The following is a 51,292-nucleotide window of genomic DNA, read 5'->3' on the forward strand; positions in this document are numbered from 1 at the left end:
TAATGATTTGGCAAAACCCGCGGCTTGTGAAACTGGGAAGTTCTTAGGCCGAATTCCCCGTGCGATTAATGCGGCATTGATCCCGCTGGATCTTTGGATTACAAAACGCGAATACGAATTAGAGAAGACAAAGAAACTTCTTGAGATTGAGCTGGCGGATGTTGATCCAAGTAAAATTGTTTCCCCTGAATCATATGTTGCTGTGCCTGCCTTGCAGTCCATAGCATATAGTATGGATAGTGAAGAGTTGAGAACTATGTATGCAAAACTACTGGCGAAATCAATGAACACCGATTATAGAGAATCCGTACACCCTTCCTTTGTTGAAATTATCAAGCAGTTGTCTCCGCTTGATGCTCAAAATCTAAACTACATAACTACCGATGAATCGCCCATTGCAGAATATCGATTGTGCTTAGCTGCGGGGGACACTAAGGACGCGTTAAATATTTCGGTAAGGCAACTCGAGGCCGAGTCTGAATATTTCAATTCTCTCTCGGATGGGCGGTATGAGTTAATAATGACAAATGTATTTTTGGAAAACCCAGATGAGAAAGATTTGGAAGTACAAGCCATGTCTATTTCATCTCTTCAAAGGTTAGGACTGATCCGCGTACACTATAGCGAGTATGCTAACGGGGCAGACTACGCACCTTTCTTTCAAACACAAGAATATATATATTTCAAAAAATCTTTACGCGAGAAAGGGAGACTTAAAATTTGTGTGGGCGTTACAATGCTTACGCCACTGGGCTCACAATTCTGTAAAATCTGCCAAAGTTAAATAATCCACCATAAAAAGACAGGTGTTAGAACTTAGTGCTAATCCTTCTTAAAGTAATTCCCCACCCAGCCGTCAGCGTTCAGCGGCAGACCGGGCGCCCACGGAATGGGCTGAGACATGAGCTCCACCACCTTGTCCAGATCGGCCATTTCCTCCGGCACTTCCAGCACCACTTCATCGTGGATATCAAAAACGATGGGGTATCCGGCGGCGTTCAATTGCTCCATGGCATAGAACAGGCAGTCCCGCGCCACGGCCTGCGTGATGTTCTCCACCAGCTTGCCGCCGTAGGTTTCAACAGGTTTCCAGTTGGCCCCGTCCTGCCCCCAGTACATGATGCTGTCCTCGCCGAAGTGGTTCTTGCCGATATGCGGGCCGGGGTAGTAGAGCTTGCGTCCGCAGGGCAGCAGGACTGTCATAAAGTCCAGCCCCGCGCCCCGGTAGATCTCCCGGGCGATGGCCACGCGGCCTACCGTCGTGGCCTGCCCAGAGGTGACCGCACGAAACGCCGCGTCGTTGACGTCATACCAGAATTGCACCGTGTGCGGGTTGGCAGTGCGCCAGCGCCGGACGATATCGGGCATATCGGCTTCAGGCAGATCTTCTTCCGTCATGCCCAGCGTCTTGCGCATGTTAATAAGAGCGCCTTTACCCCCTTGGTATCCCAGCGCCAGCGTGGCAACCTTGCCCTTTTTACGGAACGCATACTCAGGGTTGCCCTTCTTGATGCGGTCAAAGGGGACGCCGAACATCTGCGCGGCGGTAGTCTCATAAATCTTGCCATGGGTACGGAACACGTCCAGCACCCACTCTTCCCCGGACAGCCACGCGATCACGCGGGCTTCGATTGCGGAAAAGTCAGCGTCTACAAATGTTTTTCCGGGGGCCGCAATCAGCGATGTGCGAATGAGCGCGGAGAGCGCCTGCGGCACGTTGCCGTAAATGGCTTTCAATCCGTCCAAATTGCGGGACTTCACCAATTCCCGCGCTGTGGCCTCCGCTGCTACCGTGTCGTGGGGTAAGTTTTGGACCTGCACCAGTCGCCCGGCTTCCCGACCCGTCCTGTTGGCGCCGTAGAATTGCAGCAGGCCCCGAATGCGCCCGTCGGCGCACACGCAGGTTTCGATTGCGTTGTATTTCTTGGTGGAGGTCTTAGAAAGCTCCTGCCGAAGCTCCAGCATCCGGGAGGCCTTGTCGCTGGGTACGCCCTGTGCAAGCAAATCCGTGACCGTGTTTTTGCGGACGTCCGGCAAATCATCCTCCAGCTCCTCATTCAGCCATTTTAAAAGCTGGTCCCGGCTGTTGGGATTAGCAAGGCCGGTTAGGTCCTTGGCCTCCTGCAACTGGGTTTCGTGGACAACGGAGCCGATTTCGATTGCACCGTCCACCAGTGGCAGGTCCACCGCCACACCGTGCAGATTGATAATCTGATCACGGACCCACTGCTGCTGCACCTCGTCAGGCACCGGCACGACGGAAAGACGGCGCTCTATTTCCTGCTCTGCCACAACGTCCCCGGCGTTATAGGTCTTAAAAAGGTCCCACTTCGCCGGGTCATGCTGCGGCAGGTTGCGGGTACGTCCGCCATTGGACTTAGAGGGCTTGCACGGAACACAGAAATAGCGGATCAATGCTCCGCCGGTGCGGAGCTTCTGTTTGTCCTCCGGCAGGCCCATGGCTGCGCCGACGTTCTTCAGCGCGGCAGGATACCCGCAGTAGAGTGCATGAAGCTGCGTGTCCCGCCACTGGGGCAGCCAGACTTCCGGCGTCCAGTCCCGGTGCTGTTCCAGTCCGAAGTACCGAGACAGGCAGTACCACTCAAACGCGGCGTTGAACGCGTGCTTGACGCATTGCGGGTCAAATAGCCAGCCTGCCACATTCTGCGGGATAAAAGCCCTCGGCTGCGTCAAGTCCAAAACCTGTACCGGCGCACCGTCGAGGCTGTATCCGAACAGCAGAATTTGAAAGTCCGGGCTTTGCGCATATTTATAAAGTCCGGCCTTTGTGATCGGCACGGAGCTGTATGTTTCTAAGTCAATGTTCAAGTGGTGCTGCATGATTTACCTCCCGGATTGGAAGGGCCCCCGAAGGGGCCCTTTTTTGATTACATTCCCATGACCGGCATACCGCTGGGAACGGGCTGCCCGGTGATCGGGTCCACCGGCCACTGCTGGGGGTACGCCGGAGCTTGCTGCGGATAAACGGGGGCTGTCTGCTGGGGAGGATATGCGACGGGGGGCTGCTGAGGGTACGCAGGCGCGGCAACCGGAGGGGCATATCCGGGAACAGCGTAGCCCGGTGTTGCGGGCATTGCGGCGGACGCACCGAACGCTTCCACAGCAGAAACGGAGTTGCCCAAAGGTTCCCCATCTCGGGACTTCTGGAATCCATTCAGGCCGCAGCCAATCCCCTTCTTGCCACCGCTGTTATACGGGAAAAAGCTGATGTTGACATTGCCAAACACGCCGGAATAAATCTCGCTCTGCTGGAGGATGGGCTGCACGTTGCCGTCCACGACAAAAGGCGGGCGGTCGGGCTTGCAGGACGCGGTGAATACCCAGCAGCCCTTGCATTCAGGTCCGAACGGCTCCCCATCGCTGGGCCGGGGGCCGTCTCCGTCGTGAACACAGATCGCCAGCATCGCCGGTTTCTTCCCATCCCACTTGGAGCTGACACCGGTACCAATCGCGGCATTGATGGCCGTGTCAATCGCGGCCTTTGCGGCAAGGTTGGTCTTGGGCACCAGAACGGTTGTGGAGTACTTCGGGTCCCCCTGCGGATTGTTGAAGGGGGGCTTAGGCTGGAACAGGTTGCAGTAGGACAGGCGGGCCTCGCCGATGGTCAAAGTGTTTGCGTTCATAGATGTACTTCCTTTCAGTTAATGGGGGTAAATACCTGTGCGGCAGCATTGAAAACAGGGCGCTTATCGGATTCGGAAACCAGCGTAGGCTTGCCGGGACTCACAGTCACATGCCCGGCGGCAGCTTCGGTAAAGGTCTTCTTTCCCAGTGTCTTTTCAAGAGCCGCTACGGTCACTGGCTTGCGCTCCCACAGAATGGCTTCGGCTACGCCGCGTTGCTGAAGATCGGCAAAGGCGGCGTCCAGATCGTCCCACGCGCGGCTGCTGCGGCCTTCCACAGCTTTAAATCCGGGGATTGCTTTGCCATCCAGACACGATTGCAGCGCGTAGTCTTGCAGGTCTTTGTACCAAGAAACCAGTCCCTCTGCGCGTTGCAGCGCCTGTCCAACTTCGGCATCAGAGAGCAGCGGCGGGAGCTTCTTGCCGAACGCCTCCACAGCCAGAACCGTGTTCGCCCGTTCCCGACACTGGTTCTTGATGGGGCAGAACCTGCACCAGTCGCCGGGGCAAGGCTCTCCGGGGTCTTCGCTGTCCGCCTGCACGGCGGCGGGGGTAAGGACTTCCCTTCCCCAATCCTCCAATTCCGCGCGGCTGATCTCCCAATCGGACACGCTGTGCAGCGCAGGCTGTACAATGGTCATTTTGATCGTCTGGATGGAGTCTCCGTAGACCAGTGCATACATAGCCAACGCACCCAGCGCGTAAAGCATCATCTGGGGGTTGTGTTCAGCATCCACCGGCACACCGGCGCCGTTTTTATAGTCCGTGATCCACAAGACCCCTTCGGCGATCTGGATGCAGTCGGCAGTTCCCGTAGCCGGGGTTCCGTCTTCTTTGATCTCCTGCGTGAAGATTCCCACCGGCACAGAAGTTTCCAGCGCGAGAAACGGCGCAGAGTGAAAAGCCATGGCGTGCTGTTCCAATATTTCAACATACAGGTCGGTGTACCCGTCCATTTCAGCGGCGTAGTGCTCGTCCTCTTGCAGTTTTTTCAGCTGCGCGTTAAACGTGCGCTTGTTCATTACAGAAAACCGCTTGCGGGCTTTTAACTCCGCGATGGAGTGGGCCAGCCTGCCCGCCTCTGCATAGGGGCTGGTGGTCGTGGGGATGCCCTCGCTCAGTTTGATGGACGCAGGGCAGTGAATCCAGCGGTGCGCAGAGGACGGAGACTTTCTGGCGTGGTATTCAGGCGTCGGCATCAGAGCTGCGCCCCCAATCCGCGAAGCGCCATGGCAAAAGCTCCGTACTGTGCCTCCGGCAACATGTTGATTGCCTGAATGCCGAACTGCTGCAACAGACCCAAAAGCTGCGGCATTTTGCCAGCCTGCGCCAGCTCTGCACCGGCCTTTGCAATCTGGTCCATGGTATACGTGGGCGCGGCGGTAGGCGCTACCGGGGCGGGCGGGGTCATGGCCGGAATTGCCGGGGTGAAGCTAGGGGCGGTAGGTACAGCGGTTTGCGGCTGGGCACCAGTCATGTAGGCGGGGCTGGGGACAGAAGGTGAAGCCGCAGGGGTAGGGTTTGCCACAGGCGCGGACACCGGGGGCTGCTGGAAAGGGGGCATAACTGCCGCAGGGGCGGTCACCTGTACGGGCGCGGCTGCGGGCTCAGGCCAATGCAGCTTGACTTCCGCCCCGGACTGCGATGCCGATTTGAGGAAATCCACGGACTCGCAGAAGCGCGTCAGCACCTCAATATTTTCATTGCTCAGGGACAGGCCAAGGGTCAATTCGGATTTAATAGCAGCCATGTTTTTTCTCCTTCATTACGTAATTGTAGATGGTCTGGTATGTGAACTGCCGCGCGGTCAGTCTACCGGGCAGCAGGATACTATGGTCGCGGATAGCGTTGTCCGCCACGATTTCTATAAGATTCATGGAAAGGCCGATCTCGTAGGCGTGAAGCACTTCCGCCTGCGCCGCTTCAATCTTTTTGGAGTTACCAATTTGGAACCGCTCCAAGCTACTTCTAGTGATTCGCTTCTGCGGGTCTTTTAACAGCTTGTTTTCTCTCGCCAGCCTGTCCACCCAGTACGTTGACACGCCCAGCGCGGCAGCGGCATCCCCACGGGTGAACGAATCGGGCGCATCGCGGCATTTCTCCGTCTTCATCTTGACAAATCTCACTTTCTGCCCGATAATGTGGGCGTGTATCTTTTTTCTCTGCCGCTTGTGGGACTGCCATCCCGCAGGCGGCGCTTTTTTGCGCAATGCGGGAAAACATAGGGCCTCCCGTCCCGCAGCCGAGATACATTCCAGCGCTTATAGCAGCGGGTGCATATGAGGTAATGGGGTTTCATGGAGCCACCTCCCTGGCCCACTGTTCCGCCATGGCGCGGGCAATGCCGGGTGCGGTTTTGCTGCGCAATTTTGCACGGTCCTTTGTGTGCGGCATCATTTCAGTTGTGTATATTTTCTTTCCATATCCCTTCTCCGTGGTGCGGATATACAGTGGTTCTGGCTTTGGGAGCATTTGGTCCGCAACTAGCGGCGGGAGTCCTTTCAGCCACAAGCATGTGCGTTTTAGCCACGGATCTCCGAAATAGTAAGGGTGTATCGTTTGATCTGCCGGCCGGTAGTGCGAATTGGCGTATCCGCATGGATTTTCTACTGCAATTTTTTTGCAGTCTGCATTGACGAACTGCATGAAAAATTCAAAGGCCTCCACCCGCTTCTGCTCCCTGCCCGGGGCATTCCTGACTCTATTGGCAGCGTTGGTCAGATAGGTACAGGGGGGATGCGCGATAATCATGTCCCATCTGCCAACAATTTGGTGATGAGCCCCGTCGGTAGTATCAAACTCGCAGTTTCCGTTGAGCAGAGGCAAAACGTCCTGCCGAATGTGCCATTCCGGGTGACCGCCGCTGCACGGGATAATATCGCAGGAATAAGCTTCGTGGCCCAGCCGCCGGAGTTCGATTGTCACGGCTTGGGATTCCTCGCAAGCACAGAGAATTTTCATGGCCCCACCCACCACACCGTCAAACTCTGCCGCCCGCACTGAATGGCGTAGTCATAGTCCGACGTGTAAATATCAATTGCGTTGCCCTTCACGCCGGTATCCGTCGCCCACAGTTGTTCTACCATCCCGTCCGCGTACTCCACAAACACGTCCGAGTACAGCGGAATCACGTCGGGGTCCACGGCGCAGGAAAGGCCCTCCACCACCGGCAGTCCGGAATATGTAATTCCATAGGCCGGGTCTCCCGGATGTTTACCACAGGTATCCGCTGTGTACCACGTCACCGCGCAGTTCTCAATGACGTTGGCGCTCTCCAGCAAAGCCACTTCAATCTTCTCATTTTCAAAGTCCTCCTGCGCCACCGCCACAATGGGAATGGATTCAATAGGCGGTTCCTCCACCAGCGCGGCGTCTGCTTTCACCTTGAGTGTCAAGCACAGGGCGACGGCCAGCGTAGCCGCAACAACAGCCAACCACATACACCGCTGCCGCCACTGTCTGGCGAGACGGGCCTTTTCACGAGTCCTGCGGCGCAGTTCCGTAGCAGTATCATCGCTGATGCTGTGCAGCGCCGCAACAAAGCGGCAGTCCTGTTCCAGCTTGTCCATTCGTGTGGAGAGGTGGCGGGCGTATTTTTCTGATTTCTGGCTCATTACTTCTCCTTCCTCGCCATGCACCGGGCCAGCGTGGCAACGCTGATGTACCCATTGAAAAAGGGGAACATCTTGCCCACGGTCGCATAGCTTTTAATTCCGGTAAATTCCATAGTCTCTTTGATATTCAACATCTGACGACCTTTTGAATACTCAAGCACTTGTTCCAAATTGTCCCGGTAAAATTCTGATTCCCTGCTCATGAGGGCTCGTCCTCCTTTCGGCCCGCCGTTACCGGAAACCATTGCAGATGCTTGCAGGGGCGGCTGCAATGACGGCGGAACAGGCATCGCTTTCGCCGAATGTATGGGTAGTTCATGCCCCGCTGGTGGAAGTCGCACCACGCAACTGCATCAGGTGGGGTCCACCCGGGCCTGTACTGTTTCTTTTTCACAAATTTACCTCCAATTAATTGGCATTGAACATTTATGGGGAAAGGTGTAGAATTATGGTAAATTTTGGGGAGGTGTTGGTTTGCGATTTACGCGAAAGAGAATCCTCAGTGGTATAATTGCGGCTCTCATATTGGTGGGAGCTTCCAGCGCGTCTTACCAAGCAGGTGCAGACGCTGGACACGATGCCGCATACACGGAAGGGTATCAATCGGGTGAAACTGCTGGACGTGATTCTGGATACCAAGAGGGCTTAGCGGTTAACTACGACAAGGGTTACGCCGAAGGTAAGAGCGCCGGTTACTCCGAAGGTACAGAGTCTGGGCGCACCGCTGGATACGCTGAAGGGCTTTCTGCGGGTAAAGATGCCGGGTATGAGTTGGGCTACGCAGTAGGTGTGACTGATGGAAAAGCGTCGGTTAAAAGTAGTAGCACGACTACCTCTGCCAGTAACACCGCGTCTACGAGCAAAGCGGCCCAGACCACGGAAGATACTAAAACCGTAACTGTGTATGTGACCAAAACCGGAGAGAAATACCACCGCGACGGTTGCCAGTATCTTCGGAAAAGCCAAATAGCTATCTCGCTGTCCAATGCTAAATCTCAGGGATATACGGCCTGCTCCAAGTGCAGTCCGCCGAGATAGCATCAGCCGCTTTTCACGTGCTCCGTCTATCTTCTGACTTAAGGCCCAGCGTTAGCAGATATCTGATAATCTGGGAGTAGGTTCGCCCCTTGAATCGTTCAGATCCTTTTAATGCCTCTACGGCGGCATCCAAATCGTCGGGAAGCGAGATCGTGATACGTCGCATGTCTGTCATTGGTATAACTCCTTTCGAAAGTGGTTCACTTCTTTTATTTTTCAAGCAGGTGGTTCACTTTCTAAAATATACCACGCAAAGTGAACCACTTCAATTAGCAAATTATCCAAAGAAGTACATCACTTTTTAACACAGGTACATCACTTTACTATTTACAAAGTGGTGCACCTGTGTTATACTTTGCGAAGAAAGGAGGCCGATAATAGTGGCAACAGAAAAGCCCAGATTCTCTGTGACGCTGGAAGATACTTTATTGAGGCGCGTAGACGATTACCAATTTTCATACCGTTTTCCCACGCGCAGTAAAGCAGTGGTTGATTTGGTGCGCAGGGGCCTTGCAGAATTAGAGAATGAAACGGAAAGCAAAAGCGCCTCCCCTTATTCAGGAGAGGCGCAGAAATTAGCAAAGGATTACGACAGCTTAGACAATTGGGGTAAGCAGGCGGTTAGGGATTTAACCGACGTGGAACTGGCAAGGGTGGAGGATGAATCGCGATTCTTCCAAAATGCAGAGACTGAGCAGGATTCAAAAATTATCAATCTGTATTTGGAACCCGCTGCCGCAGGCATCGCAACTCCGCTGGTCGGACAGGACTACGAACCTTACGAATTGGGACCGGACGACCCGGCGGGCGCGGCGTTCGCGATACGCATTCAGGGTGATTCTATGGAGCCGCATTTTCCGGACGGCTCAACGGTGTTTGTAAATCACGACGCGCTGACCGACGGAGATATCGGCGTTTTTTGCGTAGATGGCGGCACCGTCTGCAAGCAATACCATTACGACAGAGTACTGGGGATTACGTACCTATTCTCCTTAAATAGAGATCGGGCCGACTGCGATGTTGTAATTACAAATGAAAGTAATCAGTCTCTCGTCTGTCAAGGCAGAGTCATGACTAAGAAAAGATATCCTCTGCCCACCGTAAGCTTGTAATGCTATCAGAGGCATAATTTGATTTGTTTCTTCACACGGTGGATGCGGTGTCAACGTTACCCCAGCGTAGGTATCCAAAGGCCGTACGCTATACGTGCCCTGTCTGCGCTGGAACGGCTGAAATCTATATGAAAAACTCACAGCGCGGGATATCCAGATGCGCATCCTGCCACATAATTATGACTATCGTAAAATAAAAAAGCACCGCCCCGGCGCTACCAACACCGGGACGGCAAGAGCAGATTTTCAAGGGGGATTTATCCTTGGGGCCTCTGCGCCCCTATCTTATCACAGTTGCGACGCGATGAAAAGGGGGATTTTATTACTATGGCGAAATACTATGTGCGCCCCGATGGGCTTCACGAGTCGATCAAAACCATCAACGGCAAGCGGATTCCGTTCCGGGGTAAGTCTGACCGCGAGGTAGATCGAAAAATATTAGCATATAAGGAGGTCGCAAGCAAAGGCAGGAAAGTCAAGGACATAGCAAAAGAATGGGAGATTTCTCACGAAAGTGAAATTTCAGAGAGTACCCGCCGCGTTTATTCTTACGCCGCGGCTCGGCTGATAGCATCCCTGGGGGACAAACATGCGTCTGAAGTTACTCCACAGGACCTGCAAAGGCAAATCGCCGACTTTTCAAAAACGCACAGCCGAAATACCGCGCACACTGAATTGGCGGTAATAAAAATGGTTTTTGATTCTGCCGTGGTTTCCGGGGATATCGCTACATCTCCTGCGGACAAAGTACGGCTCCCAAAGCACACGCTGCCCCCGAAACGGCGCGAGTCCTTGACGGACGAGCAGGAGCGGGCGCTAGTGCTTCTGGAAAGCCACAAGAAAGATGCGGACGTGTCACTGGGATACTTTCTCATGTTTACCGGATGCCGCCGTGGCGAAGCTCTAGCCCTGTCTTACAACGATATCGATCGCAAGGCCGGATGCATTCACATCACCAAGAAACTGTCCTACACAGGGCAAGTCCCCGTCTTAGAAGACCATTTGAAAAGTGCAAACGGTTTACGTGACATTCCACTCCTGCCGTCTCTGGCGGCGCGCATTCCTAAAAACCGGATTGGGCTGCTGTTCCCCGGCAAGGACGGCGGCTTTATGCGGGCCTCTGAAATTCAAGCCCTATGGAGGGCCTATTGTCGGGAGGCAGGGCTGAATGAAATCCAGCAGCTTGATAGCGGGGAGCTTGTGGAAACATTTCCCATCACGCCCCACTGCCTCCGGCACAGCTTTGCCACGATCTGCTACGAAGCCGGAATAGACCCCCGGCAGGCTGCTGAGATCGTAGGAGATACACCGCAAGTTCTGGAGGCTGTCTACACCCACTTGCGAGATGGACATAAACGCAGCGCGGCGGACAAGTTGGCGGAATACGTGGCTGCATTGGAACAGTCTATTCTAAATAGCTAGGTTTCTACTGTGTAGATTTTTAAGGGATTTCAAGTTTCACTGTGTACTTTCTGTGTCGTACATGCTTTTAGAATATTTCAGAATATTTTAACCGCGTGTTTTGAGGAATCCGAGAAGCCCATTGAAAATACAAGGAATTTTCAGATAAGCACAAAAGTATTTAAAAAATTATAACGTGCGTATTTTTAATACTTTTGTAACAATCCTTGCTTTTTCGGTTAACATATTGCCGTTATCATAATACTTGCAAGAGACAAAACTTCTTTTCATCCAATCTTCCAAAAGTAAAACGGGCCAGCCTGCCGGCTGGCCCGTTTTGCTGCCCCTGCACCTTGTGCGAAAAGAAGGCGGTTTCCGTTTTTCCCCGTTTACTCCGGAGCCTGCTCGCCAGACGGCGAATTATTGGACTCTTCCCCGCAGCACTGCTCCAGAAGCGTCTTGATTTCGCTGAGCAGTTCGTTCTGATAGCTGAGGGCGCAGCAGATATAATGCAGCGTGGACTCCGGGAGCGCCGGGCCGTCAGGCTGCGGGATAGGATGAACCCACCGGCGGACCTCCGGTTCGCAGGCGCTCCCTTCCGGGATGGGGGAAGCAGCCGCGCTCCGGCCCCGATTGAATTTGTTTTCCATCAAAGCTCCCTCCAGTTCTAAACTGTGCCGGTTTCCGGACGGCTTTTGCCTTCCGTCACCGATGCCCGTGGAGATATTTTTCCTTGGTGGCAATTCCGCCCCGGATATGGCGCTCCTGCTTGTTCACGTCCAGCACCCGCCGCGCCTGCGCCGCCAGCGCCGGATTCATTCTGGGCAGCCGCTCTGTGATGTCCTTATGTACGGTGGATTTGGAAATTCCAAATTTTCCGGCGGCGGCGCGGACCGTCGCCCGGTTTTCTATGATGTACTGGGCCAGTTGCTCGGCCCGCTCCTCCATGTTTCCCTTCAAAAAGCAACACTCCCCGCCTTGCGTTGCTCCATCCTATGCAAAAAGCCGGGCGGTTATGTACGCCAAACGCGTGAGGCGGGACGACGCGTAATTTACAGCCTCGCAGCAGGCTTTTCGGAACCAGCCGCCGCAGTCCTCCCTTCCCATACACAAAAGAGCAGGGCCTTTCGCACACCTAAGCATTGCCAAAGGTCCCGCTCTTTTTATTTGTACCTTTGCACACAGATTGCACGCATACTCAGTCCGGCTCCCCCGCCTTTAAACTCTCAGCATCTGTGTTGGGGCCATTGTAATAGCGATAGACAAACCTTCCGTGCTGAAGGATATCGGTATACATGTCATATTCCTGCCGGTTTCGCAATTCTCCCGGCGTGTGGCCGGTAATATGCTTAAACACCTTTGAAAAATAGTGAATATCCCGAAACCCGCTGCTCTCGCAAATATCGGACATTTTCTCGTTGGTATAGCGAATCATATCCACAGCCTTTGAAATGCGGAGATAGTTGGCATAATGAACGATTGTCATGTCTGTCGCCTGCTTAAATACCTTGCAGAGATAATTTCGGTTATAGGTCAGTTCCTTTGCCATCCTGTCTAAAGACAATCCTTCACAAAAATGCTGCTGAACATAGTCTGCAATCTGACGGGAGAGGCCGTCCAAACGCTCCATCTTTTCATGAAGCTGCGGAAAAAGAAATTTGGAATCCTCTGACTTCACAAACGTGCGGACAAGCGAGTAAAGGCACTGCTCCAGCAGAATATTTGCCATGTTCTTTTTAAATGGAAGCGCGGATTTCCATTCGGTGCGAACCCGGGAAAGCAGCGTATAAAACTCTTCCTCCATTTGCAGAGTGCAGGGGATCTTCCCAAGCTCATTCGATAGCAGGTCATCCTGTATATAAAACTTTACGTCGATCATGCGCAGAACGCCTTCCTGAATTTCAAACAGTTCGTGTTCAAGCCCCGGAAGAATCAGAACGGAGCGCCCCGGAAAGAGCGGAATGCGCTGCTGCTCAATTTCCATAATTCCCTTTCCGGACGTAATATAGTACAATTGATAGTAGTCATGTGGGTGGCGGTGGATTCCCCAATTTTTAGAGTAATCCAACATAAAAATCCAAAACACATTTACATTTGTCATAAAAAACCCCACACTTTCTAGTTTAATTTTACCACAAGGTTTTCCGAACGCAACAAAAAAAGTGAAAATAATATAAAAAGCAGAAAAGTTAGATGAAAGACATTTGTAACAAGGCTTCCTATAATGAAGACAGTTCAGGAAGAAAGAGAGATCACCTGCCACACCTGAAAATCGAAGGGAGAAACTCAAATGAAAAAAGCATGTTCGCTGATTCTTGCGACCGCCATACTGCTGACGACGCTCACTGCCTGCGGCAGCGGGTCCACTCCGTCCGCATCCTCCTCCGTGCCCCCCGCCGGCAGCTCCGGTGCCGCCGATGACGTCATCACCATCGTCTATGCCACTCCGGAAGCATCCGGTATGCCCACCGACACCATGTCCCAGTGGGTCGCAAAGAAAATTCAGGAACGCTCCAACGGCCACATTGTCGTGGAGCTGCACAATGCCGGTACATTGGGCGGTGACACGGAACTGGTCAGTCAGGTGATGGACGGCACCATCCCGCTGGTGGGTCTGAGCATTTCCGCTTTGAGCCAGTACACCGATCTTCTGGAGTGCACCCAGCTTCCGTTCCTGCTGAACAATTACGAAAAGGAAAAAGCCGCGCTGGACAGCGATGAATTTGCCGCGCTGATCAGCGAAGTGGAAGCTTCTCTGAATCCGAAGTTTTTAGGCTCCGCTGAAAACGGTATGCGCCACTTTGCAACAAAGGACAGGCAGATTACCAAGCTGGAGGACCTGAAGGGCCTGAAGCTTCGCACAATGACTTCCAACATTATGTCAGCCGTCTGGGCGCAAATGTCACCACCGTGGCTTACAACGAGGTGTTCACCAGTCTGCAAAACGGCGTGATTGACGGCGAAGAGATCAACGTTACCTCTGCCGCTATGCAGAAGCACTATGAGGTCGTCAAATACTTCACAGAAATCGGCTTGTATCCCTTCCCCGCAGTCTATGTCATGAACGGCGATTACTGGAACAAGCTGTCTGCCGAGGATCAGGAACTGATTGCTCAGGTATTTGCGGAAGGCCACGAGAAGGCGTTTGATGAATTCCTTCCCAAGACCGAAGCGCTGTGCAAATTAACTTGTGAAGAAGGCGGCGTAACCTTGAAATTTTATAAAAATTGTTCTGAATGGTATTGAGCGCGGCCGGACCGTCATAAAGGCCGGGACGGGACTGTATTCGTGGACAGAGGACAACATCCGGGAATTCAACGCCAGAAAAAAAGCGCCCTACCTGAATACATTCAACTGGAATGTACCCACAGAATAACAATCCCTCTGAAAGTAATTTCTAAATTTCTTTAAATTTGATTTGCTTTTGGATGGTCAATCTCAGCATCTGCAAAGCACTTGTCAAACGCAATGGGCTTCGTAAAACATAAATTTTGATAAAAAGTAGTTCTAAAACATTTGCAAGCTTCATAAGCAGGATTTGTCACCCGGTTTTAATTGAATGATAAATCCTGTTTTTCTGTGCTTGTCTCTCGATAAAATTGCCCATACAAATCACTTTATCTTGTTCCTGTCCTGTCAAGTCGGCACCGTCCGCCTTGCTTTCTGCAAATCCACAAGCCTCTCTTCTTTTGTAATATGCGCCAATGCCAGACAGGAGGTAAATCTTTTCCTTAATAAATTTGTACAAAAACTTTTTATTTTTTCTGAAATATACTTGACAATTTATATCCAGAATAGTAGAGTGGAACAGGAAAAGGAGATGAAACATTGCTTCTTACAAAGGAAACGGATTACGCTCTGCGGATTTTGCGGGTACTTGCGGACGAGGAGCGGGCCACTGCGGCGCAGCTTGCCCAAGGGGAACAGATTCCCCAGCAGTTTGCCTACAAAATTTTAAAAAAGCTTGAAAAAGGCGGAATTGTCCGAATTTTACGCGGAGCGGATGGCGGCTATGTTCTGGCGGCCAAGCTGGAGCAGGTGTCGCTTTTCCGGCTGATGCAGGTCATGGAAGAGGATTCCTTCATCAGTCCCTGTATGAATCCGGAGTATCAGTGCCTTTGGTGCAAGGCGCACGGAAATACCGTCTGCCGCGCGCATATCAATTTAACCTCCATCCAGAAAAAGCTGGATCAGGAACTGGAGACTCACAGCCTTCAGGAAATTTTATTTGACGGGTAATTATTTTTGCGCGTTCAAAGTGGACACTTTTTGTCAAATATGGTGGTCAATTAAAAAGGGGGAAGCAGTATGTTATTCACGACCACGCAGCAGCAGGAAAAGCTTCGTGCCAAGGTCCGAGCGTTTGCGGAAGAGGAGATTAAGCCCCTCGCCTTCCTCATGGACAAGGAAAATCAGTTTCCCGATGAAGCGGTGGCAACACTGGGAAAAATGGGGCTGATGGGCATTCCCTTCCCGAAGGAGTACGGCGGAGCGGGTCTGGACATGATCAGCTATGCCGTCGCGGTGGAAGAGCTGTCCCGGGTTGACGGCGGCTCCGGCGTTATTCTGTCGGCGCACACGTCCCTGGGCACCTGGCCGATCTTTGGCTTCGGCACCGAGGACCAGAAGAAAAAGTACCTCGTCCCGCTGTGTAAGGGAGAGAAAATCGGCGCGTTCGGGCTGACCGAGCAAAACGCAGGCTCCGACGCGGGCGGAACGGAAACCACGGCGGTGGATAAGGGCGACCATTATCTGCTGAACGGCGGGAAAATTTTCATCACCAACGCGCCCAAGGCCGATACATATGTGGTCTTCGCAGTGACCACCCCCGACATCGGCGTAAAAGGCATCTCCGCCTTTATCGTGGAAAAAGGCTGGAAGGGCTTTGAATTTGGCGACCATTACGACAAAATGGGCATTCGGTCGTCCTCCACCGCGGAGTTGATTTTCAACGACGTGAAGGTTCCGAAGGAAAATCTGCTGGGCAAGGAGGGCGAGGGCTTTAAAATCGCCATGGCCACGCTGGACGGCGGTCGCATCGGCATCGCGGCGCAGGCGCTGGGCATTGCGCAGGGCGCGTTCGAGCAGGCGGTGAGTTACGCCAAAGAGCGCGTCCAGTTTGGCAAGCCCATCGGCTTCCAGCAGGCCATTTCCTTCAAAATCGCGGATATGGCGACCAAGCTGCGCACAGCGCGGTTCCTGGTCTATTCGGCGGCAGAGTTGAAGGAGAACCACGAGCCCTTCGGCATGGAATCCGCCATGGCCAAGCAGTATGCCTCCGACATTGCATTGGAGGTCACCAACGACGCGCTCCAGATTTTCGGCGGCACCGGCTACCTCAAGGGTATGGAGGTTGAGCGGATGTACCGCGACGCGAAAATCACCACCATCTATGAGGGCACCAACGAGATTCAGCGGGTGGTCATCGCCTCTCACATTCTGGGCAAGCCGCCCAAGGAGGAGAACGCTTCCTCCAGCCGGTCTAAAAAGCCCGCGCCCATTACCGGAATTCGGAAAAAGCAGATTTTCCGGGACGGGGCCGCCACGGAGCAGATTTCCGCGTTGGTGGATGCGCTGAAAAAAGACGGCTTTGACTTTACGGTGGGGATTCCTCTGGATACGCCCATCGTGCAGGCCGAGCGTGTGGTTTCCGTCGGCAAGGGCATCGGAGACAAGGAAAACATGCTTCTGGTGGAAAATCTGGCCAAGGCCGCAGGCGCGGCAATCGGCTCCTCCCGCCCCGTGGCTGAAACGCTGAAGTATCTGCCGCTCAATCGCTATGTGGGAATGTCCGGTCAGAAATTTACCGGCAACCTGTATATCGCCTGCGGCATTTCCGGGGCCAGCCAGCATCTCAAAGGCATTAAGGACGCGGGAATCATCGTGGCGGTCAACAAAAACGGAAACGCCCCGATTTTTAAGAACTGCGACTATGGCATCGTGGGCGACGTGAACGAGATTCTGCCCCTGCTCACCGCCGCGCTGGACACCGGCGACAAGCAGCCCGCCCCTCCCATGGTGAAAATGAAGCGCCCCCGTATGCCCAAGCCGGAGCCCATCGGTCCCCGCTATGTTTGCAGCGGCTGCGGCTATGAATATGTGCCTGAGTTTGGCGACATGGAGAGCGAGATCGCACCGGGCACGCAGTTCAAGGATCTGCCGGAAGACTGGGCCTGCCCTGAGTGTGCCGAGTCCAAGGACCAATTCATTCAGGCGTAAAACCGAAGGGAGGAAAAGAATATGTATAGTGTAAGAAATGTGACCGAGGATGTGTACTGGGTAGGGGCCAACGACCATCGCCTTGCTTTGTTTGAAAATGCATATCCCATTCCCAGAGGTGTTTCCTATAACTCCTATCTTTTGATGGATGAAAAGACCGCCCTGTTTGACACGGTGGATTGGTCCGGTTGCCGGCAGCTCTTGGAAAACATGGAGTACGTTTTGGCGGGCCGTCCGCTGGACTATCTGGTTATCAACCATCTGGAACCGGACCACGCAGGCTCCATCGAGGAGATTTTGCTCCGGTGGCCCAACGTGGTGATTATCAGCAACGAAAAGGCCTTCATGATGATGCGCCAATTCAAGTTCCCCGTGGATGAACACGCAATTGTGGAGGTAAAGGAAGGCGACACCTTCAGCTTTGGAAAGCACGTGGTTACATTTGTGTTTGCCCCCATGGTCCACTGGCCGGAGGTCATGGTGACCTTTGACACCACCGACGGCGTGCTCTTCTCCGCCGACGCGTTCGGAACCTTCGGTGCGCTGGACGGAAAGCTGTTTGCCGACGAGGTGGATTTCGACCGGGACTGGCTGGACGACGCCCGCCGGTATCTGACCAACATCGTGGGAAAATATGGCCCCCACATTCAGCTTATCCTGAAAAAGGCGGGCGGCATCCTGAACCAGATCAAATATATCTGCCCGCTCCACGGGCCGGTGTGGCGCAAGGACCTAATGTATTTCATCCAGAAGTACGACACCTGGAGCCGCTATGAGCCGGAGGAAAAGGGCGTGATGATTGTATACGCCTCCATGTACGGCAATACGGAGTCCGCCGCCCAGGCGTTGGCCGCGCGGCTGTGCGACAAGGGCATGACGAAGGTCGCCGTGTATGACGTATCCTCCACCGACGTCTCCCAGCTTATCTCCGAAACCTTTAAGTACAGCCATATTGTGCTGGCCTCGGTGACGTATAACCTCGGAATTTATCCGGCAATGCACAACCTTCTCATGGATATGAAGGCGCTAAACGTGCAAAACCGCACCGTGGCCATTATGGAAAACGGGTCCTGGGCCATTAAGTCCGGCGATCTGATGCAGAAGTTCCTGGACGAGGAAATGAAGAATATGACCGTGCTGAACGAGCGGGTGAGCATGGCCTCCTCCCTGCAAGAGGACAAGGCGTTTGAGCTGGAAACGCTGGCGGACGCCATTTTGGATTCTATGCAGTAAGGCTGGCTGAATCAGCCGCATCCCTTCCCTTTCTCAATCTTGTTTTACACACAAAAGGCGGGACCTGTCGCAAGCCCAAGGCTTTCGATAGGTCCCGCTCATTTTATCTGCATTTTTGCATCTGTTTGCTACGTGTGCCATGTAATCTGTTGAACCGCTTTCAAAGCAGCGGATCTTGCGAAAGCCATTGCGGCCGGACTTCACCTCTGAATACGCAGACTTTCCGGTATTTGCATTCCTGCAAGGGGCCGCGTGGAAAAGCCACTGGTAAGCGCAGAGGACAGTCAGGGCGTCTTTTGGAGCGCACGGTATCGGGTGGTCACGTTCCGGATAAACTCCTGCTCAGAATCGGACAGCACGGCTCCCTTGCGGGTGATCAGGCCGAACTCCAACCGCTCCTTGCAGTTTTGAATGGGGATGGAGACGCACTGATACAGAGAATCCTGCGTGGAAAAGCCCTGAATCCCAATTGTATAAAAATCACTCTCAGAAATCAGGTGCATCAGCGCCGCCCGCCCATACACATAGATGATGCGGGAAGAATTGTTCAGATCGGTCTGGTGGTCCTCCGTGGAAATATTATAAATGAAATCCTCATACTGTCCTATATAGCGGACAAACCCATAGTCCCTTAAATTCTTCAGCGTGACGGGAATGTTCCTGCGCAGAAGCTCGTGGTTTTTGGAGACGACGATGTGCGGCGCCATAGTGACCAGCGGCGTCAGCTCCAGCCCTTTTTCGGAAAGAAGCTTGTGAAAGCGCTCTGCCTCGTGGCTTGCAAAGTGAATGCACCCTACATCGCAAACGCATTCCTCCACATCCGACACCACATCCAGCGTGGTCCCCTCGTTCAGAAAATAAGTAAATTTAGGAAGACGCTGGCGGCGGGTGCACACCTCGTTAAAGCTTTCCATCGTGTGGGTAAATTTGGTCATGGAGAGCCTCATGCAGTCCCCCTCCGGCTCCGTCCGGCAGGAGACCTGCTTAAGACTCTCCATCTCCTTGAGAATGACCTTGGAGTGCTCCAAGAAGGCTTGTCCCTCGGCTGTGAGCGTAACTCCCTGTTTGGTCCGCTGAAAAAGGGGCACGCCCGCGTCCGTCTCCATATCCCGAATGATGTGGCTGAGATGTGGTTGGGAAATGTATAGCTCCTGCGCCGCGCGGTTGATTGACCCATAGCGGGCCACCGCGCAGAAAAACTCCAGATGCTTGATATCCATGCTGCTCTCTCCTTTATCCCGGCACACACGCCGGGGCGTGCGTTCGCCCGGACAAGCTGGGCCTCGCCTTCCCCCTTTTGCATATATTTTCTATTATAGCGCATTTTTTAGACAAATGATGTACTGATTTAGTATGCGAAATTGACAAAGAATTTTTGGCAAATCAGTCGAATTTGCTATAACGGCTGCTGCATAACCCTATCGGAGATTGCTATTATACATTTGCCAAAAATTATGTTAGGATATCGTTAAATATAAGGCATTTTGTCCAATTCCGCCATCAAACTTAAAGGCGAAACAACAGAAAAAGGGAGAATGATTTCCGATGGCTCGCAATGAACTGATTGAAAAAACGCTGGTTGATGCGATGGATTATGCCCGCACCTTCCTTCACACAGGAAAGGTGGCGACCTATATCCCGGAGCTTGCCAAAGGATATCCCGACAAACTGGGGGCCTGCGTCATCACCACCGACGGGGAGATTTATTCCGCAGGCGACTGGCATCAGGAATTTACCATCCAGAGCATTTCCAAAACCCTCACCCTTATCATGGCGTTGCAGACGGCGGGTTATGACAGGGTGTTCAGCAAGGTGGGGGTGGAGCCGACCGGTGACGCATTTAATTCGCTGGTGCGGCTGGAAACGAAAAACACCCATCCGCTCAATCCCATGATTAACGCAGGTGCCATTGCCACCGCGGACTGCTGCATGGACAGCAAGGACCCCTCCGGGGATTTTCTGGCGCTCACCCGAAGGCTTTGCCGCAGGGATACCATTCATCTGGACGAAGCGGTGTTTCAGTCGGAAAAAAAGGCCGGGATGCGCAACCGTTCCATGGCATACCTCATGCAGGGTGACAATATTCTGGAACATGACGCCGAAGACGTGGTGGACCTGTATTTCTGGATGTGTTCGCTGAGCGTGAACGTGGAGGATTTGGCAAACTATGCGCTGATTCTGGCCAACAACGGCGTGGACCCCCGCACCGGCGAGACGCTTTTGGAGGACTGGATTGTGCGCATTGTGAAAACCCTGATGGTGACCTGCGGAATGTATGACGCCTCCGGAGAGTTTGCCATGAAGGTGGGCATCCCGGCCAAGAGCGGCGTGGGCGGCGGCATCATGGGAACCGTGGAACGGAAAATGGGGCTGGCGGCCTTCAATCCGGCGCTGGACCCCAAGGGAAACAGCGTGGGCGCATACCGTGTGCTGGAATATCTTTCGCATTATTTGGGACTTCACTATTTCTCCGGCTCCGGTTATACGGTATAATTAAAAATCGCGGCTAACGGCTCCGCACATAGCTTGCCGCGTAAAACGGCGACACAGACAAAGGGGGTGTTCTATCAACAGCTTTGCCTTGCCAAACGCAAATTGCGGTAAGGCGCCAAGAACTTCTGCAAATTTAAGGACGAAAGAGAGAGGTATACCATGATAGTAGCATTTTTGGATGGACTGGACAGCTTTTTGTACTACCCGGTACTGATTGTTGTCCTGCTGGCAGCCGGTCTGTTTTTCTCCGTGCGCACCGGTTTTGTCCAGCTTCGGCTCTTCCCCGAATCGATTCGCGTGGTAATGGAAAAGCCCTCTTCCGAGGGAAAAATTTCTTCATTTCAGGCACTGATGGTCTCCACCGCCTCCCGCGTGGGTACCGGAAACATCGTGGGTGTTTCCACCGCGGTCTGCCTGGGCGGCTATGGCGCGGTGTTCTGGATGTGGCTGATCGCCATCATCGGCGGCGCTTCCGCGTTTGTGGAAAGCACTCTTGCACAGGTCTACAAGCGCAGGGACGAAAACGGAGACAGCTATGGCGGCCCGGCCTATTACATTGAAACGGCCCTCCATAACCGCGGCCTTGCCGTTTTGTTCTCCGTGTGTCTGATTCTCACCTATGCGGGCGGCTTCAACATGCTGGCCTCCTACAATCTGCAATCCACCTTCTCTGTATATGGCTTTTACGACGCCAAAACCTCTCCGTGGGTGATTGGCATGATTCTGGCGATTCTCGTGGGCTGGTGCATTCTGGGCGGCGGTCGCCGCGTGGTGAAAGCCACCAGCGCCATCGTCCCCTTCATGGGCCTGATGTACATCGCCGTTTCTTTGATCGTTTTGGTTTCCAACGCAAGCCTGATTCCCGCCGTATTTAAGGAAATCTTCCGTGACGCGTTTGATTTCAGGGCGATTTTTTCGGGTATTGCAGGTTCCTGCATGATGTATGGTATCAAGCGCGGACTTTACTCCAACGAAGCGGGTGTTGGTTCTGCCCCCAACGCCGCAGCGGCTGCCGACGTTTCCCACCCTGTCAAGCAGGGGCTTGTACAGGTTTTGTCCGTGTTTATTGACACCATTCTGATTTGCAGCGCCACCGCCCTGATGTGCCTGTGCTCTGGTGTGGAGCCCACCGCCGAGCTTGCCGGTGCTCCCTATGTGCAGGAATCCGTTAAAACCATTATGGGTGATTTCGGCCCTGTGTTTGTCACGGTAGCAATGGTTCTCTTCGCGTTTACCACGCTGCTGGGCAATCTCTTCTATGTGGATAACGCCTTAACCTTTATTCACCGCAAAGTGCCCAGCAAACGCTTTATGCTGGGCTTCCGTCTAGCCTGCGCGGCGATAATTGTCATCGGCGCGGCCCTGTCCATGTCCGCCGCGTGGGCCATTGCTGATATTATGATGGCCATTATGTGCCTGATCAATCTCCCCGCTTGCGTTGTGCTGAGCAAGGTAGCGGTGCGCGCATGCCGCGACTATGTGTCCCAGAAGAAGGAGGGCAGAAACCCTGTCTTCCACGCCGCCGACATCGGGATGGACGTCAGCCAGTTGGACTACTGGAAGTAATTTTTCTCCTCTGAGGCTGCGTCAGGCGGCGAGTATTAAAGTCTGCCAAAGAACAGGCCGCTCCGTAAGGGCTAACGCTCTTGCGGAGCGGCCTATCTTAATTTCACGTAAAAAAGCCCCCCAATCGTTCCAGCACACCATGCCGGATAACGATTGGGGGGCAATCTGTGTTTTTCCTCACCCGACGAATGCCGCCTGCTCCTGCTCCTTCAGTTCCTTCTTCAAAAGATCAAGGATTGCCAGGTCGGCGCTCCAATAATAAGCGGACTCTCCCAGCAATGCGGTGATTCCCGCCCGATCAAAATATGCGCGCACGGAGGTCGTCACGCCGCAAAAGGCCACTGTCTTTCCCTCTTCCTTCATGCTCTGGCAAAGCTCCAGCATCGTCTGAACGCCCGACACATCCACACTGGGCATTCCCCGCAGAGACAAAATAACATGATCATATGCGGGCATTTCTCTGATGCAGCGATTAAATTCATCCACCGCGCCAAAAAACAAAGAACCGGTCACATAGGCCACGCCCGAAGTCTCCCAAACAGCGGCTTTTTCATCCGGCACATCCCGCAGCCGATTTGCGTCAATCGCAGAAAAGCTGACGGAGATATGGCTGACACGGGACATATACAAAATAACGGAGTACAGCACACCCAGCAAAATTGCCATGGTCAGATCAAAGACCACAGTGGCCAGCATCGTCACGAAAAATTGGCTGATACCGGACTTAAAGCGGTGCGAGAAGATGTACCGGATTCCGTCCCAGTCGTTCATGCGCCATGCCGTGACCATCAGCACCCCCGCCAGCGCCGCCAGCGGCAGCTTTGCCATGACGCCGCCCAGTAAAAGCATGGACGCCAGCAGGAATAAGGAGTGAAACACGCTGGTAAGTCTGGTTTGCTGCCCGGACTTCACCGCCACACTGGTGCGGGCAATGGCCGCCGTGGCGGGTACGCCGCCAAACAGGGGCAGTAGCATGTTTCCAACGCCCTGTGCAATCAATTCCTGATCGGCATTGAACGTCTCGTTTTTCATTCGGGCCGCGGACGCGCCGCACAGCAGACTCTCAATCATGCCCAGCGCCGCGATGGTGACAATCGGCGAGCCCAAATTTGCCAGCATTCCAAAGCTGTCGCCGCCAAGCGTCAGGCGGTTGCTCAGCAGCAACGAGCGCGGAATATTGCCCACGGTCGTCAAGCCGTCCATGCCAAATACAATCGACGCCACAGCCGCCAGAACAATTCCCGCCAGAGATCCGGGCACCTTTGCACCCCATTTCTTAGGCCAGAGCAGCATCACCGCCACCACCAGAACACTCACACCCACCGCCTGCCAATTGGGGGTAAACCCAAGTCTTCCATAAGAGGCCAGTTTTTCCAAGTTAGAGCTTCCCTGAGAAACAGTTCCAAAAAAATTATCAATCTGCCCCATGGCAATAATGATTGCAATTCCGGAGGTAAATCCCATCACCACGGGCATTGGGATAAAGGAGATCAGGCGGCCCATTCGGAAAATCCCCGCAATCAGCAGCAGTACTCCCGCGGCAAAGCTGGCCAAAAATACGCCCTGCAAACCATGGGTTCCTACAATGCCGATCAGCACGGCGCTCATGGCGCCGGTGGGTCCGGATATTTGATAGGATGCGCCCCCCAGCGCGGCAATCACCACGCCGGCAATAATGGCCGTGACAAGGCCCGCGGCCGCCGTGGCGCCGGAGCTGACGCCAAACGCCAGGGCCAAGGGCAGCGCCACCGCGCAGGCCGTCAGTCCGGCCATTGCGTCCTGCATCAGGCCCGCGGAGTCATATCCCCGAAATTCATTTTTTAAATCAGATATAAACCGCAAAAACAAAGTAAATTCCCCCAAAATCGTTCTAAAGACATACGCTTTTCAGTATAGCACAACTCGTCTGGAGGGGCAAGTTTTAATATGGATTCGGGCAAGCGACCGGAAATTGGGGAATCATTCAGGCGCGCAAGTCATTCCTCTGTAAAAAATTTGCCTGCCGCAAATGCTGAAAGCATAACGCCGCCGCCCGCAAAAGCGGGCGGCGGCGTTTCATCATTATTTTTACTTGCGCGTTTCCAGATAATCGTTCAGCTCTGCGTTTTTTACGTCGGTGATAAACATATGTCCCGGCGCGTGGGTGATAACAATGGGCGGCTTCGCATGCTCCACGGCCGCCTGCGGCGTCACGCCGCAGGGCCAAAACACAGGGATTTCGCCGGGTTTGATCTCCACGGCATCTCCGTAATCCGGCTTCATGATGTCCTGAATTCCGATCTGCGCCGGATCCCCCATATGGACAGGCGCGCCGTGGACATTGGGCATCTTTTCCGTAATGGCTTTGGCAATTTCGGCGTGCTCCGGGGTCATGGGGCGCATGGAGCAGACCATGGGACCATAAAACGGTCCCGCCTGCACCGTTGCAATGTTTGTTTTGTACATGGGCACGTTGCGGCCCTGCGTAATATGCCGGACTTCAATTCCCGCAGAAAGCAGCGCCTCTTCAAAGGAAAAGGAGCAGCCGATCAAAAATCCCACATAGCCGTCCTCCCAATAGGCGGACACATCGGTGAGTTCTTCCGTAAAAACACCGGCGCGATAGATGCGGTAACGGGGAATGTCGGTGGTAATGTCCCCGCCCTCTCCCATGGCATGGGTCGCGGGCGTGCCCTCGATCACTTCCAATATCGGGCAGGGGAACGGGTTGCGCCGGGCATACTCTCTGAAATCCGCCGCATAATCCGGCGGCAGGATTACAAGATTGGCCTGCGCATAGCCCCGGCACATCCCTGCGGTTGGAAAGTCGATTTCCCCAGCGCGTATTTTTCTCCGCACCGCAGCGGGAGAAAGGTCGATATAGGGCGTAATATCAAATGACATTGGTCCTCCTCCTTTTTTATGGTAGCGCCTGTTTTCGTCAGTTGTCCAGCACATGCCGCAGCAGCCGCAGCGACGCCCGCTGGGCAAGCAAAGCCTCCTGCGCGGCGGACAGAGATATCTTTTCAAAACGGACCTTGTCTCCGCTCTTTAGCTGGCCCAAAATGCGGAAATCGGCGGAAATTACATTGGCAATCTTGGTGTAGCCTCCGGTGGTCTGCCGGTCGGAAAGCATCACGATGGGCTGCCCAGAAGAGGGCACCTGAATCGCTCCGAACGCGATGCCGTCGGAAATAATGTCGCCGGAGGTTTCATGAGCAATCTCCGAGCCTTCCAGTCGGCAGCCCATTCGGTCAAACTCGGCCGTGACGGTATAAACTCCGGAGAGAAACGTCTCCACTCCCGCAGGGGTAAACGCGTCGTCCTGAGGTCCCAGCACCACCCGAAGCGTGTATTCCGCCCGCGAGCGAAACTCCGGCGCGATGGCGCGGGTCGCCAGTGCCTTTGGTTCCGTTCCCGGCGCACGGAGGCCAAGCACGTCTTCTTTTTCCAGCTTTCGGCCATGGAAGCCGCCGATCTTTGCTTTCATATAGGTAGAACGGCTTCCCATCACCTGCGGAACATCCAGTCCGCCCGCCACGGCGATAAATGCCCGGCAGCCGGATTTGGGACCGGTAAAGCGCAGCACCTGCCCCGCCCCTACCCGGACGGCGCGGTAATTGTCCATGGGCACGCCGTCCAGCGTGGGGCCTAAGTCCGCGCCGGTAACGGCGATGACCGCAGGCTGGTCGAAGCGGAGCTGCGGGCCCATAATGGTACACTCCAGAACGGCTTCTCCCTCTTCATTGCCCGCCAAAATATTGGCCACGGCGGCGGAACGGGGGTCCACCGCGCCGGAAACCGGCACGCCAAACTGCTGAAACCCCGTCCGTCCCTGATCCTGAACCGTTGTCAGCATACCGGGATGCAGAACCGTGATACTCATTCCGCCCCCCCCTCTCTGGAGTGTCGCTTGCAGACATAAGTCCCGGCGGCCTCCTGCTCTGCAATTCTATCATATTCCGCCCGATCAATGGGGTAAAACTTCATATACTGTCCCGCCTCCGGCAAAATGGGTTTTTCACGCTCCGGCGCGTACATCCGCACCGGGGTTTGTCCAATCAACTGCCAGCCCCCCGGAGAGTCGATGGGATACACCCCGGTCTGCGCCCCGGCGATGCCCACGCTGCCAGCGGGAATTTTGACCCGGGGTGTTTTCAGCCGGGGCGTGGCGATGGACTCATCCATGCCGCCAAGATACGTGAAGCCCGGCGTAAAGCCCAGCATGTAGATGAGATACTCCGGCGCGCTGTGAATGGCGATCACCTCGTCCACAGACCTGCCTCCCTGCTCCGCCACAAACGGAAGGTCTGGCCCTTCCTCCCCGCCGTACAGCACGGGAATTTCCAGCACCTCGCTGGGGGGAATCCGCACCTTGTCCAGCCCGCCCAGCAGCCCCTTTAATTTCTGTTCCAGCGCGGCATAGCGAATGACGCCCGGATCATAGTGCACCATCAGGGAGCGATAGGTGGGAACCGTCTCCACAATACCTGAAATGCCGCTTTCCAGCAGGGCAATGTTAAACGCCCGAATGCGACCGTTAATCGCCACGCTGATCTCATTGCCGAATTCCACGGTCACAGCCGTATCTCCGGCATTTAAAAATCTCACTTCGTCCATACTTGTTCCTTTCCACTGGGCGTGGCGGTGCCGCGCCCAGCGCCAATGATACGCCTTTTATCAGGCAAAGAGCTTCAAAATGCCGGGAACGGCTTTCACTCCGGCGTAGAGAGAGATGCAGACCACAATGACACCCAACACGATCATCCATGTAGGATGCTTGTATTCCTCGCCCACAATTTTTTTATTGCGGCACGCCAGCAGCATCACACCCAGACTGATCGGCAGAATCAGGCCATTGAAAGCCCCCGCAACAATCAGCAATTGGGCGGCGTTGCCAACCAGCACCATCATCAGCGAGGAAAAGGTGATGAAGCCCACCACGAACTGGCGCTCATACTTGTTGATGAAGGGGTGCAGCGTCTTGAGGAAAGAGACGGAGGTAAATGCCGCGCCCACCACGGAGGAAACGCCGGCAGAGAACAGGCACAGGCCGAACAGCCGATAGCCCAAATTGCCGGCGGACAGGCGGAATGCCTCGGCGGCGGGGTTGCTGGCGTTGATAATGGTGTCGGCATTGGCGGCATTCCACTGGGGCCCGATCATGCAGGTTCCCAGAACGGCCAAGAACAACAAAATACGCACGGTTCCGGAGGTTCCGCAACCCTGAAGCACACTCTTGCGCACATGGCTCACATTTTCGGGGCCGGAAATGCCCGCGTCCAGCAACCGGTGCGCGCCGGAAAAGGCAATGTAGCCGCCGCAGGAGCCGCCCAGCAATGTGGTCAGTGCCACAAACATGGAGGGGATTTCATTGAATTTGGTCAGACTGGACGCCACCACGCCCAGGGGCGGCTGAGAGATCACCGCCACCACCAGCACCGTGACCAGAATAATAGCAGCCAGAATGGTGGCAACCTTATCCATGATGGTCTTGGCGTTTTTGTTGACAAAGATGATGATGCCAAGGCAGCCGGCAATCACCGCGCCCGCCTTTTCATTCAGGCCGAACATGGCGTTGAAGCCCAGCGCCACGCCGCCCACGTTGCCCACGTTGAATGCCAACCCGCCAAATGCCACCAAAACAGCAAGAACAACGCCCAGGCCGGGCAGCACCTTGTTTGCCACGTCCTGCGCCCGCATCTTGGACACACTGACGATGGACCAGATGTTCATTTGCGCGGTAATATCCATCAGGATTGCCAGGAGGATAATGAGAATCAGCGCGGGACCGTATTGTGCGGTAAATTTGGAGGTCTGGGTCAAAAAGCCGGGGCCGATGGCCGAAGTTGCCATCAAAAACGCGGCGCCCAGCAAAACAGATTTATTCTTTGTCGTCTCGTTCGCACTCATCGGGATTTCCTCACTTCAATTATATTTGTAGCACGCGCTTAAACAATGGCGGCGATGGGCGCAATTTTCACGCCCTGTGCTTCCATGGCGGCACGGATATTTTTCACAAATTCCACAGCCGAGGGGTTGTCGCCGTGTACACAGATGGAATCGGCAGAGATAGAAACCTCCTCGCCTGTAATGGCGGTGACCTTCCCCTCCATCACCATGCGCACCGTGCGGCGAATCGCCTCGTCCTTATCGTGAATTACCGCGCCGGGCTGCTTGCGGGGAACCAGAGAACCGTCCGCCTGATAGGCGCGGTCTGCAAACACCTCGCTGGCCACCCGCAGTCCTGCGGCCCGGCCCGCCTCAATCATCTTGCTTCCGGCAAGGCCCAGAAGAACGACGTCCCTGTCCACCTCTGCGATGCCCTCCGCGATGGCGGACGCCAGATCCATGTCCTTGCCCGCCATGTTATAAAGCGCACCGTGGGGCTTCACATGCTGAAGCTTCACCCCGGCCGCGGCGGTGAACGCCAGCAAAGCGCCCATTTGATATTGAACATAGGCCTTGGCCTCCTTGGGCGAACACACCATATTCCGCCGGCCAAAGCCCATCAGGTCGGGAAAACCCGGATGCGCGCCGATGGCCACACCCGCCTCTTTCGCCATGGCCACGGTCTGCGCCATGACCAGCGGGTCCCCCGCATGATAGCCGCAGGCCACGTTGACAGACGATACGTGCTGAATCACCTCGCTGTCCAAACCGATGGTGTATGCACCAAAGCTCTCTCCCAAATCGCTGTTTAGATCCACCAGATTCATAATTGTAAGCTCCTTCCTTTTTTGCCCCATGGGCACAATTCCAGATGTACCTGTCATACTTAGCAGCAAGTTTCATACCAAGCTTTCAAGTTTTTATTACAAACGCACATCATTTCCATTTCATCGGCCAAATAATTGTTTGTATTTCACATTTTTTTGAGTTGCTTTTTGTGATTTTCACTTTCATAGTCTCTGACTTTTTCGCAAAAAAACACGTCCGCTTAGGAAAATATACCATTTTCCCAAGTGGACGTGCGATTCTGCACGGGCCAATCGTTCAATTCCGCACGTCCGCATCCTCCATCCGCCGCTTCAGCGTAAACCGGCTGATGCCCAGAAGCTCCGCCGCCGCAGTGCTGTTCTCCCCGCTCAGAGTCAGCGCCCGGCGGATATAAGCCCGTTGAAATGCCGCAGTTTCGGCCTCCAGATCAATCGGTCCCAAGGAAAGGTCCTTTACCCCAGCCGGGGCAGCCCCTCCGCCAAAAGCGGCCAAAGGCGCGCCCCGAAGGGTCTTCCCCTCGCAAAACAAAACCTCTCGTTCCAAAACGTTTCTTAATTCCCGCACATTGCCCTTCCAATAATAGCGGCGCATTTCGCCAAGATAGGCCGGGTCAATGGCTTCAATCTCCTTGGAAAACTTCTGGTTGAAGTGCCTCAGGTAGTAATCCGCGATGACGGGAATATCCTCCACCCGTTCCCGCAGGGGGGGGATAAATATCTGCATGACATTGAGCCTGTAGAACAAATCCTCCCGGAAGGTCCCCTTGGCAATCTCTTCCTCAAGCCGACGGTTGGTGGCGGCCACCACCCTCACATCCACGGGGATATCCGTCAGTCCGCCCACCCGCTTAAAGCAGCGGTCCTCCAGAAATGTCAGGAGCTTTGCCTGCATGGCAAGGGGCATCTCACCAATCTCGTCGAGAAACACCGTGCCGCCGTGCGCCAGCTCAAACAGGCCCTTTTTGGTCTTCACCGCCCCGGTGAACGCGCCCTTTTCATAGCCAAACAGCTCCGCCTCCAAAAGATTCTCCGGGATGGCGCTGCAATTGATTTTGACCATGGGGCCTGCCTGCCGGGCGGAGGCATAGTGAATCATATTCACCACCACCTCCTTGCCTGTACCGGTTTCACCCCGGATCAGCAGGTCCACGTTGTCATTTTTTGCCAGCAGACGGATCTGGGACCGGATTTCCTCGGTAGCGGGGCTGTTTCCAATCAGCTCTCGCTGCTTGCCCTTCACAGCCTTCAGGCTGCGGTCTTTTTTCAGCTCGTCCAGACCACGGCGAATGGTCAGGTTCAGTTCATCCAGATCAAAGGGCTTTTGCACAAAGTCATAGGCCCCCCGGCGAATGGCTTCCACCGCCTGCGCAACCGTTCCGTAAGCGGTGATCATGATGATGCGCACTTCCTCGTCAAGATGGCGGAGCACTTCGATATAATCCGTCCCCACATCCCCTTCCAAGCGGTTATCCAGCAGGATCACGTTTGGCCGCATCCGCTCCGCCGCCGCAAGACCTTGGGCGATATTCCCCGCTGTGGCAACTTCATAGCCCATGTCCGAAAGACCCGCCTCCAGAGAAATGCGGATGAGGCTTTCATCGTCGATGACCAGTACCCGTTCCTTCATAACGTCTCCTTTTCCCCTGTATCCGTCCGGCGGAACCGCATTTCAATGCACGTCCCACCGCCGGGACTGCTGAGAATTTTCATTTCGCCGCCATTTTGCTCCAGTAATCGACTGACAATGGCAAGGCCGTATCGTCCGGTCCCTCCCGAGGCGATTCCCTTTTCCACGGAGCGCAGCTTTTCACGGTCCATTCCCGCGCCGTTGTCCGTCACCGACAAAAGGACCTCCCCGGGGCCGCCCTGCGCCCTCAGGGCAATGCATCCCCCCTGTCCCACGGCTTTCAGCCCATTGCTCACAAGATTTATCAAAACCTGCTTCAGTTCCGCCTCGTCGGCATAAATGGCAAGGCCCGGCTCCGCCGTGGTTTCCATGGTAACGCCGTGGTTCCCGGCCAGCTTGGAGTATAGCATGGCTACCTCGCCCAGCAGCGGCCTCAGCTCCACCACGGCCTTGTGACTTTCCCGCTTGCGGGACAGATTCAAAAGGTCCCCAATCAGTTCGTTGATGCGGTCCACCTCTTTGATGACGCTGACGCACAGGGTCCGGTCCCGCTCCCGCTCCAGTCCCCGGCCCACCACCTGAATCGAAGCGCGGATGCCCGCCAGCGGATTGCGAATCTCATGGGCCAGCATGGCGGCCAGCTTTCCGATATAGGCCAGCTTCTCGCTCTCTCCCACCTTTTCTTCCATGATCTTGTCATAGGTCACGTCGTCAATGGTGCAAAGCGTCCCGGGCTGCGTTTCAAGACTTCCCCGCCCAAGCCGCCAGACCCCTATCTGATAAACCCGCACATCCCCCCGGCCATCCTCCAGACGAATTGCCTCAAGGGGAACGCTGGCCTGCGTAAGACGGCGCTCCAGCACCAGGCGAAGCGTCTGTCCGGCGGCAAAAAACGTCTCATCCGCCAGCATGTCGCTGGCCCGGTCGTTGACGCACAGCACCTGCCCGTCCGCGCCATAGGCCACCACGCCCAGTGGCAGATTCTGCACAATATTTTCGTTCAGTGCTTTCTGCTCTGCCAGCGCCGCGTTATACCGCCGCAATTCTTCCAGCATTCTGCGGAACGCATCCGCCAACTGCCGCGTTTCCGCACTGCCCACATCCGTGGGAATCAGCTCCGGCGACGCCTCTTGGGGCCGTTCTCCGATGGCGGCGCAGGCTGCTGCCAGCCGCCGGACCGGCTCCGAAATCCCGTAAGACACAAAGACGCCCACCTGAATCGTGATGATTAACAGGGCAATGGTGGCGAGAATGGCGTATTTCTGCTCTTCCACAAGACCGCTTTGAAACGCCGCCTCATCCAGCGTATAACAAAGTCTCCAGCCAAACCCATTGTCCCGCTGCTCTGCCAAAACGCTTCCCTCCGCCACCAGAGCGGCTCCCTGTTCCGTTCCCAGAAGACGGGCGCCCCTGTCGTCCAGAATGACAAGTCCGTCGTTTTCAAGAGCGGCGCAGCCCGCGAGAATCGCGTCCTGTCCCACATTTTCTCCAAACTGGCGGATATCCCAGCTGATATAGGCCAGCAGCTCTTCTCCCTTTTCCCGCTCCTGCGTCATCTTACTCGTATACCCCTCCCGGAGCATCAAAAAACCAAAGCACAGCACGGAAAGGACGCAGATGCCCACCACCGCCATAAGAATCTTATTCTCAATGGTCAGCGACCGTCTTCTTTTCATCCCTCCGCCTCCTTTTTCCGGCTCAGCACGGACCCCAGCCACAGCGCCCCGGCGGAGATCAGCGTTCCCGGCAGGGCGGGATGCACGGGAAGCAGGCCCACATAGTAAAGCGGATAAAATACTGCCAGCGCCAAAAGTCCGGCCCCCAGCGCGGCGCATACGCCTGTCCGGGTGGTTTTCTCCCACAGGAGGGTCCCAAACACCGGGGCCAGCAGCGTCACGCTGAATACGCCCCACACATCCCCGCCATATGTCAAAAGAGAGGCCGGCGGCGACAGGGCCAGCAGCAGCGACAGCGTTCCCCCCGCCATCACCGCCCCCCGGCTCAGATTCACCAGTGTGCTCTCTTTCAGCGGCCTTGGCCACAGCGCCCCCACAATATCGCAGGAGCAGCTGGACGCGATCAGCAAAAGCTGAGAGTTGGCGGTGGAAACGCACGCGCCGATAATGGCAAACAGCAAAAATCCGCTCCACTCGCTGTACAGGTCGTTGTTAAGAATATAGGTAAAAATCTCATCGGTGGACAAGGTCTCATTCATCGTGGGGATCAGCACTCGCATACCAAGGCCGATGCTGCTTAACGTGAAGTAAATTCCCGCCAGCAGCGCCAGCGAAATCCAGATCATCCGCTGGGCGGAGCGAGCGTCCCGCGAAGCTAAGATTCGCACGGCATACTGGGGATTTACAGCCAGACCCAGCCCCCAGCCGAAAAACATGCTGATGCTCATCAGCGGCGCAAAGTCCCCCTGCCCGAAGGGCCGAAGAAGGTCCCCAGCCTCGGTGGCATACTCCATTCCCCCATGGGCGTATCCCGTCACGCCCGCCGCGCCGGAATAGATTTCGCCCAGACTTCCCACCCGGGCCACGACGATCACCAGCAGAACGCCCAGCCCCACAATCATGAGAATCAGATTAAATGCGTCGCTGCGGGTCACCGACTGGTAACCGCCGAAGGACGTGTACAAAATGAACAGGTACACCAGCAGAATGGACAGGCTGTACGGGATGCCGAATAACGTGGAAGCCACAATGCCGAAGCCCTTGATCTGAATGACCAGATACAGCACGTACACCGCCGCAAGCAGCGCGCCGAACGCCGCTTGAAGTCCCTTGGACCCGTATCGGACGCGAAACAGCTCCGGCACTGTGGTGACACCTGTGGCATACAGCTTTCCGCTGACGTGTATCATCAGCAGCGCCCCCAGAAACCACGGCACCACCGAGAACATCAGCGCCGACAGCCCGCTTTCATACACCGAACCGGTCAGACTGAGAATGCTGGCCGCCGAAACCCACGTTCCCACAAAGGTGCAGACGCACCGCCACAAAGGCAGCCGCCGGTCGCACATAAAGAACTTTCCAACACTGTCGCTGTCCCGCAGGCTGCTTTTGCCGATTACCAGCAAAATCGCGGAATACGCCGCAAAATAGATGAGATAGAGTAAAGTCTTGTTCATGGCCCGTTTTCCCCCCTTGCGTCCCAGCGGCTTCTCTTTATTTGCATATCAGTTTATCATACCCCGCGATGTTTGAAAACCCCCGTCCTCGTTACAGATCTTGCAATCAGACGGCAGTCTGAGGCCTCATTTGAGAAACTGCGGAAACGCAAAAGCAAAGGCCCCGATGCTTTGGCATCAGGGCCTTTGCTTGTTGTAAAGCCGCAAGGGCGGCGGGAAAACGCAGGGTCAGCCCGCGTTAAAATCCGCAGCGACCTGTGCGTAGAGCAGCACACTGTTGATCAGCGCACTTTCATCCACCCGGTATTTTCCGGAGTGCTGGGGCCACGCAGCGCCGCAGGACTCATTGCCAACACCCATCAGTGCGATGGCGCCGGGGACCTTCTCCATGAAATAGGCGAAATCCTCGCCCCCGGTGATGCGGTCAATGGCAATCACTGCGTCGGCAGAAATTGCTTTGCGGGCCGCACCGATCGCCACCTCGGTCATTTGGTCGTCGTTGATGGCGGGAGGAACGATGCGGTCGTAATTCAGCTTCGCCTCAGCGCGGAAGGTCTGCGCAGTCTGGGTCACAACCCGCTCCATCATCTCCGGGAAGCGCTGATACAGGTCCCGGGAGAAATAGCGGGTGGTGCCCTCCAGTCTTCCGTACTCCGCAACCACATTCCAGCGGGTTCCCGCTTCTATGCGTCCCACGGTCAAAACAGCGGGATCGCCGGGGTCCACTTCGCGGCTGACGATGCTCTGCAAATTGGTCACCATCGCACTGGCGACCACGGCGGCGTCCACGCACTGATGGGGTGCGGAGGCATGGCCGCCCTTGCCCTTGATATCAATGCTGAACTGATCCGCGGCGGCCATCCGGGGTCCCGGAGCCAGCGCCACCTGTCCGGCGGGCACGTTGGACCACACATGAATGCCGAAGCAGCCATCCACCCCGTCCAGCGCACCGTTTTCAATCATGGATTTTGCGCCCTGAGCAGTTTCTTCCGCCGGCTGAAACGCCAGCCGGACAGTGCCGCACAGATCCGCTTTCACATCGTTGAGCACGCGGGCCGCTGTCAGCAGCGTTGAGATGTGGCAGTCATGACCACAGGCGTGCATCACGCCGGAAACCTCGCTGGCATAAGGCAGTTCGGTTTCCTCCTGAACGGTCAGCGCATCCATGTCGCCCCGAAGCAGGATGGTCTTTCCGGGCTTCCCACCTTGAATGGTGGCCAGAATCCCAGTCTCCAGACCACAGGGACGCCAAGTAATCCCGAATTTGTCCAGTTCCGCCTTAATCCGCTTGCTGGTTTCATACTCTTTTCCGCTGACTTCGGGATGCGCGTGGAAACAGCGCCGCATCTCAATGAGGTAATCGCCGTATTTTGCGGCAGCTTCTTTGAGGTTCAACTTTCAGCACTCCTTTTTTGTTAAAACATAGTTGCAAATGCACCTGCAATAAAGACTGATGTAATGGTAACTGTGACAAAACCGCCCACAATCATAGACGGGAACATCTTGCTCATCAGATACTCCTTCTCCTCCGGAGTCTGCGCAAGCGCCGTGCAGGTGGACTCGGTGATGATGGCGTCGCAGGGGAAGCCGTACAGCGCCGTCAGTCCGTTGGCAAAGGCCATGGGGAAAGACATCCTCAAAATCTTAGCCACAATAAACGACATAATCGCCATGCCGACAACGCCCACCACGATCAGAGCAACCATGGGGAAAATGATGTCCAGCAACATGTCAGGCGTGCAGTCCTTCAGTCCGTCAAACACATACATCATCAGCGCAAACATGATAATCCCGTAAGAGTTGGCTTTATTCAGCGAGTTGGCGTCCAAAAAGCCTATGGTGGTGAAAAGGATACCCAAGACCAGCGCCCAGATCGCGCCGCTGATTTTTCCGATGTGGGGAAAGACGATGCTGCCAAGCTGCGTCGCCAGCCAGCCCACGACGGCCAACTTGATCAGAACCACAACGGCGGAATCAAATTTCTGAGGGACGGGGGGAATCAGCTTCTTTTTCGCGGCAGACGCAGCGGTGGCGGCCTCCGCTGCCTTTACGGCGGCTCTGTCGGAAGCGGTCATAACCGCTCCGCCGCGGTACTCTTTCAAAAGGCGCTTGCCCTCCGCCTGAAGGCAGACGGCGGTGATGGGATACCCTGCAAAGCCCTGAATGCAGTACATGGTGATGGCAAACACGGCGGCTTTCTCAAGTCCAGCAGTCATAGCAGCGTCACGCATCAGCGTGGCGGCCACAATGCCGCCGGTCAGCGGAGGCAGACCGGCAATGACCAGCTCGCGCTCCATGATCAACGGAGCCACCAGCAGAGAAAGCCCGCACATACCGGCAAGGCCCACCAGGCATACCACAATGGTCTTCCACTGTTCTTTGAGCTGCTTGAGGCTGATTACCGTGCCCATGTGGGTAATCAGCAGGTAAATGCCGATGGTACTGCCGAAGGGGATCAGCATACTGTCGCTGACCAGAGTGGTGGGGAGCACAGTCCAGTACCCAACCAGCATCACCACTGCCGTGACAAATACCGAGGGAATCCATGCCTTGGTCAGGGTGGAAACCACTTCACCGATGATGAACGCGGCTGCGCAGATAGCGAATGCAAGTGCAAAATTGTACATATTTTCTCCTTACTCCTGTCGTGCTTATTTCTATTCAAAACCCGGCGGCTTGCCGCTGGGAAGTCCTTTGGCGATGTATCTCCGGGGCGGGTCCTTTTTCTGATTTAGAATACCGCCCTCAGCGGTTGAGGTATTCAACGGCGATGCCCGCCATGGCCCGGATGCCGTATGGCATGGCCTCCTCCCGCAGGACCAGCTTGGGGCTGTGAAGGGGATACAGCTCCTCCCCGCCTTGCCCGCCAAAAAGCATAAAGTAGGCGGACGGCGTGCCCGTCATCTGATAGAAATAGGCAAAATCCTCGCTGAAACCCATAGGCCGCTCCAGCTCCACAATGGCGTCGTCTCCCAACTCGTCCGCCACCGCCCGTTTGGCGCAGTCCACCAGATCCGCGTCGTTGTATGCTGCGGGATAGCCGTGGTAATGGTAGATATCCACCTTGCAGCCGGAGATGGACTCCATGCCCTTGCCGATGGCAAACATCTGGCGGCGAATCGTTTCCCGTACCTCCTCTGAAAAAGCCCGGGACACGCCGCCAAACTTCACTTCGCCGGGAATCACATTGGGCGCGTCGCCGCTGTGAATGCTGCCGATGGAGAGAATCCCCGTCTCCAGCGGATCAATTCTGCGGGCAACAATCTGCTGCATATCCACAATCATCTGGCAGGCCGCCAGAATGGGATCGTCTGTTTTCTGCGGCTCGGAACCATGTCCGCCCCGACCGGTCACCGTCACATCGTACAGGTCCACAGACGTGGTGACAGCTCCCGCCCGCATTCCAATTTTGCCCACGCGTTCCTGATCCGGCAGCATGTGAATGGCATAGATGGCATCCACATGGGGGTTCTCCAAAACGCCCTTTTCCACCAGCTCTTTGGCCCCTCCGGGGAGGGTATCCTCGCTGTGTTGAAAAATCAGCTTCACCGTTCCCCGAAACCGATCTCTCATCCCGCACAGCACCTTTGCCACACCCAGCAGCATGGACGCGTGCATATCGTGCCCGCAGGCGTGCATCATTCCCGGCGTCTCGCTGGCAAAGGGCAGCCCGGAGTCCTCGCTCACCGGCAGCGCATCAATATCGGCGCGCAAGGCAACGCACTTGCCAGGTCCGACGGTGCCTTGAATCAGGGCAACCACAGCCGTTGGAACAGGCTGCTCAATCCTGTCCACTCCGTACTCCTCCAGCTTTTCCAGAATCAGCGCGGAGGTTCGCACCTCCGACCGGCCAATCTCCGGGTGTCGGTGGATATCTCTTCGGATGGCGACGATTTCGTCAATGCAGGCTTCCGTCCCGGTTTGAATTGCGCTCATGTCCATCATACTCCTTGCTCTTTTGATAGAATTCTATAAATTTAAGGGGCTTTTGCAAAACAACCACAAAAGTCCCTCTCAAGTATGGGGTCGCCCGAATGCGTTGTCCGCTCATTCTCTCAAGCGAGGGTTTTGTCAGACAAAGCAGTGATTTAGCTATTTAAATAGTATTATCCTGCAAAGCTTTTCAACAGTCAAGAATGGTTTTTGAAAAAATATACAAAGTTTATGAAGCCATTTTTTATTTTGCAGTCTTTTTAACCAGACGCCACCTGCGTGCCGAAAGTTGTATGTGCTTATATTTCTTAAAAATCCATTGATTGGTCAGGAAATTTCTGAAACCGCCATATACTCCAGCACTTTTTAAAACTGAAATCCAGACTCTTAAATTGCAGGTCGCCCGAAAAAATAACCATTTCTTTTTATATTTTATGCATATTTCACAAGGCGATTGAGGCAGGTGGCGCACCTGCGCAGGGCCTTTCCCCGCCGCTTGAAATCGCAGGCCTTTAAAAACTCTCTCCATGCGTTTCCGACACAAAGAAAATACTTCCGCCCCGCGGCAGCAAAGAATCAATCCCCCGGATTTCCGGTTTCCGGCAATCGACAACGCTAAAAAAGCCGGGGAGCATCGGCGCAGTGCGCCAATGCTCCCCGGTTCTAATTTCGGCGGTTTGCGTTATACGCCAAACTGCCGGTACAGGAAGGTCACAATCTGACCTCTGGTGCAATTGGTATTCGGGCTGAACGTGGTGGCTGTGGTTCCGTTTGTAACCGATTTTTCCACGGCCCACAGAATTGCGTTCGCGTAGTACGCGCCGGAGGGCACATCGCCAAACGAATTGGCAGTTGTCACAGGCGGAGAACCCGCCGCGCGGTATTGGAAGGTGACAATCTGCGCCCGGGTGACAGCGCCATTGGGGTTAAATACCGTGGCGCTGGTGCCGCCAGTGATTCCCTTCTCCAGCGCCCACAAAACCGCCTTGAAGTAATAGGCTCCGCTGTCCACATCCCCAAAGGGATTTGCTGTGGAAGCAGGCTTCGGAGACCCCGCCGCTCTCCACAGGAAGGTCACCGCCTGTGCGCGGGTACACGCGGCGTTGGGGCCGAAGGTGGTGGCGCTTGTCCCGGAGGTCACGCCCTTTTCAACCGCCCAGCGCACGGCGTCCGCATAATACGCGCCGCTTGCCACATCGGTAAATGCCAGCTCCGCAGGCACTTCACTGCTGGGAATCACAGCAAACACGGAGAGATTCCGCACGCCGCTGATCGTGAGGCTGTTTCCGCTGACCGAGGGCTTCAGATACTCTTTTGTGCCGTCGGCCAGAATGTGCAGCACATAGGGATTTGCAATCTTGCTCAGATTGGCAACCGTCAGCGTGATAGTCAGCGTCCCGTCGAAACTGTGGACGGCCTGACCGCCAACGGAAAGGGATACGTCAAATGCAGGTGTTCCATCAGAAAGGCCCGCGGCAGAGGCCGAGGCAGTCGTGATGCCGACACTGACGACGGCGCTGGAAGAAGCCCCGCTAATCACGCCCGCCAGCGCTTCGGCGGATACGGCGATCACGCCGTTTTTCGTAGTAATGTTCAGGCTGTTGTTGTTGGCCTGTGCTGCGGTCAGTCCCGACACGGGCAGCGTAACCTGAGACGTGCTGGCCGCGCTGACGGAAATGGCAGCGCCCTTGGCCGCGCTTTTAACGGCGGCAGTCATCTGCGCGGCAGTCACGCTGCCGCCGCTGGCGCTGATATTCGTGTTTCCGGAAGAAACAGAGCCGCCGTCACCGGAGTCGCTGCCAGAGTTGTTAGTGGGGACACTGCCGCGCTTCACATAGGCGGCCGTGCCATCCTCCGCATAAAAGGACAGCGTCTTACCCGTCCCATCGGTGACAATGGTGTAGGGGCTTGTGGATGTAGTACCGCCTTCGGTTGCAGCAATGTACACGCCGGAAAATGTGCTGGCGCTGCCGTCGTTATCGTAGGCATAGAATGTATAATCCGCAGTCTTCGTATAACTGCCGGTGCCCATATCCAGATAAGTCGCGCCGGTACCGTCAGCCTTCAGTTCGCAATACATTCTGACATTTGAAAGTCCCGTTGCGGCTTCCAGCAGCGCCAATGTGGCCGCGTTCGCATCCCAGATGCCCACCAGATCAGACCGCTGTGCGGCAGTCTGGGCCGTCACTCCTTCAGACAGGTTTTCGGTGCAGAACAACGCGATCACCTGACGCAGAGCATTGTCAATCTGGCCCTTTGTCCCCGTGGTTTCCTCCATTGCGCTGGTGGGAATGCCCGCAGCCAGCCAATTGGCATAGCTGCCACTAGCAAACTGCTTCAGCGCATTGAGATCGCTGCCATAGCGGAATTCAATGTGGTAGGTTTCCTCTGGCGTATCAGGCGCCATCAGGAAGTAGGTGTAGTCGCCGGAGTCCGCATCCAGACTTTGCAAGACGGTAAAGCCGGACATAACCGCCTTCCCATCCATATATAGAGCCTCAGTTCCTACATAGCGATAGGGGCGAGAGAATAGCCGGACGCCCTGTGCGTCATAGCCGGAAATCTGCAAGCCGTTGAAGGTGAGGGTCGCTACGTCGCCCATAAAGCCGCAGAAGAAGGCACCTTCGCCCTGCTGGCCCTCTGCCGCGCCGATGGAAGCCTTCATCATGGCAACCATTTCGTCTGCTTTGTCCGCGCCCACAACGGCAGCGGAGAAGTCATGCCAGTAGGCATCGCATTTCGGCAGGAAGGTCGCGCCCTCAAAAAGCTGCTGATAGGTATCGCTGATGCCTTGGATAAAGGCTGCGGTGTCGTCCTCGCCGTATTGGTCCCCGCTCTCGTACATGCCGTTGGTGGTACCCACAGCGTTTACCGCGGCCGCGTTATTAATCGTCAATCCGCTGAACGTATTGCTCTCATCAATACTGCTGCCCACGGCCCGTCCGGCAATTGCGCCGGGCGTGGTTGCGCCGTACACGGAATCCGCGCCCGTCCCGGCGATAATGGAGCCGGAGACGGTATTGTTACTTGCCGTGTATCGGTCTTCCATTCCATAGAAGTACAGGCCGGTTCCGATCAGGCCGCCCACATGGGTGGCTCCGGGGGCGTTAATGGTAATGTCAACCGTGTTTCCAGTGACGGCGGTTGGTGTGAGGGGTTCAGCGGTGATGTTCTTATCGTCTCTCCCGTCATTGCCGGTGCCCGCATAGCCGCACAGTCCGCCAATGGCGTGCCCGCCCTTCTGCGTGGAGATGGTAACTTTGGTAACAGTGTTACCTGTAATGTCCGTCATGCATTGCAGGCAGCCCGCTAGACCGCCAAGGCCCACAGGCTCGTTGCCGGCAGCGCTCACCGTGCAGTTGGTGGCGGAGGAGTTTGTGATGGAGCCGCCGAAGCCGCCTCCCACCACGGGACCGCCGCATTCCGCCACATCGACCTGAATGATGCGGCCCGGAGTCTTGGAGAAATCGTTGCTGCCCAGCACCACAATATCGGTCTTGGACACGTCACAGCCGGACAGCGCGGCGCTTTCGCTGCCGCCGGTGATGCCGCCCACGCAGTTCCGTCCGGTGACGGTATTCCGCTGTCCGTCAGCCGTTAAATCGACATTGCTCAGAACCGCACCGGGCAAGGCGTAGCCGATGACGCCACCGGCAGTCATGGCCGCGTTTTCGTTGGCAGCGACGCTGACATTTTTCACCGTCAGGTTCTTCACCGTGCCGGTGACGCAGGAGAAGATGCCGCCGGGAGCCATCATCGTCTCGTCGGCACTGGCATCCACCGTGACGTTGGAAATGGTAAAGTTTCCGCCGTCAAAGGTACCGGAAAACGCCTTGGTCAAATCCATCGCTCCGGTGGTCATATTTACATCCGTACCGTAGCGCAGCACGCCGATGGGCTGCCACAAATGGTAGTTCTTTCCTTGAGAGCTGAAATTAAACGAGGAAAGGTCAATATCAGCCGTCAGCTTGTAATTTGCATTCAGGCCGTAGTTTACCGCATACAGAGCGGCGGCGGATGAAATCTCATGGGGCGTATTAGTAGAGCCGTCTCCGCCCGCAAAAATATATTGGTCTGCGGCCGCACCCTCGACGCTGTCAAGATCAGTGATCCAGCCCACCAGCTTATAGGAACCTGCGTCGGCAGTGCTATTGGTCACACTGATCCGGGCAGGGACCGGGTAATACGCGGCAAACGCATCAAAATAGAATCCGCCGCCCAACAGTCCGCCCACCCGGGTGGATGATGCGATGGTGTAAATTGCCGAGCCTGCGACGGCGCAGTCTGTAATCTGCGTAGGTGCCGCAAGGCCGCTTGTCCCGGAATAGCCCATAAGGCCGCCAATCAGGTCGGCCTTGCCGTCCGCAATTCTGACGGCCACATCGGTTGCCGAGCAATCTTTCACATAAGCAGCTTCAATGGAGCAGCCCGCCAGACCTCCGATACCAAAGGCAAATCCTCCGGCAGTGGTGACCTCGACGCTGCCGCTGTTCACGGTGCAACGCTCCAGCGTGCAGCCCTCCAGCCCGCCAGCCACAAGACCCGCGTCATGGACGTTCGCACCTGAAACTGTTGCGCCGGAAATTCCGTCCATGGTCAGGGCGGTCCCGGAAACGTCGCAGTTCAGGATGGTGGAATCCATGCCCGCGCCAACAATACCCGCCACCATGTTGGCAATGTTGGCACCCGTGCTCCATCCGTGGATGGTATTGGTTCCGGTCAAGTCCACGTTGTCCACGGTGGTATTGTAGGCATAGCCGATGGCCGCCGCGGTCATGGTGAAACCCGCAACCGTTGCGTTTTCAAGGGTCAGATCCTTCACCGTGGCATTGGCCGTGACGCCAAAGAGGCCCACGCACATGGCGTTTTCTCCCCCGATGTTCAGTCCGGTAATCGTTTTTCCATTGCCATCAAAGGTTCCGTGGAAGGCATAGGCTTCATCGGGCTCTTCCCCATTTTCCGCCGATGCCTGGAACGTACCGATGGGCGTCCATGTGCCGGTTAAAGTAATATTTGCCACCAGCTTGTAGGATGCTCCCAGATTCTCCGCCACCATGGCAAGCTGCCCGGCAGTTTCAATCTGATAGGGGTCGTCCACCGTACCGGCGCCGCCGGCAAAGTCTGATGTACCCTGCGATGCAGTGGTCAAATAGCTTTCGAGCTGTGCCCCGCTGGTCTGCGCCGAAACGATCTGTTTTGCCGAATCGGCATCATTCAGTTCCGCCGCCAGTGCCGCCGACGGCAGCAAGGACAAAGCCATCACTGCCGACAAAACCGCAGACATTATTTTCTTACGTTTGATTTTCATTTCTTCCTCCTCTTAAGATACTGTACTGCCAGAGATGCGTTTCTCCTTTCTCCTGTTACTTAGTTAGCTTTTACTAACCGTTGGACAACATGTGCCGCTTGCTGTAAGCCGCAGCTTGGAAATTGTGCAAAATCACTTTTCAAATCTCCCGTAGTTAGCATTGACTAACCTACGCTCATAAAAAAAGTCACTCCGCCTTTTTCGTGCTTTATTATTCTAATCTCAGCATTCGTATTCTACTGCAACCATAGCTCGCGTGTCAACCATGATTCACAAAAATATGGAAATAAAAATTTCGACTGAAAATAAGCCAAGGCAGTATTTGCAGTGCCGAGTTTAAAAAGCGCACGGCTTTGCACCCCACGTCGTCCTGCCGGACTTCGGCGCCTGCGGGCGCAGGCGGCTCTATTCTCCCGTGCGATTCTTGGCGGGCGGATAGTTCTCTCCGTTCTTTGCGCTGTACAGACCGACCGGGGCCGTCTCTTTTAAAAGGAGACGGCCCCGGTCGTTTTTTATCAATCAGTCCTCGGGATGGAAATGGCTCTTGTCCGCGCCGCACAGAGGGCAGACATAATCGTCAGGCATGGGGCCTTCCTCGGCCTCGTCATAGACATAGCCGCACATATCGCACACATACTTCATAAAAAATCTCCTTTCCGATATATTTTTTCCTGTTTTCAGGGCAGAGGCTCAAAGACTTCGGCGGTGCGATGACAGATCGGACATTCAAAGCCGTCCGGCAGGGCGTCGCCCTGATAGATGAAACCGCACACCTTACATACAAAGCCTTTGGGCTTGTCCTCTTCTTTATCGCCGGGGGCAGCCGGCGCATCTCCCCGCAGATCGGCGGCCAACGTGTCGGCCAAAGCCTCCAGCTCCGCGTCCTGCCCAATGGCCAGAGCGGATTTCAGCGTGACGGGAGCAGTCACAATCTCCATATTTTTCATCCCGCCCAGAATCTGAGTCATCAGCTTTCCGCTGGCAGGCGCCCAGGAACCATTTTCAATCAGGGCCACCTTCCGGTTTTGCAGGTTGTGGTGGGCCACGTCATGAAGCAGATTTTCCATGGAGACGAAAATACCGTTGTTATAGGTGGTGGAAGCAAACACGATATGGCTGTATTTAAACAGCTCGGACAATACATAGGAATAGTGGGTCACAGACACGTCGTACATATCCACGGCGATGCCCCGCTCCGCCAGACGGCAGGCAAGGATGTTGGCCGCGGCCTCCGTCCCCCCGTAAACCGATGCAAAGGCGATGAGTACGCCCTGCACCTCCGGCTCGTAGGCGGCCCACTTGGCATACTTGCTCAGGGGATAGTCCAGATTTTTCCGCCACACCGGACCGTGGAGCGGGCAGATCATCCCAAGCTTCAGCCCCGAAACCTTCTTCAGCAGCGAAAGCACCTGCGGGCCGTATTTCCCCACAATGTTGGTATAGTACCGCCGGAACTCGTCCAGCCAGTCCCGGTCAAAGTCCACCTCGTCGGCAAAAAGAATTCCGTTCAGCGCGCCGAAACTGCCGAAAGCGTCGGCGGTAAACAGGATGCGGTCGGTGGAGTCATAGCTGGCGATGACTTCCGGCCAGTGGACCATGGGGGCATTGTAAAAGGTGAAGCTGTGCCGCCCGGTGGGAAGGGAATCTCCCTCATTTACAAGAATCACCCGCTTGGGATCTGTGCAGTGGAACTGGTGAATCATGTTGACGGACTTCCCGTTGCACACAATCGTGGCCTCAGGATGCCGAAGCATCAGATCGCCCAGCGTGGCCGCGTGGTCCGGCTCCATATGGTGGACAAACACATAATCCAGTGTCCGCTCACCCAGCGCATACTCCAGATTTTCAAAAAACTGAGTCTGCACCGCCCGGTCCACCGTGTCAAACAGGACGGTTTTTTCATCCAGCAGCAGATAGGAGTTGTAGGACATGCCCCGGGGCGTGGGATGGGCCGCCTCAAAGCGAGGAGCCTGCCGGTCGCTGACGCCAAGCCAGAGCAAATCCTCCGTTACCTTCCGAATACAGTGCATAGTCAACACCTTACCTTTCTAAAACGCAGCGTTTCCATACCGCCATACGGCAGATCAACGGATTCACCGTTCTTTTCAAGCACCCTCAGACGGGCGGAAACACAGCCAAAAACAATTACATTGCCTGCTTTGCCAATATTATAACATACTCTTCCTATAAAAACCAACCGCAATTGCGACAATTTTAAAGCCGTCGCCCCATATTCCGCAGCCCATGGGCCACAGCGCCGACCGACCGCAAAAGCGGGCGGAACAAGATTTAAATTCAACATATACCTGGCCCGGTGGCTTTGTCAAGCGGCAAATGCCCCGTTTTTTCCGGCGGGGGCCGGAAAATTTTTTTGAAAGGTGAAACTTATTGGAGCGTCTTTACGTCAAGCTATTACAAGCCCAGCCAAAAACGGCAGGGATTACTTTTGGAGGTATTTTGTATGACAGGAAAAACGAAACCGCTTACTTTTTTTAAAAAGCGGATGCTGGCACTATTGGCAGCGGTGTCCCTCGTGGCGCTGAGCGCCTGCGCGCAGCAGCCGCCCGCCGGTTCTTCCGGCAGCACGGGGCAAGCTTCTTCTTCCGGATCCGCCCAGTCGGGAACCTCTTCCGCCGGGTCTTCTCAGGCGGAGGACACCGGGGCCTTGGATCTTTCGGACCTGACAGGGCTTCTGGGCATGACGCAGGAAGAGCTGCTCTCCGCCATGGGAGATGAAACCCCCGAATCTGTGGACGAGGGCGGTATGGCCTTTGAAAAGGCAGGCATTCGCGTCTGGTTTGATGCCGACACCTACACGAAGGTGGCGCAGGTCCTTGTGATGACCGACAGCATTGATCTGAACGGGCTGCATCTGGGTGACAGCCTGTCTGACTTTACAGAGGTTTTCGGCCAGCCTCTCAGCGATAAGGACGGAGATGCTCATTTTGCGTATGGAGACATTTTCCTCTCCGTGGTTTACGATACGGCCTCCGAGTCCAAAGAGGTCATCAGCGTCTACGTGCTTCAGGAGGATTTTTAAAAATCCGTCCGCGTCCTTCGCGCCTTTGTGATAGCGTTTGATCGGCATTTGTGCAACCGGGTCCCTGCGCCTATGGCGCAGGGACCCGGTTTGATTTATTTTGGCGATATTTCGCGGTGGGCCTGCCTGCAAACTTGCATCGGCTTCTGGGCGGTTCGGCCCTTTTGCGGAAGCTACGCCAGATTGGCCACGGCGGTATAAATGCCGGAGATACGATACCATGTGGGGAAATTGACCCGCCCCGTCACCGGCAGGTCAAACGTCTCCTGAAATACTCGGACGGCATTTGCCGTGCTCTCTCCGTACACGCCGTCCTCCGCCACCTTGGGGATCAGGGGATAGTTGTTGGAAATGGCGTTGAGCTGGTGCTGGATCGTCTGCACCGGAGCACCGGTAGAGCCCTCCTCCAGCACATAGCCGGGGAAGGAAATGGGAATGCCCTCCACCTTTTCCGCCTGCTCTAAAAAGATGTCATAGCCGTAAAAGCTTTTCAGAATTTGCAGGGCGGGATAGCCCTGATCTCCCAAGTCCTTGGAGCCCCACTGGCTCAGCCAGCCCGGACAGCTCCGCCGCGCCCCGTCGCAATACTGGGTGAACAGGGGCTGAACGATGTCCGGCTTTGTAATATAGGTGGTAAATATTTCGTCCACCACCTCGGAAATCTCCCGGAAGATGGTGCGCCCATAGGTAAACGCCTGATCGTAAGCCGTGGAATTGGTGACTGTAAAGTCAAAACCCTTGTTTCGGTACCACTCCGTATAAACCCGATTGAGGGTGAAGGAGATGATGGCCAAAACATTTGCCTTAATTGTTTCCCGGGGCCAGGTGGAATAAATTTCACTGCTGGCCACGTTCTTGATGTAGTCTGTAAAAAGCACCGTGACGTTGGCGGCGTCGGTATTTTCCGGACGGCCCTGATGCACCACAATCAGCTCCGGCACCACCGGTGCCGGCAGAACCACCAGATTTTGAGCAAAGGGCAGCTCTTTCACCGCATCCTCCGGAATTTTGGGCGGAAAATCTCCCCAAAGCGTGGGATAGGGAATCAGAAGGCCCGAAAACGTCGGCCGCAGGGCCACGTTCTGCACTGCCGTGACCTCGGGAAACATCTGCACGTTTTCGATGACCGTCTGCCCATAGCCCGGAAGTGAGACGAGCACATTGTACTGGTTAAAGGGCCGGGGCCGTCCGGCCTCCATAGAAAATTCCAGCGGGGGCGTTGGAAAGGTCAGCTCCGGCGCTTTCCCCTGTGCATTGGTGCGAACCTCTTCCAAAACATTTCCGGAGTCCGGGTCCACAACCCGGACGGACACGTCCTCTGCCGGCACGCGCTGGTTCTCCAAAAACGCGTTGATCTGTAATTGTCCCAGTCCACCTTGAATATTTTGCACCGGCGCGGTGTTGTTTTCACCATTCATACTTTAAGCGCTCCTCCCTGCGGCATGTGATTTAATTGCTGACGGCGCGCCTCCTTGCGTCCGCCTGCCGCCCCAGCTTCCCCGGCGGCACGCGGACGCAAAGACGCTTTCCTGACGACAATACCATCCTATGCCGCCTCTGCGAGCCTTATCACTCTAGCCGCGCGAGCGCTCGTTTTCCCCTTCAAAAAAGGCATATAAGCCAAATGCAGGATAGCTATAAGTCCAATAAATAGTAATCATTCCGAAAATATTCTTGCAATTTTATCCCAAATATGATACATATGAAGGGTACTACATCTCTCACAACCCCGCACCGGACTGCATAAAGCATTGCCGCTGCCGCCGTAAAGGAGGAACGACTGTGAAAAAAATAACAGCAATATTGAGCCTGTCTCTTCTATTTCTTTTGAGCGCCTGCTCACCAAGCGAGCCGTCGGCTTCAGGAAGCGGTTCCGAGGACGTTTTTCCGGAGCCGGTTAAAATTACCGCCGAGGAAGCCCATGAGCGCATGACCACCGGGACGCCCGTGGTTGTGGACGTGCGCACCGCCGGAGAATACGCGGAGGGCCACATTCCCGGGGCCATCCTGCTTCCCAATGAGGAGATCGGCACCGAGCCGCCGGCCCAGCTTCCCGTGCTGGACGCAGAGATTTTGATTTACTGCCGCAGCGGAAACCGCAGCGCGCAGGCCGCGACGAAGCTTTCGGACATGGGCTATACGAATCTCAGTGATTTCGGCGGCATTATCGACTGGCCCTATGAGACGGAGAGCGGAGACTATCAGATCGTCGAAACGGCAGGAACCCTGTCCTCCTTCGCCGCGTGGGATTTAAACGGCGTTCCGGCGGACCAGCGCATTTTTGCGGATTATAAGCTAACCTTAATTAACATCTGGGCCACCTTCTGCGGCCCCTGCCTGCGGGAAATGCCCGATTTGGGCCAGTTGGCCGCCGACTATGCGGACCGTGGCGTTCAGGTGTTGGGGATTGTGGTGGACATTCCCCAGACCAGCGGGGCCTTTTCCCCGGATATGGTGCAGACTGCCCGGGATCTGGTGGAGCAGACCAGGGCAAACTATCTCCATCTGCTGCCCTCGGCGGATTTGATTGCCGCCAAGCTGTCTGGTGTCAGCTCCGTGCCGGAGACGATTTTTGTCAACGATAAGGGTGAGCTGGTGGGCCAATCTTATGTGGGCGCCCGCAGCGGCGAGGAGTGGTCTAAAATTATCGACTCCCTGCTGGAGACGGCGGAATGACGGCAAAGGACGCCCCCCGGCCTCACCGTCGGTTGGCAGGAAAGCGCCTCGTCACTGCGGCAATTTTTCTCGTCTCCGTGGGCCTGATTGCCGTGGGCGTCTCTGCTGGCGAGCCGGCGGAGGTTTTGCAAAAGGCCGTGAACATCTGCCTTGAGTGCATCGGGATTGGCTGATGAAGCAGGGTATTCGACACTTGATTCAGGCGCTGGCGGCCCTTGCCCACAACCCGCATCTGGGCAATTTTGTCGTCGGGCGCATTCATCAGGGACCCTCCAAGCGCCTGTGCGTGCCGGGGCTGAATTGCTATTCCTGCCCGGGCGCCGCTGGGGCCTGCCCCATTGGCTCGTTGCAGGCGGTGATTGGCGGGCGGACGCGGAGCGTGTCCTATTACGTGACGGGAACGGTTTTGCTGTTCGGGGTGCTGTTCGGTCGGCTAATCTGCGGCTTTCTATGCCCCTTTGGTTTTGTGCAAGACCTGCTGCACAAAATCCCCTCTCCCAAGCTAAGCCCGCCCCGGCGGCTGGATTGGGGGCTGCGCTGGGGAAAATACGTGTCTCTTGTTGCCGTGCTGCTGCTTCCCGCACTGCTGAAGGACTCTTTTGGCATTGGCGACCCGTTTTTCTGCAAATACGTCTGCCCCGCCGGAACGCTGGAGGGCGGCCTTCCCCTGCTGGCGACCAACGAGGCGCTGCGGGCCGCCGCCGGGTTTCTATTCTCATGGAAGCTGGTGCTTTTGGTGCTGGTCATCGCGGATTCAGTTCTGGTATACCGCCCGTTTTGCAAATATCTTTGCCCCCTGGGGGCCATTTACGGGCTGCTGAACCGCTTTAGCGTCTATCAGATGGGCGTGAACGAAAGCGCCTGCATTCATTGCGGGCGCTGCGAAAAGGCCTGCAAAATGGGCGTGGACGTAACCGGGAACATCAACTCGGCGGAGTGCATTCGATGCGGCGCGTGCAAGGCGGCCTGCCCCACAGGCGCCATCTGGTCCGGCTTTTTCAAGCACGAAGAAGCCGCCGCGAAAAACAGTTCAGCCCCACCGCCGCCCAAGCCGCCCACCGGCCGTGATTGAGCGGAGTGACCGGCAAGCCGTTAAGACCGCGACAAGCCCAATAATTCCCTTCGATAGGACAGAATTTCACCTTGACACTTTACTATTTTTAAGGTAGTATAAAAATAATTCAGGTGTGTCAACGGGGACGAAAAGCCAGTAGAATTTATCTGCGCTTTCGTCCCCCTTTTTATGATTGGGGGAGATGCCAATGGAAGAACTTCTGCGCATGGAACACATTACCAAGCAGTTCGGCAGCGTCTATGCCAACCGGGACATCAATTTGGATGTTCGTCGCGGCGAGGTGCACACACTTTTGGGCGAAAACGGCGCTGGGAAGAGTACGCTGATGAACGTGCTGTTTGGCCTCTATCAGCCCACCGCCGGAAAAATCTATTTGAATGGGGAGTCGGTGAAAATTGCCTCTCCCGCCGAGGCGGTAAAAAAGGGCATTGGCATGGTTCACCAGCACTTCATGCTGGTGGAGGCAATGACGGTTCTTGAGAACATCATTTTGGGCGACCGGCGGACAACGGGCCTGTTCATCGACAAGGATGCCCGGCGCAAGGAAATTCTGGAGCTGGCGGAGCGCTATGGGCTGGACGTGGAGCTGGACAAGCCCGTCACCGAAATCGCCGTGGGCGCGCAGCAGCGGGTGGAAATCCTCAAGGCGTTGTACCGGGGCGCAGAGCTTCTGGTGCTGGACGAGCCCACCGCCGCCCTCACCGACATCGAAACCGAGGGCCTGTTTGCCATCATCGAAAAGCTGAAAAGCGAGAACAAGAGCGTTATTTTTATCAGCCACAAAATGCGCGAGGTGATGAAGATTTCCGACCGGGTCACGGTGCTGCGGGCGGGACAGACAGTATGCACGCTGGACTGCCGCGGAACGGATAGCTGCCAGCTCGCAAACCTGATGATTGGCCGAGACCTTGCTCCCTCCCGCTATGAAAAAATTGAAAAACCGGGCGAGCCCGTGATGGAGCTGGCCCATGTGAGCTTCCACAAGTCCTCCAAGCACAACGGACTGAACGACGTGTCCCTGACCGTGGGCCGGGGCGAAATCGTGGGCATCGCAGGCGTGGACGGCAACGGCCAGAGCCAGCTTGCCCAGATTGTCACCGGCGTGCTCACGCCGGAGGAGGGTGTTGTGGACCTGAAGGGCTCCACCGTGGCCCGCTTTACCCCCAACGGCTTTATTCTGGAAAACGTGTCCCACATTCCCGAGGACCGCAATAAAATGGGCCTCATCGGCAATATGTCCGTGCAGGACAATCTGGTGCTGAAAAGCACGGAAGAGGCCCGTTTTTCCGATGGACACGGATTGCACCTGAAAAAGAAAGCCATCCATGACTACGCGCTGGGCATGCAGGAGAAATACGACATCCGGTGCGAGTCCGTGGATCAGGAGTGCCGCAATCTCTCCGGCGGAAACCAGCAAAAGGTTGTTCTGGGCAAGTGGATGTTTACTGAGCCGGAGGTTCTGATTCTTGACGAGCCCACCCG

41 protein-coding genes and 1 pseudogene are annotated in these 51,292 nt (G+C 55.5%); 14 read left to right on the forward strand and 28 right to left on the reverse strand.

What is annotated here, in order from left to right; all coding sequences use genetic code 11:
* A partial coding sequence (locus B2W96_RS06925) for a DUF4393 domain-containing protein (RefSeq protein ID WP_293009557.1) occupies positions 1–784 on the forward strand: 784 nt, incomplete at its 5' end.
* A gap of 38 nt (positions 785–822) precedes the next feature.
* On the opposite strand, the gene B2W96_RS06930 is transcribed toward B2W96_RS06925, so the two are convergent.
* The 8 genes from B2W96_RS06930 to B2W96_RS06965 all read right to left on the reverse strand — a co-directional run bounded on the left by B2W96_RS06930 (position 823) and on the right by B2W96_RS06965 (position 7,461).
* Positions 823–2,841 (reverse strand): DNA polymerase, encoded by a 2,019-nt coding sequence (locus B2W96_RS06930; RefSeq protein ID WP_293009558.1) that lies wholly within the window; start codon positions 2,839–2,841, stop codon positions 823–825.
* 47 nt (positions 2,842–2,888) lie between these two features.
* Positions 2,889–3,644 (reverse strand): DUF2815 family protein, encoded by a 756-nt coding sequence (locus B2W96_RS06935; protein ID WP_293009559.1) that lies wholly within the window; start codon positions 3,642–3,644, stop codon positions 2,889–2,891.
* A 14-nt stretch (positions 3,645–3,658) separates the two neighbouring features.
* A complete protein-coding gene (locus tag B2W96_RS06940) occupies positions 3,659–4,843 on the reverse strand; it encodes a DUF2800 domain-containing protein (protein ID WP_293009560.1) in 1,185 nt (394 codons plus the stop codon).
* On the reverse strand, positions 4,843–5,394 hold the full coding sequence (locus tag B2W96_RS06945) for a hypothetical protein (protein ID WP_293009561.1): 552 nt from the start codon (positions 5,392–5,394) through the stop codon (positions 4,843–4,845). The genes B2W96_RS06940 and B2W96_RS06945 overlap by 1 nt, the downstream gene beginning before the upstream one ends.
* The gene (locus tag B2W96_RS06950) at positions 5,381–5,755 is read right to left on the reverse strand and encodes a DNA-binding protein (RefSeq protein WP_293009562.1); all 375 of its coding nucleotides are present in this window, start codon (positions 5,753–5,755) and stop codon (positions 5,381–5,383) included. Before B2W96_RS06950 ends, B2W96_RS06945 begins: the two co-directional genes overlap by 14 nt.
* A 184-nt stretch (positions 5,756–5,939) precedes the next feature.
* Positions 5,940–6,605, reverse strand: a complete 666-nt coding sequence (locus tag B2W96_RS06955) for a DNA cytosine methyltransferase (RefSeq protein WP_293009563.1) — start codon at positions 6,603–6,605, stop codon at positions 5,940–5,942.
* The gene (locus tag B2W96_RS06960; protein ID WP_293009564.1) at positions 6,602–7,258 is read right to left on the reverse strand and encodes a 3D domain-containing protein; all 657 of its coding nucleotides are present in this window, start codon (positions 7,256–7,258) and stop codon (positions 6,602–6,604) included. Before B2W96_RS06960 ends, B2W96_RS06955 begins: the two co-directional genes overlap by 4 nt.
* Positions 7,258–7,461, reverse strand: a complete 204-nt coding sequence (locus tag B2W96_RS06965; protein ID WP_293009565.1) for a hypothetical protein — start codon at positions 7,459–7,461, stop codon at positions 7,258–7,260. Before B2W96_RS06965 ends, B2W96_RS06960 begins: the two co-directional genes overlap by 1 nt.
* A gap of 1,215 nt (positions 7,462–8,676) precedes the next feature.
* On the opposite strand from B2W96_RS06965, the gene B2W96_RS06970 reads away from it, so the two are divergent.
* Both B2W96_RS06970 and B2W96_RS06975 read left to right on the forward strand, forming a co-directional pair.
* Positions 8,677–9,408: a S24 family peptidase gene (locus B2W96_RS06970; RefSeq protein ID WP_293009566.1), complete on the forward strand. Its 732-nt coding sequence runs from the start codon at positions 8,677–8,679 to the stop codon at positions 9,406–9,408.
* A 327-nt stretch (positions 9,409–9,735) separates the two neighbouring features.
* The gene (locus B2W96_RS06975; protein ID WP_293009567.1) at positions 9,736–10,830 is read left to right on the forward strand and encodes a tyrosine-type recombinase/integrase; all 1,095 of its coding nucleotides are present in this window, start codon (positions 9,736–9,738) and stop codon (positions 10,828–10,830) included.
* A 368-nt stretch (positions 10,831–11,198) separates the two neighbouring features.
* Here B2W96_RS06975 and B2W96_RS06980 read toward each other — a convergent pair whose 3' ends face one another.
* The 3 genes from B2W96_RS06980 to B2W96_RS06990 all read right to left on the reverse strand — a co-directional run bounded on the left by B2W96_RS06980 (position 11,199) and on the right by B2W96_RS06990 (position 12,910).
* Positions 11,199–11,459, reverse strand: a complete 261-nt coding sequence (locus B2W96_RS06980) for a hypothetical protein (protein ID WP_293009568.1) — start codon at positions 11,457–11,459, stop codon at positions 11,199–11,201.
* 55 nt (positions 11,460–11,514) lie between these two features.
* Positions 11,515–11,769 carry a sporulation transcriptional regulator SpoIIID gene (gene spoIIID / locus B2W96_RS06985; protein WP_293009569.1) on the reverse strand — a complete coding sequence of 85 codons (255 nt, stop codon included), beginning with the start codon at positions 11,767–11,769 and terminating at the stop codon, positions 11,515–11,517.
* Positions 11,770–12,007: 238 nt separating this feature from the next.
* Positions 12,008–12,910: an AraC family transcriptional regulator gene (locus B2W96_RS06990; RefSeq protein WP_312158845.1), complete on the reverse strand. Its 903-nt coding sequence runs from the start codon at positions 12,908–12,910 to the stop codon at positions 12,008–12,010.
* A gap of 375 nt (positions 12,911–13,285) precedes the next feature.
* Here B2W96_RS06990 and B2W96_RS06995 point away from each other — a divergent pair.
* The 4 genes and pseudogenes from B2W96_RS06995 (at position 13,286) to B2W96_RS07010 (ending at position 18,261) form a co-directional block, all read left to right on the forward strand.
* Positions 13,286–14,055 (forward strand): annotated as a pseudogene (locus tag B2W96_RS06995) (TRAP transporter substrate-binding protein).
* Between the two features lie 582 nt (positions 14,056–14,637).
* Positions 14,638–15,048: an RrF2 family transcriptional regulator gene (locus B2W96_RS07000; protein ID WP_293009570.1), complete on the forward strand. Its 411-nt coding sequence runs from the start codon at positions 14,638–14,640 to the stop codon at positions 15,046–15,048.
* A 69-nt stretch (positions 15,049–15,117) separates the two neighbouring features.
* Positions 15,118–17,028 (forward strand): acyl-CoA dehydrogenase family protein, encoded by a 1,911-nt coding sequence (locus B2W96_RS07005; protein ID WP_293009571.1) that lies wholly within the window; start codon positions 15,118–15,120, stop codon positions 17,026–17,028.
* A 21-nt stretch (positions 17,029–17,049) separates the two neighbouring features.
* Positions 17,050–18,261, forward strand: coding sequence for an FprA family A-type flavoprotein (locus tag B2W96_RS07010; RefSeq protein ID WP_293009572.1), 1,212 nt, complete (start codon positions 17,050–17,052; stop codon positions 18,259–18,261).
* A gap of 284 nt (positions 18,262–18,545) precedes the next feature.
* Here B2W96_RS07010 and B2W96_RS07015 read toward each other — a convergent pair whose 3' ends face one another.
* A complete protein-coding gene (locus tag B2W96_RS07015; RefSeq protein WP_293009573.1) occupies positions 18,546–19,481 on the reverse strand; it encodes a LysR family transcriptional regulator in 936 nt (311 codons plus the stop codon).
* Positions 19,482–19,806: 325 nt separating this feature from the next.
* Here B2W96_RS07015 and glsA point away from each other — a divergent pair, with 325 nt between their 5' ends.
* Both glsA and B2W96_RS07025 read left to right on the forward strand, forming a co-directional pair.
* Positions 19,807–20,754, forward strand: a complete 948-nt coding sequence (gene glsA / locus B2W96_RS07020; RefSeq protein WP_293009574.1) for a glutaminase A — start codon at positions 19,807–19,809, stop codon at positions 20,752–20,754.
* A gap of 159 nt (positions 20,755–20,913) precedes the next feature.
* On the forward strand, positions 20,914–22,320 hold the full coding sequence (locus B2W96_RS07025) for an alanine/glycine:cation symporter family protein (protein ID WP_293009575.1): 1,407 nt from the start codon (positions 20,914–20,916) through the stop codon (positions 22,318–22,320).
* Between the two features lie 177 nt (positions 22,321–22,497).
* Here the strand turns inward: B2W96_RS07025 and B2W96_RS07030 are convergent, their stop codons facing one another.
* From B2W96_RS07030 to B2W96_RS07100, 15 genes are all read right to left on the reverse strand, one after another.
* Entirely contained in the window at positions 22,498–24,168 is a 1,671-nt protein-coding gene (locus B2W96_RS07030) for a SulP family inorganic anion transporter (RefSeq protein WP_293009576.1), read from the reverse strand.
* A gap of 219 nt (positions 24,169–24,387) precedes the next feature.
* Positions 24,388–25,203, reverse strand: a complete 816-nt coding sequence (locus B2W96_RS07035; RefSeq protein ID WP_293009577.1) for a putative hydro-lyase — start codon at positions 25,201–25,203, stop codon at positions 24,388–24,390.
* 37 nt (positions 25,204–25,240) lie between these two features.
* The gene (locus tag B2W96_RS07040; protein ID WP_293009578.1) at positions 25,241–26,185 is read right to left on the reverse strand and encodes a biotin-dependent carboxyltransferase family protein; all 945 of its coding nucleotides are present in this window, start codon (positions 26,183–26,185) and stop codon (positions 25,241–25,243) included.
* On the reverse strand, positions 26,182–26,919 hold the full coding sequence (pxpB, locus tag B2W96_RS07045) for a 5-oxoprolinase subunit PxpB (protein WP_293009579.1): 738 nt from the start codon (positions 26,917–26,919) through the stop codon (positions 26,182–26,184). Before pxpB ends, B2W96_RS07040 begins: the two co-directional genes overlap by 4 nt.
* Positions 26,920–26,979: 60 nt before the next feature.
* On the reverse strand, positions 26,980–28,212 hold the full coding sequence (locus B2W96_RS07050; protein ID WP_293009580.1) for an NRAMP family divalent metal transporter: 1,233 nt from the start codon (positions 28,210–28,212) through the stop codon (positions 26,980–26,982).
* Positions 28,213–28,250: 38 nt separating this feature from the next.
* Positions 28,251–29,018: a LamB/YcsF family protein gene (locus B2W96_RS07055; protein ID WP_293009581.1), complete on the reverse strand. Its 768-nt coding sequence runs from the start codon at positions 29,016–29,018 to the stop codon at positions 28,251–28,253.
* 277 nt (positions 29,019–29,295) lie between these two features.
* Positions 29,296–30,645 carry a sigma-54-dependent transcriptional regulator gene (locus tag B2W96_RS07060; RefSeq protein WP_293009582.1) on the reverse strand — a complete coding sequence of 450 codons (1,350 nt, stop codon included), beginning with the start codon at positions 30,643–30,645 and terminating at the stop codon, positions 29,296–29,298.
* Positions 30,642–32,321 (reverse strand): sensor histidine kinase, encoded by a 1,680-nt coding sequence (locus B2W96_RS07065; RefSeq protein ID WP_293009583.1) that lies wholly within the window; start codon positions 32,319–32,321, stop codon positions 30,642–30,644. The genes B2W96_RS07060 and B2W96_RS07065 overlap by 4 nt, the downstream gene beginning before the upstream one ends.
* Entirely contained in the window at positions 32,318–33,778 is a 1,461-nt protein-coding gene (locus tag B2W96_RS07070; protein WP_293009584.1) for a sodium:solute symporter family protein, read from the reverse strand. The genes B2W96_RS07065 and B2W96_RS07070 overlap by 4 nt, the downstream gene beginning before the upstream one ends.
* 228 nt (positions 33,779–34,006) lie before the next feature.
* A complete protein-coding gene (locus B2W96_RS07075; RefSeq protein WP_293009585.1) occupies positions 34,007–35,173 on the reverse strand; it encodes a M20 metallopeptidase family protein in 1,167 nt (388 codons plus the stop codon).
* 20 nt (positions 35,174–35,193) lie between these two features.
* Entirely contained in the window at positions 35,194–36,405 is a 1,212-nt protein-coding gene (locus B2W96_RS07080; RefSeq protein ID WP_293009586.1) for a hypothetical protein, read from the reverse strand.
* 118 nt (positions 36,406–36,523) lie between these two features.
* Positions 36,524–37,714 (reverse strand): M20 metallopeptidase family protein, encoded by a 1,191-nt coding sequence (locus B2W96_RS07085; RefSeq protein ID WP_293009587.1) that lies wholly within the window; start codon positions 37,712–37,714, stop codon positions 36,524–36,526.
* Between the two features lie 679 nt (positions 37,715–38,393).
* A complete protein-coding gene (locus B2W96_RS07090; RefSeq protein ID WP_293009588.1) occupies positions 38,394–43,019 on the reverse strand; it encodes an S-layer homology domain-containing protein in 4,626 nt (1,541 codons plus the stop codon).
* Between the two features lie 519 nt (positions 43,020–43,538).
* Positions 43,539–43,661, reverse strand: a complete 123-nt coding sequence (locus B2W96_RS07095) for a rubredoxin (protein ID WP_293009589.1) — start codon at positions 43,659–43,661, stop codon at positions 43,539–43,541.
* Positions 43,662–43,696: 35 nt separating this feature from the next.
* Complete coding sequence (locus B2W96_RS07100; RefSeq protein ID WP_293009590.1) at positions 43,697–45,049, reverse strand: MBL fold metallo-hydrolase; 1,353 nt, start codon at positions 45,047–45,049, stop codon at positions 43,697–43,699.
* 431 nt (positions 45,050–45,480) lie between these two features.
* Here B2W96_RS07100 and B2W96_RS07105 point away from each other — a divergent pair, with 431 nt between their 5' ends.
* Positions 45,481–46,059 carry a hypothetical protein gene (locus B2W96_RS07105; protein WP_293009591.1) on the forward strand — a complete coding sequence of 193 codons (579 nt, stop codon included), beginning with the start codon at positions 45,481–45,483 and terminating at the stop codon, positions 46,057–46,059.
* Positions 46,060–46,232: 173 nt separating this feature from the next.
* On the opposite strand, the gene B2W96_RS07110 is transcribed toward B2W96_RS07105, so the two are convergent.
* On the reverse strand, positions 46,233–47,477 hold the full coding sequence (locus B2W96_RS07110; protein WP_293009592.1) for a peptidoglycan-binding protein: 1,245 nt from the start codon (positions 47,475–47,477) through the stop codon (positions 46,233–46,235).
* A 364-nt stretch (positions 47,478–47,841) separates the two neighbouring features.
* On the opposite strand from B2W96_RS07110, the gene B2W96_RS11795 reads away from it, so the two are divergent.
* The 4 genes from B2W96_RS11795 to B2W96_RS07135 form a co-directional block, all read left to right on the forward strand.
* Complete coding sequence (locus B2W96_RS11795; protein ID WP_349680144.1) at positions 47,842–48,735, forward strand: rhodanese-like domain-containing protein; 894 nt, start codon at positions 47,842–47,844, stop codon at positions 48,733–48,735.
* Entirely contained in the window at positions 48,732–48,908 is a 177-nt protein-coding gene (locus tag B2W96_RS11800; RefSeq protein WP_312158848.1) for a CD1871A family CXXC motif-containing protein, read from the forward strand. Before B2W96_RS11795 ends, B2W96_RS11800 begins: the two co-directional genes overlap by 4 nt.
* Positions 48,908–49,807, forward strand: coding sequence for a 4Fe-4S binding protein (locus B2W96_RS07130; protein ID WP_293009593.1), 900 nt, complete (start codon positions 48,908–48,910; stop codon positions 49,805–49,807). Before B2W96_RS11800 ends, B2W96_RS07130 begins: the two co-directional genes overlap by 1 nt.
* A 190-nt stretch (positions 49,808–49,997) precedes the next feature.
* The coding region (locus B2W96_RS07135) for an ABC transporter ATP-binding protein (RefSeq protein ID WP_293009594.1) at positions 49,998–51,292 on the forward strand (1,295 nt) is incomplete at its 3' end.

The organism is Oscillibacter sp. UBA6647, assembly GCA_002455655.1.
Taxonomy (GTDB): Bacteria; Bacillota; Clostridia; order Oscillospirales; family Oscillospiraceae; genus Oscillibacter.

Bases quoted from the DNA above. Each gene is read 5' to 3' on its own strand.
- B2W96_RS06930 (WP_293009558.1), bottom strand. From the start codon at position 2,841: ATGCAGCACCACTTGAACATTGACTTAGAAACATACAGCTCCGTGCCG.
- B2W96_RS06935 (WP_293009559.1), bottom strand. From the start codon at position 3,644: ATGAACGCAAACACTTTGACCATCGGCGAGGCCCGCCTGTCCTACTGC.
- B2W96_RS06940 (WP_293009560.1), bottom strand. From the start codon at position 4,843: ATGCCGACGCCTGAATACCACGCCAGAAAGTCTCCGTCCTCTGCGCAC.
- B2W96_RS06945 (WP_293009561.1), bottom strand. From the start codon at position 5,394: ATGGCTGCTATTAAATCCGAATTGACCCTTGGCCTGTCCCTGAGCAAT.
- B2W96_RS06950 (WP_293009562.1), bottom strand. From the start codon at position 5,755: ATGAAGACGGAGAAATGCCGCGATGCGCCCGATTCGTTCACCCGTGGG.
- B2W96_RS06955 (WP_293009563.1), bottom strand. From the start codon at position 6,605: ATGAAAATTCTCTGTGCTTGCGAGGAATCCCAAGCCGTGACAATCGAA.
- B2W96_RS06960 (WP_293009564.1), bottom strand. From the start codon at position 7,258: ATGAGCCAGAAATCAGAAAAATACGCCCGCCACCTCTCCACACGAATG.
- B2W96_RS06965 (WP_293009565.1), bottom strand. From the start codon at position 7,461: ATGAGCAGGGAATCAGAATTTTACCGGGACAATTTGGAACAAGTGCTT.
- B2W96_RS06975 (WP_293009567.1), top strand. From the start codon at position 9,736: ATGGCGAAATACTATGTGCGCCCCGATGGGCTTCACGAGTCGATCAAA.
- B2W96_RS06980 (WP_293009568.1), bottom strand. From the start codon at position 11,459: ATGGAAAACAAATTCAATCGGGGCCGGAGCGCGGCTGCTTCCCCCATC.
- B2W96_RS06990 (WP_312158845.1), bottom strand. From the start codon at position 12,910: ATGACAAATGTAAATGTGTTTTGGATTTTTATGTTGGATTACTCTAAA.
- B2W96_RS07005 (WP_293009571.1), top strand. From the start codon at position 15,118: ATGTTATTCACGACCACGCAGCAGCAGGAAAAGCTTCGTGCCAAGGTC.
- B2W96_RS07010 (WP_293009572.1), top strand. From the start codon at position 17,050: ATGTATAGTGTAAGAAATGTGACCGAGGATGTGTACTGGGTAGGGGCC.
- B2W96_RS07015 (WP_293009573.1), bottom strand. From the start codon at position 19,481: ATGGATATCAAGCATCTGGAGTTTTTCTGCGCGGTGGCCCGCTATGGG.
- glsA (WP_293009574.1), top strand. From the start codon at position 19,807: ATGGCTCGCAATGAACTGATTGAAAAAACGCTGGTTGATGCGATGGAT.
- B2W96_RS07025 (WP_293009575.1), top strand. From the start codon at position 20,914: ATGATAGTAGCATTTTTGGATGGACTGGACAGCTTTTTGTACTACCCG.
- B2W96_RS07035 (WP_293009577.1), bottom strand. From the start codon at position 25,203: ATGTCATTTGATATTACGCCCTATATCGACCTTTCTCCCGCTGCGGTG.
- B2W96_RS07040 (WP_293009578.1), bottom strand. From the start codon at position 26,185: ATGAGTATCACGGTTCTGCATCCCGGTATGCTGACAACGGTTCAGGAT.
- pxpB (WP_293009579.1), bottom strand. From the start codon at position 26,919: ATGGACGAAGTGAGATTTTTAAATGCCGGAGATACGGCTGTGACCGTG.
- B2W96_RS07050 (WP_293009580.1), bottom strand. From the start codon at position 28,212: ATGAGTGCGAACGAGACGACAAAGAATAAATCTGTTTTGCTGGGCGCC.
- B2W96_RS07055 (WP_293009581.1), bottom strand. From the start codon at position 29,018: ATGAATCTGGTGGATCTAAACAGCGATTTGGGAGAGAGCTTTGGTGCA.
- B2W96_RS07060 (WP_293009582.1), bottom strand. From the start codon at position 30,645: ATGAAGGAACGGGTACTGGTCATCGACGATGAAAGCCTCATCCGCATT.
- B2W96_RS07065 (WP_293009583.1), bottom strand. From the start codon at position 32,321: ATGAAAAGAAGACGGTCGCTGACCATTGAGAATAAGATTCTTATGGCG.
- B2W96_RS07070 (WP_293009584.1), bottom strand. From the start codon at position 33,778: ATGAACAAGACTTTACTCTATCTCATCTATTTTGCGGCGTATTCCGCG.
- B2W96_RS07080 (WP_293009586.1), bottom strand. From the start codon at position 36,405: ATGTACAATTTTGCACTTGCATTCGCTATCTGCGCAGCCGCGTTCATC.
- B2W96_RS07085 (WP_293009587.1), bottom strand. From the start codon at position 37,714: ATGAGCGCAATTCAAACCGGGACGGAAGCCTGCATTGACGAAATCGTC.
- B2W96_RS07090 (WP_293009588.1), bottom strand. From the start codon at position 43,019: ATGAAAATCAAACGTAAGAAAATAATGTCTGCGGTTTTGTCGGCAGTG.
- B2W96_RS07095 (WP_293009589.1), bottom strand. From the start codon at position 43,661: ATGAAGTATGTGTGCGATATGTGCGGCTATGTCTATGACGAGGCCGAG.
- B2W96_RS07100 (WP_293009590.1), bottom strand. From the start codon at position 45,049: ATGCACTGTATTCGGAAGGTAACGGAGGATTTGCTCTGGCTTGGCGTC.
- B2W96_RS07105 (WP_293009591.1), top strand. From the start codon at position 45,481: ATGACAGGAAAAACGAAACCGCTTACTTTTTTTAAAAAGCGGATGCTG.
- B2W96_RS07110 (WP_293009592.1), bottom strand. From the start codon at position 47,477: ATGAATGGTGAAAACAACACCGCGCCGGTGCAAAATATTCAAGGTGGA.
- B2W96_RS11800 (WP_312158848.1), top strand. From the start codon at position 48,732: ATGACGGCAAAGGACGCCCCCCGGCCTCACCGTCGGTTGGCAGGAAAG.
- B2W96_RS07130 (WP_293009593.1), top strand. From the start codon at position 48,908: ATGAAGCAGGGTATTCGACACTTGATTCAGGCGCTGGCGGCCCTTGCC.